43 protein-coding genes and 1 riboswitch are annotated in these 44,313 nt (G+C 73.9%); of the genes, 26 read left to right on the forward strand and 17 right to left on the reverse strand.

Features of this window, described 5'->3' with window-relative positions:
- The 6 genes from ACOJTC_RS15130 to ACOJTC_RS15155 all read left to right on the forward strand — a co-directional run.
- Positions 1–741, forward strand: a 741-nt coding sequence (locus ACOJTC_RS15130) for a hypothetical protein (RefSeq protein ID WP_420117352.1), incomplete at its 5' end; no start/stop codon positions are given.
- 139 nt (positions 742–880) lie between these two features.
- Positions 881–2,104, forward strand: coding sequence for a S8 family serine peptidase (locus tag ACOJTC_RS15135; protein WP_420117353.1), 1,224 nt, complete (start codon positions 881–883; stop codon positions 2,102–2,104).
- Between the two features lie 12 nt (positions 2,105–2,116).
- On the forward strand, positions 2,117–2,572 hold the full coding sequence (locus tag ACOJTC_RS15140) for a hypothetical protein (protein WP_420117354.1): 456 nt from the start codon (positions 2,117–2,119) through the stop codon (positions 2,570–2,572).
- Positions 2,569–3,786, forward strand: a complete 1,218-nt coding sequence (locus tag ACOJTC_RS15145) for a S8 family serine peptidase (RefSeq protein WP_420117355.1) — start codon at positions 2,569–2,571, stop codon at positions 3,784–3,786. Before ACOJTC_RS15140 ends, ACOJTC_RS15145 begins: the two co-directional genes overlap by 4 nt.
- Before the next feature lie 103 nt (positions 3,787–3,889).
- Entirely contained in the window at positions 3,890–4,066 is a 177-nt protein-coding gene (locus tag ACOJTC_RS15150; RefSeq protein ID WP_420117356.1) for a hypothetical protein, read from the forward strand.
- 47 nt (positions 4,067–4,113) lie between these two features.
- Positions 4,114–5,058, forward strand: coding sequence for an acyltransferase domain-containing protein (locus ACOJTC_RS15155; RefSeq protein ID WP_420117357.1), 945 nt, complete (start codon positions 4,114–4,116; stop codon positions 5,056–5,058).
- Here the strand turns inward: ACOJTC_RS15155 and ACOJTC_RS15160 are convergent.
- Positions 5,055–5,561: a MarR family winged helix-turn-helix transcriptional regulator gene (locus ACOJTC_RS15160; RefSeq protein ID WP_420117358.1), complete on the reverse strand. Its 507-nt coding sequence runs from the start codon at positions 5,559–5,561 to the stop codon at positions 5,055–5,057. The two genes, ACOJTC_RS15155 and ACOJTC_RS15160, sit on opposite strands and share 4 nt — an antisense overlap.
- A 31-nt stretch (positions 5,562–5,592) precedes the next feature.
- Between ACOJTC_RS15160 and ACOJTC_RS15165 the strand changes: the two genes are divergently transcribed.
- A complete protein-coding gene (locus ACOJTC_RS15165; RefSeq protein WP_420117359.1) occupies positions 5,593–6,663 on the forward strand; it encodes a GNAT family N-acetyltransferase in 1,071 nt (356 codons plus the stop codon).
- A 54-nt stretch (positions 6,664–6,717) separates the two neighbouring features.
- On the opposite strand, the gene ACOJTC_RS15170 is transcribed toward ACOJTC_RS15165, so the two are convergent.
- From ACOJTC_RS15170 to atzF, 5 genes are all read right to left on the reverse strand, one after another.
- Positions 6,718–7,122 carry an AtzH-like domain-containing protein gene (locus tag ACOJTC_RS15170; protein WP_420117360.1) on the reverse strand — a complete coding sequence of 135 codons (405 nt, stop codon included), beginning with the start codon at positions 7,120–7,122 and terminating at the stop codon, positions 6,718–6,720.
- A gap of 93 nt (positions 7,123–7,215) precedes the next feature.
- Positions 7,216–8,877, reverse strand: a complete 1,662-nt coding sequence (locus ACOJTC_RS15175; RefSeq protein ID WP_363655799.1) for a regulator — start codon at positions 8,875–8,877, stop codon at positions 7,216–7,218.
- 12 nt (positions 8,878–8,889) lie between these two features.
- A complete protein-coding gene (locus ACOJTC_RS15180; protein ID WP_363655797.1) occupies positions 8,890–9,588 on the reverse strand; it encodes a cysteine hydrolase family protein in 699 nt (232 codons plus the stop codon).
- Positions 9,589–9,591: 3 nt separating this feature from the next.
- On the reverse strand, positions 9,592–10,281 hold the full coding sequence (locus tag ACOJTC_RS15185) for a cysteine hydrolase family protein (RefSeq protein ID WP_363655795.1): 690 nt from the start codon (positions 10,279–10,281) through the stop codon (positions 9,592–9,594).
- 31 nt (positions 10,282–10,312) lie between these two features.
- Entirely contained in the window at positions 10,313–12,157 is a 1,845-nt protein-coding gene (gene atzF / locus ACOJTC_RS15190) for an allophanate hydrolase (RefSeq protein WP_420117361.1), read from the reverse strand.
- A 209-nt stretch (positions 12,158–12,366) separates the two neighbouring features.
- On the opposite strand from atzF, the gene ACOJTC_RS15195 reads away from it, so the two are divergent.
- From ACOJTC_RS15195 to ACOJTC_RS15205, 3 genes are all read left to right on the forward strand, one after another.
- Complete coding sequence (locus ACOJTC_RS15195; protein WP_420117362.1) at positions 12,367–12,831, forward strand: TetR/AcrR family transcriptional regulator; 465 nt, start codon at positions 12,367–12,369, stop codon at positions 12,829–12,831.
- A gap of 89 nt (positions 12,832–12,920) precedes the next feature.
- Positions 12,921–13,274, forward strand: a complete 354-nt coding sequence (locus tag ACOJTC_RS15200; RefSeq protein ID WP_204923338.1) for a hypothetical protein — start codon at positions 12,921–12,923, stop codon at positions 13,272–13,274.
- Positions 13,271–14,359, forward strand: a complete 1,089-nt coding sequence (locus tag ACOJTC_RS15205; protein WP_420117363.1) for an alpha/beta hydrolase family protein — start codon at positions 13,271–13,273, stop codon at positions 14,357–14,359. The genes ACOJTC_RS15200 and ACOJTC_RS15205 overlap by 4 nt, the downstream gene beginning before the upstream one ends.
- A gap of 86 nt (positions 14,360–14,445) precedes the next feature.
- Here the strand turns inward: ACOJTC_RS15205 and ACOJTC_RS15210 are convergent, their stop codons facing one another.
- The 4 genes from ACOJTC_RS15210 to ACOJTC_RS15225 all read right to left on the reverse strand — a co-directional run bounded on the left by ACOJTC_RS15210 (position 14,446) and on the right by ACOJTC_RS15225 (position 17,766).
- Complete coding sequence (locus ACOJTC_RS15210; RefSeq protein WP_204923341.1) at positions 14,446–15,111, reverse strand: GntR family transcriptional regulator; 666 nt, start codon at positions 15,109–15,111, stop codon at positions 14,446–14,448.
- 101 nt (positions 15,112–15,212) lie between these two features.
- Positions 15,213–16,316, reverse strand: coding sequence for a Gfo/Idh/MocA family protein (locus ACOJTC_RS15215; RefSeq protein ID WP_420117364.1), 1,104 nt, complete (start codon positions 16,314–16,316; stop codon positions 15,213–15,215).
- Positions 16,286–16,996, reverse strand: a complete 711-nt coding sequence (locus ACOJTC_RS15220; protein ID WP_420117365.1) for a ThuA domain-containing protein — start codon at positions 16,994–16,996, stop codon at positions 16,286–16,288. The genes ACOJTC_RS15215 and ACOJTC_RS15220 overlap by 31 nt, the downstream gene beginning before the upstream one ends.
- A gap of 167 nt (positions 16,997–17,163) precedes the next feature.
- Positions 17,164–17,766, reverse strand: coding sequence for a TetR/AcrR family transcriptional regulator (locus ACOJTC_RS15225; protein WP_420117366.1), 603 nt, complete (start codon positions 17,764–17,766; stop codon positions 17,164–17,166).
- Positions 17,767–17,840: 74 nt separating this feature from the next.
- Here ACOJTC_RS15225 and ACOJTC_RS15230 point away from each other — a divergent pair, with 74 nt between their 5' ends.
- The 4 genes from ACOJTC_RS15230 to ACOJTC_RS15245 all read left to right on the forward strand — a co-directional run bounded on the left by ACOJTC_RS15230 (position 17,841) and on the right by ACOJTC_RS15245 (position 21,638).
- Positions 17,841–18,950 (forward strand): FAD-dependent monooxygenase, encoded by a 1,110-nt coding sequence (locus ACOJTC_RS15230; protein ID WP_420117367.1) that lies wholly within the window; start codon positions 17,841–17,843, stop codon positions 18,948–18,950.
- A gap of 72 nt (positions 18,951–19,022) precedes the next feature.
- The gene (locus ACOJTC_RS15235) at positions 19,023–20,153 is read left to right on the forward strand and encodes a sensor histidine kinase (RefSeq protein ID WP_420117368.1); all 1,131 of its coding nucleotides are present in this window, start codon (positions 19,023–19,025) and stop codon (positions 20,151–20,153) included.
- Between the two features lie 65 nt (positions 20,154–20,218).
- The gene (locus ACOJTC_RS15240) at positions 20,219–20,821 is read left to right on the forward strand and encodes a response regulator (RefSeq protein ID WP_204923596.1); all 603 of its coding nucleotides are present in this window, start codon (positions 20,219–20,221) and stop codon (positions 20,819–20,821) included.
- Positions 20,822–20,969: 148 nt separating this feature from the next.
- On the forward strand, positions 20,970–21,638 hold the full coding sequence (locus tag ACOJTC_RS15245; protein WP_420117369.1) for a DUF2306 domain-containing protein: 669 nt from the start codon (positions 20,970–20,972) through the stop codon (positions 21,636–21,638).
- A 30-nt stretch (positions 21,639–21,668) separates the two neighbouring features.
- Here the strand turns inward: ACOJTC_RS15245 and ACOJTC_RS15250 are convergent, their stop codons facing one another.
- A complete protein-coding gene (locus ACOJTC_RS15250) occupies positions 21,669–22,322 on the reverse strand; it encodes a class I SAM-dependent methyltransferase (protein WP_420117370.1) in 654 nt (217 codons plus the stop codon).
- 134 nt (positions 22,323–22,456) lie between these two features.
- Here ACOJTC_RS15250 and ACOJTC_RS15255 point away from each other — a divergent pair, with 134 nt between their 5' ends.
- The 3 genes from ACOJTC_RS15255 (at position 22,457) to ACOJTC_RS15265 (ending at position 25,099) form a co-directional block, all read left to right on the forward strand.
- Positions 22,457–23,602, forward strand: coding sequence for a sensor histidine kinase (locus ACOJTC_RS15255; protein ID WP_420117371.1), 1,146 nt, complete (start codon positions 22,457–22,459; stop codon positions 23,600–23,602).
- Positions 23,599–24,249 carry a response regulator gene (locus ACOJTC_RS15260; RefSeq protein ID WP_420117372.1) on the forward strand — a complete coding sequence of 217 codons (651 nt, stop codon included), beginning with the start codon at positions 23,599–23,601 and terminating at the stop codon, positions 24,247–24,249. Before ACOJTC_RS15255 ends, ACOJTC_RS15260 begins: the two co-directional genes overlap by 4 nt.
- Before the next feature lie 154 nt (positions 24,250–24,403).
- A complete protein-coding gene (locus ACOJTC_RS15265; protein WP_420117373.1) occupies positions 24,404–25,099 on the forward strand; it encodes a DedA family protein in 696 nt (231 codons plus the stop codon).
- Here the strand turns inward: ACOJTC_RS15265 and ACOJTC_RS15270 are convergent.
- On the reverse strand, positions 25,096–25,686 hold the full coding sequence (locus tag ACOJTC_RS15270; protein WP_420117374.1) for a DinB family protein: 591 nt from the start codon (positions 25,684–25,686) through the stop codon (positions 25,096–25,098). The two genes, ACOJTC_RS15265 and ACOJTC_RS15270, sit on opposite strands and share 4 nt — an antisense overlap.
- A gap of 127 nt (positions 25,687–25,813) precedes the next feature.
- On the opposite strand from ACOJTC_RS15270, the gene ACOJTC_RS15275 reads away from it, so the two are divergent.
- The 6 genes from ACOJTC_RS15275 to ACOJTC_RS15300 all read left to right on the forward strand — a co-directional run bounded on the left by ACOJTC_RS15275 (position 25,814) and on the right by ACOJTC_RS15300 (position 32,644).
- Positions 25,814–26,371, forward strand: a complete 558-nt coding sequence (locus ACOJTC_RS15275; RefSeq protein ID WP_204923355.1) for a hypothetical protein — start codon at positions 25,814–25,816, stop codon at positions 26,369–26,371.
- 234 nt (positions 26,372–26,605) lie between these two features.
- Positions 26,606–27,295 carry a response regulator transcription factor gene (locus ACOJTC_RS15280; protein ID WP_420117375.1) on the forward strand — a complete coding sequence of 230 codons (690 nt, stop codon included), beginning with the start codon at positions 26,606–26,608 and terminating at the stop codon, positions 27,293–27,295.
- The gene (locus ACOJTC_RS15285) at positions 27,292–29,082 is read left to right on the forward strand and encodes a sensor histidine kinase (RefSeq protein WP_420117376.1); all 1,791 of its coding nucleotides are present in this window, start codon (positions 27,292–27,294) and stop codon (positions 29,080–29,082) included. The genes ACOJTC_RS15280 and ACOJTC_RS15285 overlap by 4 nt, the downstream gene beginning before the upstream one ends.
- A gap of 135 nt (positions 29,083–29,217) precedes the next feature.
- Entirely contained in the window at positions 29,218–31,566 is a 2,349-nt protein-coding gene (locus tag ACOJTC_RS15290; protein WP_420117385.1) for a PEP/pyruvate-binding domain-containing protein, read from the forward strand.
- A 6-nt stretch (positions 31,567–31,572) separates the two neighbouring features.
- Entirely contained in the window at positions 31,573–32,139 is a 567-nt protein-coding gene (locus ACOJTC_RS15295; RefSeq protein ID WP_420117377.1) for a TetR/AcrR family transcriptional regulator, read from the forward strand.
- A gap of 118 nt (positions 32,140–32,257) precedes the next feature.
- Positions 32,258–32,644: a hypothetical protein gene (locus ACOJTC_RS15300; protein WP_420117378.1), complete on the forward strand. Its 387-nt coding sequence runs from the start codon at positions 32,258–32,260 to the stop codon at positions 32,642–32,644.
- A 142-nt stretch (positions 32,645–32,786) separates the two neighbouring features.
- Here the strand turns inward: ACOJTC_RS15300 and ACOJTC_RS15305 are convergent, their stop codons facing one another.
- Both ACOJTC_RS15305 and ACOJTC_RS15310 read right to left on the reverse strand, forming a co-directional pair.
- Positions 32,787–33,506: a hypothetical protein gene (locus tag ACOJTC_RS15305; protein ID WP_377684908.1), complete on the reverse strand. Its 720-nt coding sequence runs from the start codon at positions 33,504–33,506 to the stop codon at positions 32,787–32,789.
- A gap of 55 nt (positions 33,507–33,561) precedes the next feature.
- Positions 33,562–34,464 (reverse strand): oxidoreductase, encoded by a 903-nt coding sequence (locus ACOJTC_RS15310; RefSeq protein WP_420117379.1) that lies wholly within the window; start codon positions 34,462–34,464, stop codon positions 33,562–33,564.
- A gap of 127 nt (positions 34,465–34,591) precedes the next feature.
- Between ACOJTC_RS15310 and ACOJTC_RS15315 the strand changes: the two genes are divergently transcribed.
- From ACOJTC_RS15315 to ACOJTC_RS15325, 3 genes are all read left to right on the forward strand, one after another.
- Positions 34,592–35,479, forward strand: a complete 888-nt coding sequence (locus tag ACOJTC_RS15315) for a helix-turn-helix transcriptional regulator (RefSeq protein WP_420117380.1) — start codon at positions 34,592–34,594, stop codon at positions 35,477–35,479.
- A gap of 28 nt (positions 35,480–35,507) precedes the next feature.
- Positions 35,508–35,721, forward strand: a riboswitch (cobalamin riboswitch).
- 120 nt (positions 35,722–35,841) lie between these two features.
- Positions 35,842–38,217, forward strand: coding sequence for a ribonucleoside-diphosphate reductase subunit alpha (locus ACOJTC_RS15320; RefSeq protein ID WP_420117381.1), 2,376 nt, complete (start codon positions 35,842–35,844; stop codon positions 38,215–38,217).
- Between the two features lie 53 nt (positions 38,218–38,270).
- Positions 38,271–39,248: a ribonucleotide-diphosphate reductase subunit beta gene (locus ACOJTC_RS15325; RefSeq protein ID WP_420117386.1), complete on the forward strand. Its 978-nt coding sequence runs from the start codon at positions 38,271–38,273 to the stop codon at positions 39,246–39,248.
- A gap of 72 nt (positions 39,249–39,320) precedes the next feature.
- Here the strand turns inward: ACOJTC_RS15325 and ACOJTC_RS15330 are convergent, their stop codons facing one another.
- From ACOJTC_RS15330 to ACOJTC_RS15340, 3 genes are all read right to left on the reverse strand, one after another.
- A complete protein-coding gene (locus ACOJTC_RS15330; RefSeq protein ID WP_420117382.1) occupies positions 39,321–40,511 on the reverse strand; it encodes a PIG-L family deacetylase in 1,191 nt (396 codons plus the stop codon).
- 238 nt (positions 40,512–40,749) lie between these two features.
- Positions 40,750–42,381 (reverse strand): ABC-F family ATP-binding cassette domain-containing protein, encoded by a 1,632-nt coding sequence (locus tag ACOJTC_RS15335; RefSeq protein ID WP_420117383.1) that lies wholly within the window; start codon positions 42,379–42,381, stop codon positions 40,750–40,752.
- Between the two features lie 273 nt (positions 42,382–42,654).
- The gene (locus ACOJTC_RS15340; protein ID WP_420117384.1) at positions 42,655–44,196 is read right to left on the reverse strand and encodes a glycoside hydrolase family 43 protein; all 1,542 of its coding nucleotides are present in this window, start codon (positions 44,194–44,196) and stop codon (positions 42,655–42,657) included.
- Between the last annotated feature and the right edge of the window lie 117 nt (positions 44,197–44,313).

Here is a 44,313-nt window from a genome sequence, read left to right on the forward strand (position 1 = left end):
GACCCGACCGTCGACGGTGCCCCCACTGCGGTCCCGGCCGGAACGCCGGAACCGGCACGACCGTCCCCCGTGGACCGGCCCGCCCCGGGGCACGGCGTCGACGTCACCGACGTGAGCCCGGTGCCGGACGTCGACGGCGACCTCGACACCGAGGTGACCTCGCCCGGCGGCACCCTGGTGGTCCGGGTGCCCGGGGTGGCGGCGGGCGGCGGGCGGCCGCACCACGTCTGGCAGATCCCGGCGCAACCCCGACCGTCGATGCGGCTCCCGGTCCGGCTCGGCCACCGGCGGGGCTGGGCGCTCTGGGTCGACCTGGCCGGCACCTCGGACGTCTTCACGGTCACCGGCCCGGTCGAGGCCGCCCGGCAGCGGGCCCGGACGATCGCCGAGCAGGTGCACACCGCCGGGCACACGGTCACCGTGATCGGTGACCTGTTCGGCTCCGACCTGCCCGACGGTTGGGTCCGCCGGGCGGCCTTCCCCACCGGGGAGGCGGACCTGCCCGCCGGCACCGGGGTGCTGTGCAGCGCCGCCCTGTCCGGCCCGGAGTTGGTCTTCGCCCGCCGGATCGCCGCCCTGACCGGACACCGGCTGGTGCCGATCGTCGTCGGCCGGGCGTTGCGGGCCCGCTGGTCGGTGACCGTCCGGCCGGACGCCCCCGCCGGGCCCGAACTCGTCGCCGCCGCCCCGGCCGGCGCGGCGCACGGCGGCAGGCTCCCCGCCGGGGACGGCGCACCGTGACCGGCGGCCGGTTTCCCGACGGCCGGGGTGAACCGTGACCGGCGGTGCGCCGTTGTGGTCCCGGGGTGCCACGTCGGCCGACCCCGCCGGGCCGGGGCATTCCACCGGCCGATGCCCGCTGGTGACGAGGAGACGGTGGATGAGCCGGTTGCTGGTGTCCTGGACCCGGTCGGTGGGTTGCCTCGTGGCGACCTGCGCGCTGGTGCTCGCCCTGCCCACCCCGGTCCGGGCGGCCCCACCGCCACCGCCCCCGACGTACGTGAAGTACTACCCGGTGTCCGACGGATCCGGGGACCCGGTGACGGACCTGACCGGGGTGGCCGCCCGGTTCCTGGCCGATCCCGACCGGGCCGACGAGGTCTACCGGCTCAACGAGGGACGCCGGCAACCCGACGGCGGGGCCCTGACCGCCGTCGGGCAGCGGCTGTCCCCCGGGTGGCTGCTGGTGCTGCCGTGGGACGCCTCCGGTGACGAGGTCCGCTACGGCCTGCTGCCGGCGAACATCCCGACGGCGAAGCCGGCCCGGCCCGCCCCCGGCGCGGGCGGTGCGGGCTGTGTCGCCGGCACCTCCGGCGACGGCGGCTCCCCGTGGACGGACCCGGAGCTGTCCCCGGCGCGCGCCTGGCCGCACAGCACGGGTGCCGGGGCGCTGGTGGCGGTGGTCGACTCCGGCATCGACGGGGAACTGGCCGCCCTGGCCGGGCGGGTCGCCCCCGGGTCGGACGTCATCACCGGCAAGGCCCGCGCCGACACCGACTGCCTGGGCACCGGCACCGCGATGGCGAGTGTGATCGCGGCGGCCTCCGGCACCGGGTCACCCGCGCCACCGGTGGTCGGCGTCGCCCCCGAGGCAGCGGTCCTGCCGGTACGGATCGTCGCCGGTGCCACCGACGCCGATCCGCAGCGGACGGCCCTCGGCATCGAGGTCGCCGTCTCGGCCGGGGCGACGGTGGTGGCCCTGGGCGGGTACACGAAACTCACCGATCCCGCCGTGACCGAGGCCGTCCGGGTGGCTGTGGCGCACGACGTGGTGGTGGTCGCCCCTGCCGCCACGGCCGATGGTACCCCGGCACCGGCCCAGGAGGGGCTGCTCCGGGTCGCCGGGGTCGGCCCCGACCACCGGCCCGTCCTGGCGTACCCGGCCGGTGGGGTCGACGTGACCGCGCCCGGCCGGGACGTTCCGACGCTCGGCGTCGGAGGCACCACGCCGCAGAACCGCACCGGCACCGAGTACGCCGTCGCCTACGTCGCCGGTGTCGCCGCGCTGGTCCGCACGGCGCTGCCCGGGGCGGACGCCGTCCAGGTGGCCCGCCGGATCACCGCCACCGCCGCCCCGGGCAGCCGGTCGAGCCCGAGCCCCTAGATCGGGTGGGGCTTGGTCGACCGGCTGGCGGCGGTCAGCACCGGCCCGGACGCGGCGGCGCCGTCGCGTACCGACTCCGCCGTCTGGCCCGCGCTGGTGGCCGCCGGGCTCGGTTTCCTCCTGCTCGCCGTGGTGGGGGTGTTCGCCCGGCGGGCCCGACGGCTCACCCACCGCGCAACGGTCACCACCGGGCCCGCGACACCGACGTCCCTCCCGCCCGCGTCCACGCCGGACGACCCGGCGGAACCGCAGGTCACGGCGGCACGCCCCGATCCCGTAGGACGCTCCGAGCCGGCGGAACCGCAGGACACGGCGGCACCGCAGGACACGGCGGCACCGCACCCGGTCGCCGTCGCACCCGGGTCGGCCGCACCGGCGGTACCCCCCGGGCCGGCGTGGCCGTCGGAGCCGGACGGGCCGGCGGCACCGGGTGGACCGGCGACGGCGACGCGGGGTGCGCTGCCGTGACCGGTCGGGTCGGCCGGGGTCGCGCCGGGGTCGTCGGGATGCTGGTCAGCCTCGGGGTTCTCGTCGCCCCGCCGGCCGGTTCCGCCGCAGCCGGGGAGCCCCCTGCGCTGCCGGCGACGGCGGGACGCTGTGTCGGGCCGTCGCCGGTGACGGTCCGGGAGGCCCCGTGGGCGCTGCGCCTGCTCGCCCCACAGACCAGTTGGCCGTTGACCCGGGGGGCCGGGGTGGTGGTCGCCGTCGTGGACACCGGGGTGAGCGCCGCCGCGCCCGCCCTGGCCGGGGCGGTACGCCCGGGTGCCGATGTCACCGGCGGGCGGGCCGACAGCGACTGCGCGGGGCGGGGCACCGCCCTGGCCGGCATCGTCGCGGCCCGTCCGGCCGGCGACGGGGGGCCGACCGGGATCGCCCCGGACGCCGAGGTCCTGCCGGTGCGGATCACCGACGCGAACCGACGGATCAGCCCGGCCCGGCTCGCCGCCGGCATCCGGCTCGCCACCACGGCCGGAGCGGACGTGATCCTGGTGGCCGCCGGGGTCACCTCGGCGACGCCGGAGCTGGCCGACGCCGTACGGGCCGCGGTCGCCCGGGACATCCTGGTGGTCGCCGCCGTCACCGACCGGGGTGGGGAGAACGGTGGGGACCCTCCGGTCGGCTATCCGGCCGGGTTCCCCACGGTGCTGGCGGTGAACGCGGTCGGTGTCGACGGGGCGGCCGGTCCGGTGGCGGCCGATGCGGGTACCGACCTGGCCGCCCCGGGGGCCGGGCTCGGCATCGCCCCGCGCGGGTCCGGCCACTACCGGGTCGGCGGTGCGCCGGTCGCCGCCGCGTACGTCGCGGGGGTCGCCGCGTTGGTCCGGGCGTACCATCCGGGGTTGTCCCAGGCCGAGGTGCGCGCCCGGTTGGAGCGGACCGCGATCCCGGCACCGGGTGGTGGGCCGACCCCGGGGGTCGGCGGCGGAACCCTCGACGCGTACGCGGCGGTCGCCGCGCTCGCGCCCCGGCAGGGCGACCCGCCGGTGCCGGTCGCGGCCGGGCCGCTCGTCGTGCCGACCGCTGCGGGCCCGTCGCGGGCCGCCCGGGTGGCCGGCCTGACCGTCCTCGGCGCGCTCGTGGTGGCCCTGCTCGTCGCCGCCGCCACGCTCACCCGGGCAGGCCGGACGCGACGTCGGCGAGGAAGGGGCACTGTGGCCGATCTGCCGGGGCAGCACCGCTGACGCCTGCCGACGCTCGGGGGTGCCCGACCGGCTCCCCCTGCCGTCTGGTGGCGGCTGGAACCCGGTGGTGGCCGGTGCCGGTCGCCCGGGTCGGCGGACAACCGTGACGGTCACCGGCTGGCTGGTCTGCTTCGTCGTGGTCGGTCTGGTCGTCGAGGAGCTGTGCTTGCGGGGCGTGTTCCTGCACCGCCTGCCCACCACCCGGCCGGCGGTCGCCGGTGCCGTGCTGGTCAACCTGGTGGCCTTCGTGGTACGCGCGGTGGGGGCGGTGCACCGCTGACCTCCCGGCGGGCCGTGCAGCGGGGCGGCGGCCGGTAGGATCGGCCGGTGGACCTGGATGTCGTGGCCGCCCGGCTCGGGGTGCCCGTCGAGGAGGTCGAGCGGGTGCACCGGCTCGCCGGTGACCGGCCGTCGGCCCCGTTGCCCGCCCGCGCCGACGCGCCCGCGCTCCTCGACCGGCTGGCGGTACGTCCGGACGACGCCGCCGAGATCATGGCCGGCTGGCCGGACCACGACTCTCCCCTGTGGACGCCGGAGCTGCGCTGGCTGCTCGACCGCTCGACCGCCCTGGTCCGCGCCGACCTCGGCGGGCACGAGTGGCTGTCGCCCGGCCCGGAGCTGCCCCGCGACCGGGGTCCGGCCTGGCGGCACCTCTACGTGTACGCCTACCTCGCCCTGGTCGACGTGGTCCGCGGATTCCACCGCGAGCACGGCGTCGCCGGGTCCGTCACCTGGGCGACCCTCGCCGACCTGGGTCGTAACCTGGCGATCGACAGGCGGATGCACGGCGAGGGCTGGCCGGTCATGCAGAGCTGGCTGACCCTGCACACCCGGGGCAGCCTCTACGAGCTGGGCCGGCTCCAGCACGAGCGGGCCGGCACCGCCATCGGCCTGCACGTGCCCGACGCGGGGCCGATGAGTCCGGAGGCGGTCGACGCGTCGCTCGACGAGGCCCGCGAGTTCTTTCCCCGGCACTTCCCCGACGAGCACCGCACCACGTTCTCCTGCGGCTCCTGGCTGCTCGACCCGCAGTTGCGCGACTACCTGCCCGAGGATTCCAACATCATCCGGTTCCAGCGCCGGTTCGAGTTGCTCCCCTACGTGCCGGCCGACGGGCCGGACGCCGACGTCGAGGTGCGGCGGTTCGCCTTCCGTACGCTCAGCACGCCGCTCGACCAACTGCCCCGGCGGACCGTGCTGCAACGCGCGATCATCGACCACCTGGCGGCCGGCGGCCACTGGCACTGGCGACACGGGCGGTTCCCGCTCTAGGGTCGGCCCGCTCCTGCCGGCGGTGGCCCGGCGGGGTCGTCGTCGGCTGGGGGCTGCGCCAACCGGCCGGCGATCCGTTCCAGGGCGACGAGGTCCTGTGGGGCGAGCCGGTCGACGAGGTGCCGCCGCACCGATTCGACGTGGACCGGTGCGGCGTCGCGCAGGGCGGCCATCCCCGGCCCGGTCAGCACGAGCAGGCAACCGCGCCCGTCGGCCGGGTCGGGTGCGCGGCGCAGCAGTCCGCGCGCTTCCATCCGGCTGGCGTGCCGGGACAGCCGGCTGCGTGACCAGCCCATCTTGTCGGCCTGCACGCCGAGGGTGCTGGTCTGCGCGGGCTGTTCCGACAGGGTGCTCAGCACCTCGTAGTCGGCCTCGGACAGGCCGATCGCCGCCAGGTCGTGCGCGGTGCCGGCCTGGACGGCGACCATCACGCGTCGCAGGGCCCGCCAGGCCCGTTCCTCGGCGGGCGTCAGCCACCGCACCGACCCCGACTTTGTTGACATGTAATCAATCTAGCATCTAGCCTTCGTTTCCATGTCAACGAAACCGCTCCGTGTCCTCGCGCTGACCTGCGCCACCCGTCCCGGCGCGCTCGGTCCCGCCGTGAGCCGGTGGCTGCTCGACGCGGTCACCCCCCGGGCTGCGGCACTCGACGTCGAGGTGGTCCCGGTGGCGCTCGGCGACCTGGACCTGCCGTTCCTCGACGAGGAGGAATCCCCGTCGTCGGGCGTCCACCGGCACGACCACACCCGCCGCTGGAGCGCGACAGTCGACGCGGCGGACGGTTTCATCGCCGTCACCCCGGAGTACAACCACGGGATGCCGGCGACGCTGAAGAACGCGCTGGACTACCTCGCCGTCGAGTGGGCGTGGAAGCCGATCGGTTTCGTCAGCTACGGCCACACCTCGGCCGGCACCCGCGCCGTCGAACACGCCAAGCAGGTGGTGACCGCCCTGCGCATGGTCCCGACGGGCACCACGGTCGCCGTCCGCATCGGCGACGCCGTCCGCGACGGCCGGCTGCGGTCCGAAGCCGACCGCGACGCGGCCGGTGCCGCCCTGCTGGACGAGGTGGTCCGGCTCGCCCACGCCCTGCGACCGATGCGCGAACGCGACCGGGCCACCCCCGGCCCGCTACCCGGCTCCTACGCCCGACGACTCACCGGCGACGACGCGCCCGAGGTGACCGTGCTGCAACGGTGCTGCTGGACGGAGGAGGCGCTGGTCAACGAGACCCTGGCCATCCCGCCGCTGCACGAGTCGGTGCCGGAGGTGCGCCAGTGGCTGGCGGACTGGCACACCACCGGCCTCTGGCGCGACGGACGGCTGCTGGGCATGGTGCGTACCCGCACCGACGGCACCGACTGCCACCTGGGACGACTCGCCGTCGTACCCGACCTGCGCGGTCGGGGGGTGGGACGGTGGCTGTTGCGGGCCGCCGAGGTCGCCGCCGGACCGGGGTGTCGCCGCATCGAGCTGTTCACCGGGGCCAGGAGTCTGCGCAACATCGCCCTCTACCAGAGCGTCGGCTACCGGCCGGTGTCACCGGCCGGCCCGGACGGCACCGTCCGCCTGGCGAAGCACCTGCCCGGCACCGGACGCTGACCGGCCGGCACGGTCGACTCGGCCTGCCACAGGTCGCATCAGGCCACGCCGGGCTCAGGTCGGTGGGTCGCTGCCGGTCGGTGCGCCGGCCGGCTCGGAGACGTGCGCGGTGACGATCCGCCAGCCGACGCGCAGGCGTACCCAGGTCTGGGTCTGCCGACCGGTGGCGGCGGCGCCGGGGTAGCCGAACCGGGTGGTCACCACCGCGAGGTCCGGGCCGAACGTGGTGACCACCGGATCGACCAGCCGGCGGCCGGGCGGCAGCGCCGGTTGGGCGGCCCGCCACGTGCGCTGTTCGTCCCAGCCGTACTGGTGGTCGGCGAGACCGAACCGCACGGTCCGGTCGGACTGCCAGAAGTAGCCGCAGATCCGGTCCGCGTCGCCGTCGACCAGCGCCTGGTCGTAGCCGGCGAAGGCCGCCGTCACCTCGGCGACCACCTCCGCCCGGTCGATCTCCATGTGGTGCGTCCCTTTCCGCCGTCGGATGGCCGGCCGGTGGACCCGGTCGGTGGTCGGGGTGGGGGTCACCGGCCACCGACCGGGCCGGTCGGCTCAGCCGTTGACCGCCGACGCCGGCCGGGTGCCGTCGGCCGGACCATCCGGGGCGGCGACGGTGGCCGGGGCGGTGGCGACGGCCGGTGCGGACGGTTCGTGCCGGCGGTCCAGTTCGGCCTCGTCCGGGTCGGGGACGCGGGGCGCGGGCCGGCCCAGCGCGAAGACCGCGCAGATCGCCGCGACGAAGAGGTAGCCGAGCGCCACCGGACCGTTGGCGTTCCACTCGATCTTCTCACCGTGGATCAGCCCGACGAACGACAGCACCGCACCGACCCCGGCGAAGACCGCCGCCCGGACGAACCGCTTGTCGATGATGAAGACCACCACCGCGCCGAGCACCAGGCCGGCGAGGATCGCCCCCTGGCCGAGCACGAGCAGCCCGTCGTAGACCACCCCGGCGCCGTTGAGCGCCTCGTCGCCCACCGCGGCGGCGGTGGTGCCGGCCGCCGCCAGGGTGTTGTCGATCTGGCTGGTGGCCCAGGCCGCGATGTTCGGGATGAGCGCGGCGACCACGGCGGCGGCGTGCGCCCTCGGCGTCGCCTGGAATGCCTGGGCACCGATCAGCAGCCCGATGTACAGCAGGATCGGCACGATGGCCGCCGTCGGGAAGATCGTCGCGAGCAGGCCGAACATGCCCAGGAAACACAGCACCGCGATCACCACGCCGGTCGCCATCGAGTAGCCGGTGCGACCACCGGCCGCCTTCCAGCCCGGGTGTCCGACGTAGACGGCGGGCGGGAACGGCGAACCGAGGGCCGCGCCGATCACCGCGCCCGCCCCGTCGGCGAGCAGGACGCTGCGCAGGTTGTAGTGGTCACCGGCGGTCGCCGCGCTCTCCACGTTGGACATGCCCTCGGTGAAGTTGTAGACCCCGAGCGGGATCGCCGTGGCCAGCAGCGGCGCCATGTCGCCGAGACCGGTGAGCAGCAGGTCCAGCTTGAACGAGGGTACGGCGACCGCGACGTCCCGGGCGGCGGCGGTGACGTCCGGTACCGACATCGCCCCACCGGCCCAGCCGATCGCCGTGCCGACCAGCAGCGCGGCGAGCCCGATCGGGAACTGGAAGGGCAGCTTCACGTCGGTGAGCAGACCGATCAGCAGCAGCGCGAACACCGGCAACGCCACCCACGCCGTACGCCACATCTGCCCGGCCGGGTTCATCGAGATGAAGGTGACGGAGATCCCGGCCAGGGTGCCGAGCAGGGCGGCCCGGGGCGCGTACCGACGGATGTACGGGCCGACGAACGCGCCGACCAGCACGATCACGCCGATGATGAAGGCCCACGCCAGGCCGGCCTCCCAGGCCCGCACCGGGTCCCTGGTGCGCAGGTAGATCGGCAGCATGATGACGAAGATGACGATGAACATGTGCGGCACGCTCGGCCCGTACGGCAGGGCGGTCACGTCGGTGCGCTGTTCCCGGCGGGCCAGCCGCCGCGCCAGCAGGGTGTAGTAGACGTTCCCGGCCACCAGGGCGATGCCCAGCGCCGGCAGGATCGTGCCGAACACCTCCCCCTCGGGGAGATTCACCACGGCGACGCAGAGCCCGGTCAGGGTGAGCACGTTGACCAGGACGTTGACGCCGAAACCGAAGAACGCGTTGGTGTCGCCGCGTACCCAGAACGGGAGGGCGACGACGGTGGGCTTGGTGGGGACCATGGCTGCTCCCGGTCAGGAGGAGGGGTGCGACACGGAGGGGGTGGCGAGCGCGGCGCGTACCTGTGGGGAGTCGGCGACCCAGCCGAAGATCCCGCCCTGGGCGGCGATCATGTCGAGTCCGACCCGGTGGAACTCGGGGAAGTACGACCCGACGCAGTCGGCGAGCACGAGGCACTCGTACCCCCGGTCGTTGGCCTCCCGGACGGTGGTGTGCACGCACACCTCGGTGGTGACCCCGGTGACCAGGAGGCTGCGCACCCCCCGCGCGCGCAGCAGGGCGTCCAGGTCGGTGGCGTGGAAGGCGCCCTTGCCGGGCTTGTCGACGACCGGCTCGCCGGGCAGCGGCGTCAGCTCGTCGATGATGTCGTGGCCGTGCTCGCCCCGGACGAGGATGCGACCGTTGGGGCCCGGGTCGCCGATGCGCCGGCTCGGCGCGCCCCGGTGCAGCTTGGCCGGCGGGCAGTCGGACAGGTCGGGCAGGTGCCCCTCACGGGTGTGCACGACGGTGAGGCCGGCGGCGCGGACGTCGGCCAGCAGCGCCGCAAGCGGCGCGATGGTCCGGCGGAGCTGACCGACGTCGTTGCCCAGGCTCTCCCCGAAGCCGCCTGGCTCCAGGAAGTCGCGCTGCATGTCGATGACCAGCAGCGCCGTGCTGGCCGGCTCGAAGGAGTACGGGGTGGGCCGCGCGGCGGCGACTGTCGACACGGGCATTGCTCACTTCACCGTGGCGGCGATGACGTCGTCGGCGGTGGCGACGCAGCCGAAGACACCGCCCTGCATGGTCACCATGTGCAGGGCCGCGTCGTGGTTGCCCTTGTCGGTCGCGCCCGTGCAGTCGGACAGGATCAGGCACTCGAAGCCCCGGTCGTTGGCCTCCCGCATGGTGGTGTGCACGCAGACGTCGGTGGTGATGCCGGTGAGGATCAGGTGGGTGATGCCCCGGGTCCGCAGCACCAGGTCGAGGTTGGTGGCGTAGAACGCGCCCTTGCCCGGCTTGTCGACGATCACCTCGCCGGCCGCCGGGGCGACCTCCGGCACGATCTCCCAGCCGGGTTCGCCCCGGACCAGGATTCGCCCGGCCGGTCCGGCGGCGCCGATCTCGGCACCGATGCGGGCCGAGCGCCAACGCTTGTTCGCCGGCAGGTCGGACAGGTCCGGTTGGTGGCCCTCCCGGGTGTGTACGACCAGCATCCCCAGCGACCGGGCGTGCGTCAGCAGCCGGGCGGTGGCCGGCAGTCCGGCCCGGGTCAGTCCGATGTCGTAGCCCATCGCGTCGACGTAGCCGCCCGGCCCGCAGAAGTCGGTCTGCCAGTCGATGCAGAGCAGTGCCGTCCGTGTGGTGTCCACCGTGCCGTCGTACGGCCACGGGTAGGGGTTGGCCGGTACCGGCCCGATGCTGCCCATCCTCGCTCCCTGTCGTCGTCGAAGTTTCGGATCACCGTCGGGCGGCACGCCGCCAGGCCCGCCAGCCACCGGTGGCGCTGATGTCCTCGACCTGCGGTCCCACCGCGTACGCCTCGCAGAGGAAACCGAGCACGTCCCGCCCGTCGTGCAGCCGGACCCAGCCGAGGGAGAGCGGGGCCGGCACCCCGGCCAGCAACGCGCCGACGGCGGACGTGGGCAGCCGCCACAGCTCGATGTCGATCGGTAGGCCCGGTGGGTCGGTCGGGGCGGCCCGGACCAGGCCGGGCAGTCCCTCGTCGTCGGGGGTGTCCATCCGGTAGAGCCGGTAGAGCGGCGCGGTCCGGGCCGCGCCGACCAGGGTGGCCCCGTGCCCGGTCAGTTCACCGTTGCGGGACTCGCCGGCCAGGTGCCGCCCCACCACGGCGATCAGCAGCTCCGCCGGGGCGGGACCCGGCACCGGGCCACCGCCCGGCACCGCAGCCGCAACGGTGCCCGTCCCGGCCGGGTGGGCGTCCACCGGGGTGGGTTCGGTGGCCGTGGTGAGGGCGGCGGCGAGCCGGGCCAGGGTGAGGTCGCTGAACGCCGGGCCGATCAGGGTCAGGCTGGCCGGCCGCCCGCCCTCGGTGAACCCGTTGGGCACGGTCACCGCGGCCAGGTCGAGCAGGTTGGCGAACTGGGTGTAGCGGCCGAGCACGGTGTTGCGGCCGATGGGGTCCTCGGCGATCTCGTCGAGGGTGAACGTGGTGCCGACGGTGGGTACCACCAGCACGTCGATCTCCTGCCACCGCCGGTCCACCCGGGCCCGCAGCTCGCGGAGCCGGTGCTGGCCCCGGAAGGCGTCGACCGCGTCGTAGCGTCGACCGGTCTCCAGCACGGCCCGGGTGACCGGGAGGACCGACCCGGGATGCGCCCGCACGAAGTCGCCAAGCGCGACGAGCCGCTCGGCCACCCAGGGCCCCTGGTAGAGCAGGTCCCCCGCCGCGAAGTAGTCGTCCAGCGGCACCGGCAGCGCGTCGGCGACCAGCGCGCTCAACCGCCGTACGCCGACGGCGAACCGGTCGGCCTGCCCGTCGTCGCCGAAGAAGTCGAGGTCCTCCGGCCGGGGCACCCCGAGGCGCAGCGTCGCCGGCACGTCGGCGCTCGCCCGTCGCGCCGGCAGGGCACGGCCCCACGGGTCGGCGGGCGAGACGCCCCGGGCGGCGTGCAGCACGTCGACCGCGCCCGCGACGTCGGTGGTGAATACCGACACGCAGTCCAGCGAACGGCAGGCCGGCACCACCCCGGCGGTGCTGAGCAGACCCCGGGTGGGCTTGAGCCCGACGATGCCGTTCAGCGCCGCCGGGACCCGGCCGGAGCCGGCGGTGTCCGTACCCAGGGCGAAGCTGACCTGGCCGGCGGCGACCGCGACGGCCGACCCGGAGCTGGAGCCGCCGGAGACGAGACCGCCGCCGAAGACGCTCTCACCGCTGCCGTACGGCGAGCGGGAGCCGGTCAGGCCGGTGGCGAACTGGTCGAGGTTGGTCTTGCCGACGAGCAGGGCACCGGCGTCGCGCAGTCGGCGTACCACGGGCGCATCCTCGGCGGCCCGGTACCCGAAGTCGGGGCAGCCGGCCGTGGTGACCATTCCGGCGACGTCGATGTTGTCCTTGACCGCGAAGGGGATGCCGTACAGCGGGAGCGTGGCGGGATCGTGGCGGCGGGTCAGTTCCTCCGCGCAGGCCCGCAGCTCGGCGGCCGGGACGGTGCTGATCCAGACCGGTCCCCCGTCCCGCCCGGCGAGTCCGGCCAGGACGTGTTCGACCTGGTCGACGGGGGTGGTCGCACCGCTGCGGTAGGCCGACCGTAGTTCCGGGACGGTGCCGATGCGCTCTGACATACTGTCGATTGTCGACTGTCTTGTTACGAGCGACGGTCCGCGTCGTAACGACGCCATGACGGCCCGCAGACCGGACCACCGACCGGTGACCGGCCCACCGGCTCCTTCCGGCAGCCGTCCACCTCGCGATGCCCATGGCGCGCCCGGCCCACCGAGATAAGGAACGATTGTTCTTGACCGCTCGTTCCTCAATCGTTAGCGTTCTCGGCATGGGCCGCCCGAGGGGTTTCGACGAAGAAGTCGTGACGGCCGCGGCGGCGGAGCTGTTCGCTGGCCGGGCCTACGACGGGGTGTCCGTCGACGACCTCGTCCAACAGTTGGGAGTGCACCGCAACAGTTTGTACAAGACCTTCGGCAGTAAGCGGGGGCTGTATCTCGCCGCGCTGCGGTGGCACCTCGATCACCGGCTCCCGCCGCTGACCGAGCAGCTCGCCGCCGGCGCGGAGGTCGCCGACGACCCCGCACTCGATCTGCTGTTGTTGGCGGCGGTCGAGCGCGCTCCCCGCGACGTCGAGGTGGCCGCCCTCGTGACCAAGGCGTGGCAGGCGCTGGATCAGGCCCTGCAGCGGACACCGGCGAACGACACCGACAGCATCCGCTCGACCGCGTTGAACGCCCTGCTGGGTGAGCGGCTGCGGGCTCGGGCCGCTGCGGCGACGACCGACCCTTCGTAGCCCCGCCCTCCCCCGCCCGGCGCTGCCCACGCCGGTGCCCCACCATGCCCTGCGGCCGGTGCCGCCAGGCCCACGAAAGGACCGTTGACATGGCCAGCGTCCGCATCGACGGCGACGATCTCGTCGTGGAGATCGAGGGAATGGACAGGTTGTGGTCGCTCAAGAGCCGTCTGGTGATCCCGTTGGCGAACGTCCGCGGTGCCACCGCCGATCCGGGTATCGCCGCCGAACCCAAGGGCCTTCGGGCACCGGGAACGAGCCTGCCCGGCGTGATCACGGCCGGCACCTTCCATCAGGACGGTGAGCGCGTCTTCTGGAACATCCGTGACGGTGCCCGCGCCGTCGTCATCGAACTCGCCGACGAGCACTATGCCCGCCTGGTCGTGGAGGTCGTCGACCCGGCCGCCACGGTCGCCCTGATCGAGCAGGTGGTCCTGCGATGATCCCGTTCGACCGGATGCCGCACACCGCCCGGCGGATCGCATGGAGAGCCGCGGTCGGCGCCGTCGTGGTCGGGAGCATCGCCGTGGGGGCCCTTCCCGCCGCCGCCGTGCGCTGCGTGCCGGGCGTGCCCGCCACGGACCGCGAGATCACCTTCACTGTGGACGGCACCGTCACGTACGGCACCCTGCACATCCCCGTTCACCGCCGGCGGCAGCAGATGCCGGCCGTGTTGTTGCTGCCGGGCAGCGGCCCCACCGACCGCAACGGCGACCAGCCGCCCGCGCTCACCCCACACACCCTGGCCAAACTCGCCGAGGCGCTGGGGCGCGACGGAGCCGTCAGCCTGCGCTTCGACAAGTACGGCACGGGCCGGACCGGGCTGGGCGCCTACGCCGGGAATCCCGAGACGATCGACTACCCTGCCTTCGTCCGCCAAGCCGATGCCGCGTACCGGCTACTCGCCGACCAGCCCGAGGTCGACCGGCGAGCGGTACGGCTGATCGGGCACAGCGAAGGTGCACTGACGGCACTGCAGGTCGCAGTCACCGCCGAATCCCGTGCAGCCGGAGTCGGGCTGTTGCAACCCCTGGCCCAGCGGTTCCTCGACGTGCTCGCCAGGCAACTGCACGGCCAACTCGCCGCCGCCGTCGCCGCAGGTCAGATGAGCCGGCAGGAGCAACGCACCATCGGACGCGCCGTCGACCGGGCCGTCGCCGATCTCCGGGCGCACCGCCCGCCGGACACCACGGGCATGCCACCCGCCCTCGCCGCGCTCTTCCAGGCCCTCGGCGGCCCCAACCGGCGCTACGTGGAGACCATCGACGCCCTCGACCCCGCGTCGGTCGCACTCCGGCTGCCGCCTCGGACCCCTGCCCTGCTCACCTGCGGAACCGCAGACCAGCAGATCCCGTGCCACACGACCACACGGCTGGCAACGGCGCTGGAGCGGGCGCACACCCGCGGGCCCGGCCGGATCGTGCTGTTCGACGTGGCGCACGATCTGACCGACCCCGCGAACCCGGAGGTGCTCGCCCCGGCGACACTCCACGCACTGCACCGGTTCATGCGGCATGGCACCAGATAGACGCGGCCACGCTCACGCTGCCCGGTGTGACGGACCTGCCGGTCACCCTCGACCGACCACGTGCCCGACCACCAGCACGACGGAACCTAGCCGAGGTACGAGCGCGCGCCGTGCGCGGAGAGCACGGCGAGCACCTCCTCCGGGTCTCCCCCGGCGACCGCCTCGAACAACCGCTCGTGCCGGTGCACGCCGTCGAGCGGCTGGGCCAGCTCCGCCTCACGGCGCAGGTTGATCGCCATGTAGAGCTGCAACTTCACCAGGATCGAGTCGTACACATCGGACAGCTTCCGGTTACCGGCGAGCGCCACCAGTGCGACGTGGAACGCCCGGTGCGCCTGCGCGACCAGCATCCGGTCGCCGTGCCGCACCGCCTCGCGCATCTGCTCCAACGCCGCCCGCAGGCCGGCCAGGTCGCCGTCGCGGCCCACCGGGATGCCGGCCCGCACCGCGAACCGCTCCAGCACGTCGCGCAGCTCGTAGAGTTCCCGCACGTCGCGGTCGGAGAGGGTGGCCACCCGGACGCCCCGCCGGGGCACGTGCTCCACCAGCCCCTGTTGGGCGAGCAACCGCAGCGCCTCCCGCAGCGGTGCCCGGCTGATCCCCAACCGCCGGGTCAGTTGCTCCTCCACCAGGCGTTCGCCCGGGTCGCTCCGGCCGCTGAGGATCTCCTGGGTCAGCCGGGTGACGGCCAACTCCACCAGGCTGACACTCTCCAGCTCACCATCCATCGGCGATGCGGCCACGTCGTTCACTCCGCTGAGTCTGCCATCTGTCACCTGACGGTCGGCGCGGCGCGTCCCCCGCCCGGGGGATGCCGCGCCGGCCGGCCCGGAACCGCCGGCTGCCGCCCCGCTCAGCGTCCCTGCCAGTCCTCGGCCTCGGTGAGCGGCACGGGGTGGGGTCGCCGCACCGTCGTGTCCAGCGTGATCCGCCGGCCCTCGGCCGCCGACCGCAGCAGCCCGGTCATCGTGTCGAGGACGTGCAACGCCAGGTCACCGCCCGCCCGGGGGGCCCGGGTGGCGTCGGCCCGGACCACGTCGATCAGCCCGAGGCCCCGGGCGCCGGCCCGGTAACCCGCCGACGGGGCGAGCACCTGCCAGCCGTCGCCGCCGAGCGGGCACAGCCGGACCTCGCCGTCGAAGTAGTTCGGGTCGGGTACGGCGAGGGTGCCGGTCTCCCCGTGCACCTCGATCGGCGCGGCCGTCGTGGTCACCCCGTCGAAGCTGGTGGTGATGGTGGACAGCACGCCGCTGTCGTGTTCGAGCACGCCCGACACGTGGGTGTCCACCAGGACGCGGACGCGCTGGCCGAGGCGCGGGCCGTTGCCGATGACCCGTTCCGGGCGCAGCCGGCTGGCCGTACCGGTCACCGCGCGCACCGGACCGAGCAGGTGGATCAGCGCCGAGAGGTAGTAGGGGCCCATGTCCAGCAACGGGCCGCCGCCCGGGGCGTAGTAGAAGTCGGGGTGGGGGTGCCAGCGCTCGTGTCCGGGGGTGACCATGACGGCCGAGGCGGCCAGCGGACGCCCGATCAGTCCGCCGTCGATCGCCGCGCGGGCCGTCTGGGTGCCGGTGCCCAGGACGGTGTCGGGCGCGCAGCCCACCCGTACCCCGGCCGAGGCGGCCCGGTCGAGGACCGTACGGCCCTGCGGCAGCTCCACGGCGAGCGGCTTCTCGACGTACACGTGCTTGCCGGCGTCGATCGCGGCGAGCGAGACCTCCACGTGGGCGGCGGGGATGGTGAGGTTGAGCACCGTCTGCACGTCGGGATGGTCGAGCAGGCCCGCGACGCTCGTCGCCTCGGCGTCGGGGAGGGTCGCGGCGGCCGCGGCCGACCGGTCGGCGTCGAGGGCGGCCACCGCGACGCTGCGCAGCGCGGGCTGGTGGACCAGGGTGTCCAGATAGGCGCGGGAGATGACCCCGAGCCCTACGACGCCGACGCGGTGCGGGTCGCCCACAGCATGCCCCTCTCGATGACGGTCCGCACGGACGGGTGCTCCAGCACGTCGAGGCTGTGCCCGGGGGTCGTCACGACGACCCGGCCGGCGCCCCAGCGCCGGGTCCAGATCGCCGGCGAGGTGACCGGCCGGTGCCAGGGGTGCCAGTCCCGGGTGGGGTGGACGGTGGTGGCCAGGCCCGCGACCAGGTCGGCGGGCAGCACCCAGGACTGCTCGGTGACCAGCTCGAAGTCGGCGATCCCGGCGGTGATCGGATGCTGGCGGCCGAGGTCGGTGACCGTCACCGTGTGCGGCAGGAAGTTGTCCTCCTCGCCGCCGCGCCGCTCGCAGGGCTCCCGCCCCGGGTGGGTCGCGAACTGGCCGCCCACCAGGTGCAGGTAGTCCGACGAGGCGCGGAACGCGTCCACGATGCCGCCGTGCCAGCCGGTCAGGCCCGTACCGGCGACGACCGCCGCGCGCAGCCCCGCCACCTGTTCGGCGGTGATCTCGGCCATCGTCATGCACTGCACGACGAGGTCGGTGCCGGCCATCGCGTCGGCGTCGGCGTAGACCTCGGTGGACTCCTCGATGCGTACGGAGTAGCCGTTGTCCTCAAGGAACGGCAGGAACAACTCCGTCGCCCGGACGGGCTGGTGCCCCTCCCAGCCGCCGCGAACCACCAGTGCTCTGCGCTGCGTCACGCTCGCTCCCTCCACGGTCGACCGTCGGTCGGCCGGCGCCGTGCCGCCGGCGGGCGTGCCGGCCGGGCACTGGAAACCGTACCCGGATCCGCCGACACGATCGGCCCGCGCGGATCGCGGCACCGCCGACGGACCGCCCCCCCCCCCCCCGGTGGGTGGGATGCGGCTCAGGACCGGGGCGTCCACGGGCGCAGGGCGACCTCGGTGGCCTGCTGGAGGGACGCCCGGATCGCGGCCGGGTCGGCGCGCCGTCGCGGGTCCTCCAGGAGCGTGGTCAGGGCGGCGGTGGCCGCGCCGACGAACGCGCCGACCAGGGCGGCGGCGCTGACCTCGTCGAGGCGGTCGGGATAGGCGGCGGCGAGGTGCCGGGCGATCTCGCGTTGACTCTCCCACTGCAGTTGCAGGGCCCGACCCCGGACGGCGGGCACCTCCATGGTCAGCCGGATCCGCAGCGCGGCGAGGGGACCGGTCATGTCCCCGCTCTCGTCGTTCGCCTGCCGCAGCGCGCGCAACAGCACCTCGGCCGGTTCCTCGTCCGGCGACCGGCCGGCGATGGCGTCGACCGCGACGCGCACCCGACGGTCGGCCTCCGGGAAGAGCAGATCCTCCTTGCTCGGGAAGTAACTGAAGAAGGTGCGGGTGCCGATGTCGGCGGCGGCGGCGATCTCGGCGATGGTGGTCGCCTCGTAGCCCTGGCGTCCGAACAGGTCGACGGCGGCGTCGACGAGCGCCTGCCGGGTGCGGGCCCGTTTGCGGTCGCGGAGGGACATCGGCACACCTTAGCGCACCGAGCGCAAATCCGCACTCATTGCATTTCCGCACTGAGTGCGGGAAAGTTCGGGTCATGCGTACCGTACTCATCTCCGGGGCCGGCGTGGCCGGCCCGACCCTCGCCTACTGGCTGGCCCGCGCGGGGTGGCGGCCCACGGTGGTCGAGCGCGCGGCCGGGCAGCGCTCCAGCGGCAACCCGGTCGACGTCCGCGGACCGGCCCTGCCCGTGGTCGAACAGATGGGTCTGGTGGGTGCCCTGCGGGCGGCGGCCACCCACGCCACCGGGCTGCGGATCGTCGACCGGACGGGCCGGCCCGGTCGCCGCATCGCGATGCCCGCCACCCGCAGCCCGGCCGGCACGGCGGAGATCGAGGTGCCCCGCGCCGACCTCGCCCGCATCCTGCACGACGCGGCCCGCGACGACGCCGAGTTCCGGTACGACGACACCGTCACCCGACTCGACCAGGACCCCGACGGGGTGGACGTCACCTTCGCCACCGGCCCGCCCCGCCGGTTCGACCTGGTCGTCGGCGCGGACGGGCTGCACTCGACGGTCCGCCGGCTCGCCTTCGGCCCGGAGCGTGACGTCGTCCGCCACCTCGGCCTCTACGTGGCCACCACACTGCTCGGCGAGGCACCGGAGCATCCCCACGACGTCCTGCTGCACAACGCACCGGGCCGGCTCGTCGCGATCCACCCGGTCCGGGGCGAGGCGGGGGTCGCCTTCATCTTCCGGCACCCCGCCGTCGTCGACTTCGACCACACCGACGCGGCCCGGCACCGGCAGATCCTCACCGACGCGTACGCCCGGGAACGTGGCTGGCGGATCCCCGAGTTGCTGGCCCGGGCCCGGCAGGCGGACGACCTCTACTTCGACGCGGTCACCCGGGTGGTGCTGCCGTGCTGGTCCAGGGGGCGGGTCACGTTGCTCGGCGACGCGGCGGCCTCGGTGTCGTTGTTCGGCGACGGGTCGAGCCTGGCCATCGCCGGGGCCCGGACCCTGGCCACCGCCCTCGCCGGGCACGAACCCGCCGCCGCCCTGCGCCGCTACGAGGCCGAGCACCGCCGCCGCACCGACCGTCGCGGGCGGTCCACCGGCCTCGTGGCGTCGGTGCTGGTCCCGAGGAGTCGCCCGGGCATCGCCGTCCGCAACGCGCTCGCCCGGGTGCTGCCGGCCGGCTGACCTCCCCGACGACGCTGCCCGCCCGCGCCGCCGGGGCACCGGACGGACGCCCGCCGCCCGTACGATTTCCCCGTGCGCGAGCTGCTGCGATCCTGGTGGCGTGAGCCCCGCCCGGCGCGCCCTGCGCCGCACGGGTGGCGCGACGGGGCGCTGGTCGCCCTGCTCGCGGCGGCGGCGCTGGTGGAAGGGCTCGCCCGGTGGGGCAGCCTTCCGCAGCCGGCGGCCGTGCCGGTCCTGATCGGTGTCGGTCTCGCCCCGGTCCTGCTGTGGCGGCGGAGCCGCCCGCTGCTCGTGACCCTCGTCGCCTTCCCGGTCTGCGCCGTGGGCGAGGTCATCGTCGGTGGCGACCTCGGCCTGCACACGCTTGCCTACCTGCTGCTGGCGGTGTTCGCGCTGACCCGCTGGGGGTCGGGGCGGGAGGCCGGATTCGGTGCGATCCTCGTCGCCGCGAAGATCACCTGGTCGACTGTGGTCGGCCACCTCGGCCCGGACGACGCCCTGGGCGGGGCCGGGGTGGTCGCGGCGGCGCTCGCGGTCGGGGCCGCGCTGCGCTGGCGGGACCGGGCCCGACGGCGGGAGGTCGAGCAGGTGACGCTGCGCGAACGGGAACGGCTGGCCCGCGACCTGCACGACACCGTCGCCCACCACGTGTCCGCGATAGCCGTCCGGGCCCAGGCCGGGCTCGCCCTGCTGGAGACCCGACCCTCGGCCGCCGCCGACGCGTTACGGCTGATCGAGACGGAGGCGAGCCAGGCCCTGACCGAGATGCGCACCCTGGTGCGGGCCCTGCGCCGCGACGAGCCGGCCGACCGGGAGCCGAGCCCCCACATCGCCGACCTGCGGCAGCTGGCGGACCGGACCGGTGACGGTCCGGCCGTCGAGGTGGACCTGGTCGGCGACCTGGATGGCCTGCCGGCCCCGGTGGCGGCCACGATCTGCCGGCTGGCCCGGGAGTCGGTCACCAACGCCCGCCGGCACGCCCGGGACGCGACCCGGATCACCGTCCGGGTGGTGGCCGACGAGGACACGGTGCGGCTGCGGGTCAACGACGACGGCGTCGGTCCGCCGGCACCCCGACGTGACGGCTACGGGCTGGTCGGGATGCGGGAACGGGCCCACCTGCTCGGCGGCTCGCTCGACGCCGGCCCCGACCGGGACCACGGGTGGACGGTCACCGCCGCGCTGCCCCGGGCCGTGGCGTGAACGGCGGGACCCGGGTACGGGTGCTCGTGGCCGACGACCAGGAGATCGTCCGGACCGGGCTGGCGATGATCCTCGCCGCGCAGCCCGACGTCGAGGTGGTCGGCGAGGCGGCCACCGGGCAGCGGGCGGTCGAGCTGGCCCGGCGGCTGCGCCCCGACGTGTGCCTGTTCGACATCCGGATGCCCGGCGTGGACGGGATCGAGGCGACCCGGCTGCTGGCCGGTCCGGGGGTCGCGGACCCGATGGCGGTGGTGGTCATCACGACGTTCGACCTGGACGAGTACGTCTACGCCGCGCTGCGCGCCGGGGCGCGGGGCTTCCTGCTCAAGGACTGCGGCCCGGCCCTGCTCACCCAGGCCGTCCACGCGGCGGCCGCCGGGGACGCGCTGATCGCGCCGCAGGTCACCACCCGGCTGCTCCGGGCGTTCGCCGACGCCGGCCCGGCCACCCCGCCCCGCCAGCCGGTCGACCGGCTCACCGACCGGGAGGAGCAGGTGCTGGGGGCGGTGGCCCGGGGACGCACCAACACCGAGATCTCCGCCGAGCTGCACATCACGCTGAGCACGGTCAAGACGCACGTCGCCAGCCTGATGGCGAAGCTGGGGGCCCGTAACCGGGTCGAGGTCGCGATGTGGGCGTACGAGACCGACCGGCTGCGCGGCGGCTGAGCCGACATCCGGCGACGGCGTGGCCCCGGCGGGGACGGTCGAGGGTGGACGCCGCCAAAAGTACGGCCGACGACCCCGACCATCGGCCGGTCCGACTGCGGCCCGTGGACCGATGAACCGCCCGGGTCCCGGTCGCCATGCTCGGGTCATGACGACGCGACGACGGGACTGGCCCCTCCTCACCGGGCTCATCGCGCTCAGCGCGCTGCCCACCCTCGGCAGCGCGCTGCGGGTGGCCGCCCTCGCCGGTGGGGCTGAGGTGACCCCCGCCAACGAACGCTTCTTCGCCGCGCCGGTGCCGGTGCTGCTGCACATCGCCGCCGCCGTCACGTTCAGCCTGCTGGGGGCGTTCCAGTTCGCGCCGGGGTTCCGGCGGCGTCACCGGGCCTGGCACCGCCGGGCGGGCCGGGTACTGGTCGGCTGTGGGCTGGTGGTGGCCGCGTCCGGATGGTGGATGAACGCCACCTATCCGCTGCCACCGGGCGACGGCCCGCTGCTCATGGTGCTGCGATACCTGTTCGCCGCCGGCATGTTCGTCGCCGTCGCCGCCGGGTTCGTGGCCGTCCGACGGCGACGGCTGTCCCAGCACCGGGCCTGGATGATGCGGGGCTACGCGATCGCCCAGGGCGCGGGCACCCAGGGCGTGCTGCTGTCGACCTGGGCGCTGGCGGTGGGACCGACGACCGAGCTGTCCCGGGCGTTGCTCATGGGGGCGGCCTGGACGCTCAACCTGCTCGTCGCCGAGTGGCTGATCCGCAGGCGGCGGCCCGGCCCGGTCGCGGCGACCCGCCCGGCGACGCTCGCCGCCACCGGCTGAGCTGCCGGCGGGCGGGGTGAAGGTGCCGGGTCAGGCCGCCCCGGGTCGGCGCAGGTGCCAGACGCGTGCCGGGGGCAGGTTGAGCCAGACGGTGCGCTGCCCGGTGGCATAGGCGCGCTGGTAGGAGCGCATGACGCTGTCGACGGCGGCGTGCCGGCGGGCCTCGGCGGAGCCGGCGAAGGCCCGCCGCGCCGGGCGGGTGCCCCGATAGGCGAAGTACGTCAGTGCGCCGCCCGGCCGCAGCAGCCCGACGAACCGCGCCATGATTCCCGCCACCTGCACGGGATCGAAATTGGTCATCGGCAGGCCGGAAACGATGACGTCGTACGCCCGGGAGGTTCGGTACTCCTCGATTTCCGTACGGTGGATCTCGACGGCAACCGTGGCGGTGCGGGTGGTGTCACGCAACCGGGCGACGAATGTCGGACTGACTTCGACGATGTCGAGACGACTGGTCGGGGGCAGCACGTCGAGGATGGTCCGGGTGACCGCTCCGGTGCCGGCACCGACCTCGAGAACTGTCAGCGGGCCGCCGGACCGGACACGTATCGGGTGAACCAGTTCCCTGGCCAGAGCTCTGCTGCTGGGTGCCACGGCGCCGACGGCCCGGGGATGGCGAAAGGCCTCGGCACAGAAGGAAAAGGGGCTCCGGGTTCCGGTGGCCGCTGCATTGTCGCGGTTCATGGATGACGACGTTATGAGCGTGCCACCCTGCCGTGATCCGTCGAATTCCGCTCGACTCCCCCTACTTTCGTGGGGGGTGGAACGTGGCCGGAAGTCGGGAGTCCCGGCCTGTCCGGCTCCCTAGGATCATGGGCGTGGTCGCATTTCCGGCAGGAGCACGGATCGGACGTTTCGTCCTGGTGGCGTGGTTCACGGCCCTGATGGTGAACAACGCGGTCCTCACCACCACGGGACGGGAACGGGTCGCCGCGTGCGTGCTCCTCCCGGTCTGCGCCGTCGCCCTCCTGGTGCGCCGGCTGCCCTGGTTCGTCGCCCCGGCCCTGCTGTTCACGACGGCGGCGCTGCTGGGCGTGACGACCCCGCTCCTGCTGGTCTGCGTGACGGTCTACGACCTGGCCGTGGACCGCCGCGCCCGGGTGGCGGTCGCCGGTTTCGCCGGTGTGCTGACCGTCAACGCCGCCGTCGAGCTGGTCGCCACCTCGCGCTGGCTGGCGTACGACTACGTCCCGGCGGTGATCCTCGCCCTGTTGGCGCTGGTCATCGGGCTGTGGCGGGGCAGCCGGCGGCGTACCCTGCAACTGCTCGCCGACCAGGTCGAGCACCTGCGGATCGAGGCGACGCTACGGGAGGAGGCCGCCCGCAGCCAGGAGCGTTCCCGGATCGCCGCGGAGATGCACGACGTGCTGGCCCACCGGCTGAGCCTGATCGCCCTGCACACGGGGGTGCTCGTGGCCCGGGGCGACGAGCTTCCCGAGCGGGTAACCGACCGGTTGCGGCTCCTGCGGGCCACCTCCACCGCCGCGATGGCCGACCTCCGCGACGTGCTCGGGGCGCTGCAGGTGCCGGCCACCGCCGGGGTGACGGCACCCGTACCGGGCCGGGTACGGCACCTCGTCGACGAGGCGCGGTCGGTGGGACAGTCCGTCGACCTGGTGATCGAGGGCAGCGCGGACGAGGTGCCCACCACGCACCGGCTCGGCGTGTACCGGGTGGTGCAGGAGGCGCTGACCAACGTGCGGAAGCACGCGGCGGGCGCGGCCACCACGGTGCGCATCGACTACCGGCCGCCGGTCACCACGGTCGAGGTCACCAGCACCGGTGGCACGGCGGCCCCGGACCGGGTCCGCTCCGGCTACGGGCTCGTCGGTCTCCGCGAACGGATCACCGCCCTCGGCGGCCGGTTGCAGTCCGGGCCCACCGGCGTCGGCGCCTGGCGGGTCCACGCCACCGTCCCGCACCCGGTCGTGCCGCACACCCCGTCGGACGGGGGGACGGCGTGATCCGCGTCATGATCGTCGACGACGACGCCCTGGTCCGGCTCGGCCTGTCGGACCTGCTGGAGGGCGACCCGGAGATCACCGTGGTGGCCCAGGCCGCCGACGGCGTCGAGGCCGTCGAGAAGGCGGCGGCCGGGCAGGTCGACATCGCGCTGATGGACGTCCGGATGCCCCGCCTGGACGGCATAGCCGCGGTCGGCGAACTGCGCAGACTGCCGCGCCCGCCCCGGATCATCACGCTGACCACGTTCGACCTCGACGACTACGTGTACCGGGCGCTCGCCGCAGGCGCGGACGGATTCCTGCTCAAGGACACCGATCCGGCCGAGATCCTGCGCGCCGTGCACCTGGTGGCGGCCGGCTCGGCCATGCTGCATCCCGCTGCCGCCCGCCGCCTGATCGACCGCTACCACGCCACGACCACGCCGCAGTCCGCCGCCGCGCAGTCGCGCATCAAGCGGCTCACCCCGCGGGAACGCGACGTCCTCGTCCTGCTCGCCAGGGGTGACACCAACGCCGACATCGCCGAACGCCTCGCCATGCGGGAGAGCACGGTCAAGGCGCACGTCAGCCGCATCCTGGCCGCCCTCGACGTCACCAACCGGGTGCAGGCCGCGCTGCTGGCCCGCGACGCCGGTCTGGGCAGGTGAGAATCGGCCGACCCCCTACTTTCGTCGGGGATCACCGACGCAGAACGGCAGGTTCCCCCGGCGACGCCGATGGCTAGCGTCGAACCATGACCGCAACCGCCACCCGGGACGACGCCGCGACAGCGGCCCCGCACACCGTCCGGACCGGCCCGCGATGACGGACACGCTTGCCGACGTGCTCGGCGGGGTACCCGCACCGGCCGCCTACGCGCTCCTGGCCGCCGCCCTGTTGATCGAGTCGAATCTCCTGTTCGGGGTCTTCGTCCCCACCCTCACGGTGATGGTCACCGCCGGCGCGCTGGCCGGGGCCGGGCACCTCGACCTGCCGGTGGTCGTCGCCGTCGCCGCCGGCTCCGTGGTGACGGCCGACCTGATCGGCTACGGCGTTGGCCGCCGGTTGGGGGGTCGGCTCCGCACCAGCCGGATCGGCCGGACGATCTCCCCGGCCGCCTGGACCCGCTCGGAGTCGGTCATGCACCGGCACGGTGGCCGGGCGGTCGCGGTGGCGCGGTTCGTCCCCCTGCTGCGGACCCTGGTGCCGCACCTGGCCGGAGCGACCGGGGTGCCGTACCGGCGGATCGCCCCGTACAGCGTCGGCGCCGCCGTCACCTGGGCCTGCGTGGAGGCCGGCGGCGGCTACCTGGCCGCCCACTCGATCCACCGGATGTCCACACCGGTCACGGTGACCGCCCTGGCCGTCGTCGGCCTCGGCGCGCTGGTCGTGGCCGCCCGTCGGCGGCGAGGCGTCGGCGACCCGGCCGTGGCCCCCCGCAGGCGGCGGGACGTTCACCCGCCCGACCAGGGCACCCGGGCGTCGGTCCCCCCGGCGGGGTCGCCGCCGCAGGTCTAGGCGAACCGGTCGGCGAGCGCGGTCAGCTTGGCGACGTACGCCGGCCACTCCTGGTCGTCGATGACCTGCGGGTTCTCCCGCCGCCAGCCGACAGTCGCGTCGTGTTGCTCGCGCAGGATGTCGGCGTGGCCGGCGTGCCGGGCGAGATCGCAGGTCACGTGGATGATGATCTGGTGCAGGGTCACGTCCTGGTGCCCCGGCCGCCACCACGGCACCCGCCCCGGCGCGTCGAGCGGCAACTCGGCGATCGTCTGGTCGGCGAACTCGGCCACCCGGCGGTACAGGTCGATCAGGCCGTCCTTCGTCTCGTCCGCCCGCGCGTACCAGTCCGCCTGCGGGTCCTCGTCGTACGCCGCCAGGGGGAGCAGTTCGTCGGGCGACGGGAACTGCCGGCCGAAGGTGGGGCCGAAGTAGCCGGCCTCCACGTTCAGGCAGTGCTTGAGCAGACCCAGCAGGTTGTTGCCGGTGGCGGTGCGGGGCAGCCGGGCCTCGCGTTCGTCGAGCCCTTCCAGCTTCCACACCAGGTCGTCGCGGGTGGCCTGGAGGTAGTGCCGCAGTGCCGCCTTCGGATCGTCCCGTTCCGTCATGCCCGGCAGTCTCCCCCACCGGTACGACATCCGTGGGCTTGGCCCGTCGCGGCAAACAGCTTCCTGACAGTCGACGGTGATGCTGGGCCCCGGCGGGATCGCCGCAGAGCTGACCGGAGGCGTGAGGATGAGGAAGCAACTGATGGCTGCGCTGTGCAGCGGCGTACTGCTGGTCGGCGGGTGCTCGACCGCCGAGGAGGCCCCACCCGCCGCCGGCAGCACCGGCGGGGCGGAGGTGGCCACCCTCCAGACCGGCGCGCCCACCCCCGCCGCGTCGGCGACGACGCCGAAGGACGAGCGGCCACGGGAACGCCTCGACGACACCCCGGAGGACCAGAAGGAACGCCTCAAGCCGTACATGAAGTGCCTGACCGAGCACGGCGTCGACGTCACGAAGCGGCGCAGCGACGGCACCGGCGCGGACGCGACCAGCAAGGCGGGCAAGGCGTGTGAGCACCTGATGCCGCTACCGCCGTGGGAGTTCGACCCGGCTAACCCGGAGGCCAAGGACTTCGCCCGGGACGTCGTGAAGTGCCTCAAGGACAAGGGCGTCCGGTACGTCGAGGTGGGCGCCGACGGCACGGGCTGGGCCTTCGGCGGCAAGAACAACGACGCCGAGTCGATCTCCAAGGGGTTGAAGTACTCCCCGGCGTGTGAACGCGAGGTCGCCGCGAAGCGCAAGTAGCCGCGCCGGCCGGCGGCGCCGCCCACCCCGGGCGACGCCGCCGACGGTCGTCCCGCAGGGCGATCGTGACACCGGTTTGTCAGGAACCGGTCAGGACCGTACATGACCTTTTTCTCACGAACGTCGGATCTCCCCGTCACCCGCCCGCCGAGCTGCGCACCGACCGGGAGGTGCCCGGTGTCACCGCCTTCCGCCCGATCCGCGACCCCTCTGACCTGCTCTATATTCCCCAGCATGTGCGCACACGTGATGCTCGCGGAGGACGATCCGCGGCAGGCCGAGGCGTTGCGCCGCTACCTCACCGCGGCGGGCCACCGGGCGACGGTCGTGGCCGACGGCGAGACGGCGCTGCGTCAGGCCCGGGAGCAGACGTTCGACCTTCTCCTGCTCGACGTGATGCTGCCGAAACTGGACGGCATGCAGGTCTGCCGGATACTGCGGCAGGAGTCGGACGTGCCGGTGCTGATGCTGACCGCGCGGTCCGCCGAGGACGACCTGCTGCGCGGGCTGGACCTGGGCGCCGACGACTACATGACCAAGCCGTACAGCCCGCGTGAGCTGGTGGCCCGGGTGCGCACCCTGCTGCGGCGGGTACGTACGACGCCCCAGGAGTCACCGGTGCACCGGCTCGGACGGCTCACCGTCGACGAGTCCCGACGCCTGGTCACCGCCGGGGACACCACCGTCGACTGCACCGCCGGCGAGTTCGCCATCCTCGCCGCGATGATCCGGCAGCCCGGCCGGGTGTTCAGCCGGGTGCAACTGCTCGAACACACCCGGGGCGTCGACCGGGAGTCGACCGGACGCACCATCGACGTCCACGTGATGAACCTGCGCCGCAAGATCGAGGCGAACCCGCGGCGGCCACAGCAGCTGCTGACCGTCTACGGCGTCGGCTACAAGCTCAGCGCCGGCGCGTCGTGACCCGGCAGCCGCGGGTCCCCCTGCACCGCAGCCTGGTGGTGCGGCTGCTGGCCACCTCGCTGCTGGTCGCGGTCTGCGCGATCCTGGCGACGACCTGGCTGGCCGTGCAGTCGACCACCCGGGCGATCCAACAGGAGCAGGGGCGTTCGCTCGCCGACGACAAGAGCATCTACGACACGCTGCTGGACCACGCGGCGACCCACCGGGACTGGACCGGGGTCGACGTGGTCCTCGCCGAGCGGGCCGACCGGCTCGAACGGCGGATCACCCTGATGACGCCGGACCGGCAGGTGATCGCCGACTCCGCGCCGGACGGCCCGTCGTTGCAGACCGCCCGGCCGTCGGCGACCGTCGACCCGTTGCAGGTCGACCTGGGGCTGACCGGCGGGACCGAACGGGTCGATCCGCGCGCGGTCGGGCCGTACCGGCTGACCAAGCGGGAGAGCAACAACATCCGGGAGCTGGCCGAGCGGCAGCTCGGCTGCGTACGCGCCGAGTCCAGGGCGGACGCGCGGGTCGTGGTGGATCCGGCCGGCCGCGCCTCGGTACAGGTGAGCGACCCGAAGGACCGGGGCATCGTCGGGTTCTGCCTGCCCGACGAGCTGACCCGCCCGATGCCGAGCGAGGCCGCCGGGATCGCCCAGTTGGAGACCCTGACCAAGACCTGCCTCAGGGAGCTGGGGGCACCGACCCGGGTCGACATCCGCGCCGACCGGACCGCGGCACCGAGCCGCGACACCCGCTTCGACCAGCAGGTCGCCGGCTGCCTGCAGCAGGCCCGGACGACCCAGCTCCGGGCGTACGTGGCGCCACCGGCGTTGCTGTTCGTCACCGACGAGGCGCAGGGCGGCTCCGAGCCGGTGTTCAACCTGTCCCGGGCGAACGTGGTCCGCATCGCCCAGGTGACCGGGGCGGTGCTGGTGGCCACCGTGCTGATCACCGTGCTGGTCGGGCGGCGGCTGGTCCGGCCGTTGCGGGCGCTCACCGAAGCGACCCGGCAGCCGATGGACGAACCGGCCCGGGTGCCGGTGACCACCCGTGACGAGATCGGCATGCTCGCCACCGCGCTCAACGATCTCGCCGCCCGGCGCGAGCAGACCGAGGCGCTGCGCCGGAGCATGGTCAGCGACGTGGCGCACGAGTTGCGGACGCCGTTGACCAACATGCGCAGTTGGTTGGAGGCCGCGCAGGACGATCTGGCGCAGCTCGACACGCAGCTGCTCACCCTGCTGCTCGACGAGGCGCTGCTGCTGCAGCACATCATCGACGACCTGCGTGACCTGGCCGCCGCCGACGCCGGTGACCTGCGAATCCACCGCGAACCGTACTTCGTGGCCGATCTGCTGGAGCAGGTCGTCGAGGCGCACCGGGGCGCGGCCGAGGCGGCCGGGGTCCGGCTGGGCACCTCGGTGGGCGCCGACCTGGAGATGGCCGTTGACGGCGCCCGGCTGCGCCAGATCGTCGGCAACATCGTCGCCAACGCGGTGCGGCACACCCCGGCGGGCGGGTCGGTCGTCGTGCGCCTGGAGGTACGCGACGACCAGCTCGCCATCGCCGTGTCCGACACCGGCACCGGCATCGCCCCCGCCGACCAGGCGAAGATCTTCGACCGGTTCTGGCGGGCCGACGACTCCCGCACCCGCAGCACCGGCGGCAGCGGGCTCGGGCTGTCGATCGCCCGTAAGCTCGCCGAGGCGCACGGCGGCACGATCGGCGTCGAGAGCGTCCCCGGTCAGGGCAGCACCTTCACCGTCCGGCTGCCGATCGTCGTCCCGGCGCGGGGCTGAACCCCGCCGCCGGTCCGTCCCTTCCGGCTGCCGCCGTCGTCCTGGTGCTGCCGACTTTTTACATTGCAGTTGCACTGCAACTCGCGTACCTTCCTTGCAATGCAGTCGTATTGCGAAAGCGGGACGCGGGTGTCGGTGATCCCCTTGGCGGAGGCACATGCCGGGTTGGTTGCGCTGGTCGGCGGCAAGGCGGCCGGGCTCGGCGAGCTGATCCGCGCGGGCGAGCGGGTGCCCGAGGGTTTCTGTGTGACCACCGAGGCGCACCGGACCGGGGTGGTCCCGCACGACGAGGTCCGGGTGGCGTACGCGCGCCTGGGCGGCGGGCCGGTGGCGGTGCGGTCGAGCGCGACCGACGAGGATCTGCCGGACGCCAGCTTCGCGGGTCAGCACGACACGGTGCTGGACGTCGAGGGCGAGGCAGACCTGCTGGCGGCGATCGGCACGTGCTGGGAATCGCTGCACGGCAGCCGGGCGGCGGCCTACCGCCAGGCGCGCGGGACCGACCCCGCCGACGTGCACATGGCGGTGGTGGTGCAGCGGTTGGTCGCCCCGGTCCGGGCCGGCGTGCTCTACACGGCCAACCCGGTCACCGGCAACCGCACCGAGATGCTCGTCGAGGTCGGGCCGGGCACGACGGTCGTCGACGGCCGCACCGAGGTGACGCGCGTCGTGCTGGCCGATCCGGCCGGCAGCGCCGACCCCGGGTGGCAGGGCGAACTGTGGGCCGCTGGCCGGCGGGTGCAGGCACACTTCGGCACGCCGCAGGACGTCGAGTGGGCGACCGACCACGACGGGACCCTGTGGTTGCTCCAGTCGCGGCCGGTCAGCACGCTGTTCCCGGCGCCGCCGCAGACCGACGACCTGCGGGTGTACGTCGAGTTCGGCAACGTGCAGGGGATGCTGCGACCGGTCACCCCGATGGGCATGGCCACGCTCCGCGCGGTGATCGCCACCATGGTCGCCTCGCTCGGGATGCGGGTGGAGATAATCGACATCGGCGGGCGGCTCTACGGCGACCTGACCGGCCTGGTCCGCCGGCCCGCCAGCCGCCGACGGCTAGTCCGGTTGATGGCCGTCGACTTCGGGCCACGCGCCCAGGCGGTGATGGAGCACGTCCTGCGGGACCCCCGGTTCGCACCGTCCGGCGGCAGGTCCCCCCGACCGGCGGACGCGTCGCTGTCAACGGCACTGCGAGCCCTGCGGGGCATCCTGCGGGCGCTGGCGCGACCGGACGCGGCACGGCATCGGCTGGTCGCGGCCGTCGACCGGCTACGGGACGAGGCGGCGGCGCCCACGCACCTGCGGACGGCCCACGAGCGGCTGCTGTTCGTCCGCGACCACGGCGACGGCGGTGCCGCCGACGACATCACCTGGCCGATCGTCGCGGGGATACTCGCCTCGGCACTGCCCGCCCACCTGCTCAAGGGCGTCGCCACCGAGGACGAGATACACGCCGTGCTGCGCGGAGTCCCGCACAACGTGACCATCGAGATGGACCTCGCGCTGTGGGCACTGGCCCGGGACGCCCGCGAGCACCGCGAGCTGCTCCTCGACACGCCACCGGCCGAACTGGCGACCCGGTACCTGCGGGGCGCGCTGCCCGAGATCGGCCTGTCCGGGTTCCTGTCCCGCTACGGCCACCGGGCGGCCGCCGAGGCCGACGTCGGTGTGCCGCGCTGGGCCGAGGACCCCACCCCGGTCTTCGCTGCCATCGCCAACTACCTGCGGCTGACCGACCCCACGCAGGCACCCGACCGGCGGTTCGCCGGGGCCGCCGCAGCCGCCGGGGCCGCGCTCGACGAGCTGGCCGCCCGGGTCCACCGACGTCGCCCGGTCCGGGGCCGCATCGCGGTCTTCCTGCTACGGCGGGCACGACGGCTGGCGGGACTGCGGGAGGCCGGGAAGTTCGCCGGGCTGTACCGGCTCCAGACCGTACGCGAGCAGTTGCTGCTCATCGGGGCGACGCTGTTCCCGGCGGCGGACGACGTCATGTTCCTCACCCTCGACGAGGTCGGGACGGCCCTCGACGGCGCCGACCTGACCGGGCTGGTCGCGCGACGCCGGGCGACCCACCGGCGCGAGCTGCGCCGCCGGGTGGTGCCGGTGGCGCTGCTGTCCGACGGGACCGACGTGGAGAGCACCATGCCGGCCCCCGCCGGCGGGGCGGGACTGCTGCGGGGAGTGGGAGCGGCGACGGGTAGGGTGACCGGCCCGGCCCGGGTGGTCACCGACCCGGCCACCGCGCACCTCGAACCCGGGGAGATCCTAGTGACCGCCACCACCGACCCGGGCTGGACGCCACTGTTCCTGACCGCCGGGGCGCTGGTCACCGAGACCGGCGCGATCATGGCGCACGGTCCCACGGTGGCCCGTGAGTACGGCATCCCGGCCGTGATCAGCGTGCCGGGCGCCACCTCACGGATCGTGACCGGTCAGGTGATCACCGTGGACGGCGCGGCCGGCACCGTGACGACGGCACGGTAGGCCCCGATGCCCAGGAAGGTCGATCCCCGTCAACGCCGCACGCTGATCGCGGACGCGCTCATGCGGGTCGCCGCCGACCGGGGTCTGGAGGCGGTGAGCCTGCGGCACGTGGCCGCCGAGGCGGGGGTGTCCGCCGGCATGGTGCAGCACTACTTCACCACCAAGGACGAGATGATGGCCTTCGCGCTGTCCGTCGTCCGTGACCGGGGTCGGGCTCGGGTCGAGGCGGCGGTCGCGGCGCTCGGGCCGGACCCGCAGCCCCGGCTGCTGCTGCGCACCCTGCTTGCGGCGTTGCTGCCGTTGGACGAGGCAGCGCGCGACGACGGACGGGTGGCGTTGGCGTTCCTGTCCTGGACCGCCCTGCACCCGGCGGCGGCCCCCGGCCTGCGGCCGGACACCGCGCAACTGGTGGAGTTCATCGCCGGGCTGCTGCCGCGTCCACCGGCGTCGGACGCCGCGGCGGGGCTGCTGGCGCTGGTGGAGGGGCTGGGGGTGTACCTGCTCGGCGGGCAGTACACCCCGGCGCAGGCGACCGCCGCCCTCGACCACCAGTTGGACCTGCTCTTCGCCTGACCGGAGGCCGCCTCGCCGGGTCGGCGGTGCCCCGGCGCGGACCGTTCGCCGTGCGGACGCGACCGACCCGTGGAATCCTCTGTGGACAGTGATTGTCGCCTATCGGCAGGAGCATTCCATGCGATCTCGGCTACTTTCCATCGCCTCAGCGCTGACGCTCGCGGTGAGCGGCTCGGTGCTGGCCCTGATGCCCGCCAGCCCGGCCAGCGCGCACTGCGACGGTCACGGGCAGCACCCGGACCTCTACAGCGGGGGCGGGATCTCCTGGGGCGACGGGACCTACATCCACGCCTACCCGCACCGGGACTGCCAGTCTAGGGGCCAGGGCTACCCCAGCCAGAACATCGACGTCCACTGCGCCACGCTGACAGGCGACCTGTGGTTCTTCGTCCGCAACACCTCCACCGGGATCAACGGGTGGGCCCGCCGGGACGCGCTGCGCTTCTCGCAGACCGTCACCATCGCCGACTGCTCCAACGGGCTCGCCCCGCACCGCGTCGCCTGACCGGGGCTGCCGGCCCGGCCCGGCACGGCGTGCCCCTCGACGTTTCGAGCGGTGCGCAGGTGTGACGGGACCCGGCAGCCCGGGGTGGACGGCAACCGCGTCCACCTCGGGCGGGCCGGCCCCGCAGGTCGACCCGACGGCGTCAGGTCAACAGCGCCGGGCGCAGCTCACCACCCACGTTGATCGTGCCGACGACCCGGTCGCCGGTGAGGTCGAAGACGTCGACCGCCCGGTTGGTACGCATGAGTTCCCGCACCGACGGCGGCAGCGACGGGGGCTCCTTCATCGCCGCCCGGACGTCGCGGGTGGTGGAGATCAGCCGACCGACCAGCGATGCCCCGTCGTGGTCCACCCGCACCCGGCCGTACTCCCAGCCGCAGGTGGTCAGGTCGAGCACCTCGAACAGGCGGGCGAGCAGCGGATGGGGGTCGGTCGCCCGGACGAACTGCGCCGCCCGGGTGCCGACGACCGTGGTGGCGGCGGCGACGTGCACGTAGGGGTGCAGGCCGCCCGGCAGCGCGAACAGCGGCCAGTGCAGCCGTCCACCGGCCTCACGCCACAACGGTCGGTAGTTGCGCCGGTCCACCGGGAACCGGTGCCCGGTACGCCGGTACAGCTCCGTCGTCTGGGCCAGCAGGTCCGCGTGGGCCGCGTCGGCGAACTCACCGACGATGCCGGCCGCCACCGCCAGGCCGTCGCCGTCGTCGAGCAGCCCGACCATCGCCGCCACCTGCTCGGCAGGTCGGACGGCCAGGTGGGCGCCGAAGCGCTGCCGTACCTCGGCCGACAGCGCCGCCTGCCGGACCGGATCCTCCTGGACCTGCCGGCCCCCGCCGCCCAGCACCCGCCCGAGCCATCCCATGTCGCCTCGTCTCCGCCGCCCTCACCGACCGCAGCCATGCTAGTGCGGCCCGCCGTCAGAGACAGCGCACGCCGGTCAGTTCCTCGGCGGCCGTCCACAGCCGCCGGCCGACGGCGGGATCGGTGGCCTCCCGGCTGGCCCGCACCTCGGTGACCGGCCCCCGGGTCTGGAAGAACCGGGCCGGGCCGAAGAACTGGCCGCCCTGGACCTGCGGGTCGGTGGCGGCGCGCAGTTGGGGCAGCGCACCCTGCTCGACCGGCTGGGTGGCCAGCAGGCCGAGCCGGGCGATCATCCGGCCGCGCCGACCCTGGTGGGACCAGGCCCGGGGAGTCAGGTTGGTGCGGGTGACACCGGGATGGGCCAGCACGCTGAGCACCGGCGATCCGGTGGCACGCAGCCGGCGGTCCAGTTCGATGCCGAAGACGGTGGTGGCGAGCTTGGACCTGCCGTACGCGGTGGAGCCCCGGTAGACGCGCTCGCCCATCAGGTCGGCGAAGTCCAGGTGTGCGTTGCGGTGGGTGATCGAGCTGAGGCTGACCACCCGGGCCGCCCGCGCCGCGGCCAGGTTGCCCAGCAGCAGACCGGTCAGCGCGAAATGGCCCAGCAGGTTGGTGGCGAGGTGCAGCTCGTGGCCGTCCACGCTGGTGCGGCGCGGGCCGAGCAGCACCGCGCCGGCGTTGTTGACCAGCAGGTCGAGCACCGGAGGGTGGGCGGCCTGGGCCGCCGCGAACTCCCGTACCGAGGCCAGGGAGGCGAGGTCCAGCTCGCGTACCTCGACGTCGCCGCCCATGCTGTGGGCGGCCCGCCGGCCGGCGGCGGTGTCGCGCACGGCGAGCACGACCCGGGCGCCCCGCCGGGCCAGGGCGGTGGCGGTGACCAGGCCGAGGCCGGAGTTCGCGCCGGTCACGACGGCGGTGCGGCCGTGCTGGTCGGGGATGTGGTCGGCGGTCCAGGTCATCTGCTGCTCCCTGACGGTCGGATCGGACCACCGACGCTAGGGCCCGACCGGGCGGGGCCGGTCGCACCCGGTTGCCTAGGTCCCGCAGACCTACCCACGCCGGTCCGGGCCGCGCCACACTGGCGACATGACCCGTCCGTACGCCCGTGAACTCGGTGACTTCCTGCGTGCCCGGCGCGCCCGGTTGCACCCCCGTGACGTCGGCCTGGAGCCGGGCGGGCGACGCCGGGTCACCGGGCTGCGCCGCGAGGAGCGGGCGCTGCTGGCCGGGTTGAGCACCGACTACTACCAGCGGATGGAGCAGGGCCGGGAGGTGCGCCCGTCCGACGACGTGCTGGACGGGCTCGCCGCCGCGCTCGGCCTCGACGACGCGGAACGCCGGCACCTGTTCACCCTGGCCCGCGCCGCCCGCCGGCCGACGCCCGCCCGGGTCGACCACGGTCCGGAGCGGGTGCCGGAGAGCACCAGGCGGCTGCTGCGGGTGCTGGACACCCCGGCGGTGGTGCTCGGCCGGCACCTGGACCTGCTCGCCTGGAACGCGTGGGCGGTGGCGCTGCTCGGCGATCCGGCGGACCACCCGCCGGACCGGCTCAACATGCTGCTGCTGATGTTCGACGAGGCGGCGACCCCGGTGCGGCGCTGCGCGTCCTGGGAGCAGCAGGCCATGGACTACATCGGCATGATGCGCGCCGCCGTGGCCACGGACCCCACCCACCCCCGGGCCACCGCCGTCGTCGGTGAGCTGAGCATCCGCAGCGCCGAGTTCCGGCGGCTGTGGGCCCGGCACGACGTACGCGGGTCGGTCAGCGGCACCAAGACCTTCCAGGTCCCCGAGGTCGGTGACATCGTCCTGGACTGGGACACCTACCCGCTGCCCGGAAACCCCGGCCCGGTCATGCTGGTCTTCACCGCCGAGCCCGGCAGCGCCGACGCCGACGCGCTGCGGCTGCTGGCGTCACTGCGGGCCACCGGGCGGTCGGATGAGAGTTATCCGACACGCCGACGCGACATCTAGTGTTGCCTCTCCCCCATCTACGCCATATATGGTGTGCCACGCAGCTGGTTCGGCCGGGCCCGGTGGTCCGGTCGAGGCAACAGGGAACCCGGTGGAAATCCGGGACTGCCCCGCAGCGGTAAGTGGGAACGACCGCCGTCATCGAGCACTGGACCGCGAGGTCCGGGAAGCGACGGCCAGTAGGCGACCGACCCCGGTCACGCCCACGAGTCCGAAGACCTGCCAGTGCGCCGTGCGCTGCTGCGCGCGGCGGTCGGAGGTCGCGCGGGACGACCGACGCCAGCACCCGGGCCGGCCGCCGTGCCGCGCCCGTCGGCGTCCTCCCGCGTCCCGATGGCCATCGGTGACAGCGAGGAGAGGTCATGACGAGCACAGCGCAGAGCCCACCGTCCGACGTCGACGGCGCGGAGCCACGCCGGCCCGCGATGCGGGTCCGCAAGCGCGACGGCGACACCGAGCCGGTGGACGTCAACCGGATCGTCACGGCCGTCGCCCGGTGGACCACCGACCTGGACGAGGTCGACCCGCTGCGGGTGGCCACCAGGACGATCAGCGGCCTCTACGACGGGGCGACCACGGCCGAGCTGGACAAGCTGTCGATCCAGACGGCGGCGGAGCTGATCGGCACGGAACCGCAGTACTCCCGCCTGGCGTCCCGGCTGCTGGCCGCCTACGTGGACGAGGAGGTCCGTGGGCAGGCGGTGACCTCGTTCAGCGAGTCCATCCGGAACGCCCACGGCCTCGGCCTGATCGCCGACGACACCGCCGCGTTCGTGGCCCGGCACGCACGCCAACTCGACGACGCCGTCGACCCGGCCGGTGACCTGCGGTTCGAGTACTTCGGGCTGCGTACGGTGGCCGACCGCTACCTGCTGCGGCACCCGCAGTCGCGGCTGGTGGTGGAGACCCCGCAGTACTGGCTGCTGCGGGTGGCCTGCGGGCTGTCCACCACGCCCGACGAGGCGGTCGGGTTCTACCGGCTGATGTCGTCGCTGGCCTATCTGCCGAGTTCCCCGACGTTGTTCAACTCGGGCACCCGGCACACCCAGATGTCGTCGTGTTTCCTGGTCGACTCGCCGCGCGACGAACTGGACTCCATCTACGAGCGCTACCACCAGGTGGCGAAGCTGTCGAAGTTCTCCGGCGGCATCGGCATCTCCTGGTCTCGGGTGCGCGGCCGGGGGGCGCTGATCCGGGGCACCAACGGCCGGTCGAACGGGATCGTGCCGTTCCTGAAGACCCTCGACGCCGGGGTGGCGGCGGTCAACCAGGGCGGCCGGCGCAAGGGGGCGGCCTGCGTCTACCTGGAACCCTGGCACCCGGACGTCGAGGAGTTCCTGGAGCTGCGGGACAACACCGGTGAGGAGGCCCGGCGCACCCACAACCTCAACCTGGCCAACTGGATCCCCGACGAGTTCATGCGCCGGGTCGAGGCCGACGGCGACTGGTCGCTGATCGACCCGTCGGACGCCCCGGAGCTGCCCGACCTGTACGGCGAGGAGTTCGACGCCGCGTACCGGGTCGCCGAGAAGAAGGCGGTCCGCACGGTGAAGGCCCGGGACCTGTACGGGCGGATGATGCGCACCCTGGCGCAGACCGGCAACGGGTGGATGACGTTCAAGGACCCGGCGAACCGGCTGTCCAACCAGACCGGTGTGCCGGGCAACACGATCCACCTGTCCAACCTGTGCACCGAGATCCTGGAGGTCAACAGCGACACCGAGACGGCGGTGTGCAACCTCGGCTCGGTCAACCTCGGCGCGCACCTCACCGACGACGGCGTCGACTGGGACAGGCTGCGCGAAACGGTCCGGACGGCGGTGGTGTTCCTGGACCGGGTGATCGACATCAACTACTACCCGGCCGAGCAGGCGGCGGCGTCGAACCCGCGCTGGCGGCCGGTCGGGCTGGGGCTGATGGGGCTGCAGGACGCATTGTTCGCGCTGCGGCTGCCGTTCGACTCGCCCGGGGCCCGGGAGTTGTCCACCCGGGTCCAGGAGGAGATCTTCCTGACCGCCCTGGAGACCTCGACCGGCCTGGCCGAACGGTTCGGCGCGCACCCGGCGTACCCGCAGACCCGGGCGGCCCGGGGTGACCTGCACCCGGACCTGTGGGGGGTCGAGCCCACCCAGACCGCGCGGTGGGCGGCGCTGCGCACCCGGATCGCCGCGCACGGCCTGCGCAACTCGCTGCTGGTGGCGATCGCCCCGACCGCCACGATCGCGTCGATCGCCGGCTGTTACGAGTGCATCGAGCCGCAGGTGTCCAACCTGTTCAAACGCGAGACCATGTCCGGGGAGTTCCTGCAGATCAACACCTATCTGGTCCGCGAGCTGAAGGCGCGCGGCCTGTGGACGGCGGAGATCCGCGACCAGATCAAGCGGGCCGAGGGTTCGGTGCAGGGCATCGTCGACCTGCCCGCCGAGGTGCGGGAGTTGTTCCGGACCGCGTGGGAGCTGCCGCAGCGGGCGCTGATCGACCTGGCCGCCGCGCGGGCGCCGTACGTCGACCAGTCGCAGTCGCTGAACCTGTTCCTCAGCGCGCCGACCATCGGCAAGCTGTCCTCGATGTACCTGTACGCCTGGAAGTCCGGGCTGAAGACCACCTACTACCTGCGGTCGCGTCCGGCGACCCGGATCCAGCAGGCCACCGTCACCGTCGCCCCAGTCGTGGCGGCCGACGCCGAGGCGCTGGCCGGTTACCTGGAGAACCCCGAGAGCTGCGAGGCGTGCCAGTGACCACCGTCGACGAACCCCGCACCGCCGGGCGGCAGCTGCTGCTCGACCCCGGCATGGACCTCACCCTGCGGCCGATGCGCTACCCGCACTTCTTCGACCGGTTCAAGGACGCCATCCGCAACACCTGGACGGTGGAGGAGGTCGACCTGCACGCCGACCTGGCCGACCTGGAGCGGCTGTCGCCGGCCGAGCGGCACCTGGTGTCCCGGCTGGTGGCGTTCTTCGCCACCGGTGACACGATCGTCGCCAACAACCTGGTGCTCAACCTCTATCAGCACGTCAACTCTCCCGAAGGCCGGCTCTACCTGTCCCGGCAGCTCTTCGAGGAAGCCGTGCACGTGCAGTTCTACCTGAACCTGCTCGACACGTACGTCCCCGACGAGCAGGAACGGTTCGCCGCATTCGCCGCCATCGAGAACATCCCGTCGATCCGGCGCAAGGCCGAGTTCTGCTTCCGTTGGATCGACTCGGTCTTCGAGCTGCGGGAGCTGCGTACCCGCGCGGACCGGCGGGCGTTCCTGCTGAACCTGATCTGCTTCGCCGCCTGCATCGAGGGGCTGTTCTTCTACGGCGCGTTCGCCTACGTCTACTTCCTGCGGTCCCGGGGCCTGCTCAACGGGTTGGCGTCGGGCACCAACTGGGTGTTCCGCGACGAGTCGATGCACATGGCGTTCGCCTTCGACGTGGTGGAGACCGCCCGGCGGGAGGAGCCGGACCTGTTCGACGCCGACCTGGAACGTCAGGTGACCGAGATGCTCGCCGAGGCCGTCGAGTGCGAGGTGCAGTTCGCCGAGGACCTGCTCGACCAGGGCGTGTCGGGGCTGTCGCTTGCGGACATGCGGGCCTACCTGGAACACGTCGCCGACCGGCGGCTCGCCCAGCTCGGCATCGCGCCGCGCTACGGCGCGCAGAACCCGTTCGCGTTCATGGATCTACAGGACGTGCAGGAGCTGTCGAACTTCTTCGAGCGTCGGGTGTCGGCCTACCAGGTGGGGGTCAGCGGCAGCGTCACCTTCGACGACGACTTCTGACCGGCGCGGCCGGGGGGCCGGGGCCCGGTCCGGTGGTCACACACCCCCACCGGACCGGGCCTGGCCGTCCGCTCAGGGGCCGGCGTTGCCGAACACCTCGATTTCGGCGAGGCCGACGTTGACGGTGCTGCCGCCGACCCCGGTGACGGTGAGCTTGACGCTGGTCACCGTCTTCGCCGCCGGGAGGATGACCTCCGTCGGGCCGCCGCCGTTGTCCAGGGCGCCGACGGCCGTGGAGGTGCCGTCGCTGAACAGCAGGGTGCCGCCGGTGATCTGGTCGTTGGGGTTGGGTCGGTCGTAGAGGACCACCCGGCGGACGGTGCGCGGGCCCGGCCAGCTCAGGGTGAGCTGGGTGCCGACGCCGCCGTAGACGGTCGCCCACTCCCGGGTCTGGTCGTCGGGCCAGCCGGCGATCACCCCGTCGACGGCCTTGGCCGCCGTCTGCCCGCTGCCGGTGTCCTGGCTGGTCGCGGTGACGGTGGCCGTCCGGGCCAGGTTGGGGCCGAGGACCTTGTACTGCCGCTGGAGGAAGGCCGGGTAGTCGTAGCCGGCGCAGGTGGGCAGGCTGGTGCAGGCCCCGTCGTCGTACTGGCCGTAGGCGAAGAAGGCGGCGGACTTGCCGGCGACGTCGGTCGACCCCAGGTTCGCCGGATAGTTCTTGATCTTGTAGTCGTGGTAGCCGGTGAACGTGGGCGAACCGACGTACGCCTGCTCGGCGGCCTGGGCGAAGTAGGCCGCGCCGTGGTGGTCGCTGTGGTCACCGTCGCCGAACCCACCCGCGTGGTCCTGGGTGTTGACGGCGGTCGGCTGGTAGGCGGCCATCAGCCCGGCCAGGGTGGTGATCAGGCCGGCCCGGCTGTAGCTGGACGCGCCGGTGCCCAGCGACGTGATCGTGGAGATGCCGTTGAGCCAGAGCTTCTGCAGGCTCTGCGAGCCGGTGTTCGGGTGCCCCGTGCCGCCGGGATAGCCGTCCGGCAGCCGGAGGAAGACCAGCGACACGGTGGGCCGGGCGGTCAGCGTGAAGACCGGGATCGGATGCCCGCTGATCCCGGCGTCCGCCTGGGTCCAACTGTCGGCCACCCCGGCCATCTGGGCGTACGCCGCCCGCGCCCCGGTCTCCCGACCGGTCCAGTAGGTGCTGTCCCGGCCGGCGTCGCCCGCCGTGACGAACACCGTGCGGACGCAGCGGTTGGCCTGCACGTCGTGCAGCAGGTCCGGACTGAGGAAGAGCAGGTCGTCGTCCTGGTGGGCGACCACGTTCATGATCGCTCCCGCCGGACAGCCCGGCCCGGCCTGGGCTGCCGGCGGGCCGGCCAGGGTCGCCGCCGCACAGGCGGCCACCATCCCGACGGCAAGCGACCACCGGGCCGGACGACGGCGAAATGATCGCAGCATGAAGTGACGCACAGTTACCTCCCCGTAGCAGTAGCGTGCGTCCCCTTTCTACCATGCATGAGCGTCTATCTCTGCCCCGTCGCGGTGGGCATCACGGCGGGCCGGATCACTGCGGGGCCCTGGTCTCGGTGAGCCGCCCGTCGGCCAGCCGGAGCCACCGGTCCACGGCGATCCCGGCCAGGAACCGGTCGTCGTGACTGACCACCACGAACGCCCCCCGGTACGCCAGCAGCGCGCTCTCCAACTGGGCCACGCTGACCAGGTCCAGGTTGTTGGTGGGCTCGTCGAGCAGCAGCAGGTGCGGTGCCGGTTCGGCGAAGAGCAGGCAGGCCAGGGTGGCGCGCAGCAGCTCACCGCCGGAGAGCACCCCCGCCGGCAGGTGGACGCGGGCACCCCGGAACAGGAACCGGGCCAGCAGGTTCAGCCGCTCCGCCCCGGTCCGCGCCGGGGCGAACCCGGCGAGGTTCTCCGCGACCGTCCGGGTCGGATCGAGCAGGTCGAGGCGTTGCGACAGGTACGCCACCCGCCCCGACGCCCGCGCGACGGTGCCCGCCTCCGGCTCCTGCCGGCCGCCGACCAGCCGCAGCAGCGTCGACTTGCCCGCACCGTTGGGCCCCGTCAGGGCGATCCGTTCGGGACCCCGGATGATCAGGTCGACCCCGTCACCGGCGAAGACCGGCCGGTCCGCGTAGCCGGCCCGCATCCCGTGGCCGGCGAAGACGGTGCGACCGGCGGGCACCGTGGTGTCGGGCAGGTCCAGGACGAGCTGGTCGTCGCGGCGGGCCGCCTCGCCGGCCTGGTCCAGCCGGGCCTGGGCATCGGCGACCCGGGCGGTGTGCACGTCGTCGGCCCGGCCCGCCGACACCTGCGCGTCCCGCTTGAGGTTGCCGGCGACGATCCGGGGCAGCCCCGCGTCGGACAGGTTCCGGGCGGCGGTCGAGGCCCGGCGGGCCGCCCGCTCGCGGGCCTGCTGGAGTTCCCGCCTCTGCCGCTTCACGTCCTGCTCGGCCTGACGCACCTGCCGCTCGGCGACCTCCCGCTCGGCCCGTACCACCTGCTCGTAGTGGGTGAAGTTGCCGCCGTAGAAGCGGATCCCGCCGTGGTCGAGGGCGGCGATGCGGTCCATCTCGTCCAGCAGCGCACGGTCGTGGCTGACCACGAGCAGCGTGCCCGGCCAGGACCGCAGCACGGCGAGCAGTCGTTCCCGCGCCGGCCGGTCGAGGTTGTTGGTGGGCTCGTCGAGCAGCAGCACGTCGGGCCGTTTGAGCAGTTCGGCGGCGAGGCCGAGGGAGACCACCTCGCCGCCGCTGAGGGTGCCGAGCCGGCGGTCCAGCGTCACCCCGGTCAGGCCGAGCCGGTCGAGGGCGACCCGGGTGCGGTCCTCGACGTCCCAGTCGTCGCCGACGGTGGCGAAGTGCTCCTCGGCGGCGTCACCGGCCTCGATGGCGTGCAGCGCGGCGACGACACGGTCGACCCCGAGCACCTCGGCGACGGTGTGCCGCGTCGCGAACGGCAGGTGCTGCGGCAGGTAGCCCAGCACCCCCTCGACGGTGACGCTGCCCGCGGTGGGACGCAGCTCGCCGACGATGAGCCGCAGCAGGGTGGACTTGCCGGCGCCGTTCGCCGCGACCAGACCGGTGCGGCCGCCGGGAACGGAGAACGACAGGTCCTCGACGACCGGGGTGTCATCCGGCCAGGAGAAGGACAGGTGGGAGCAGACGACGTGACTGTCGGACATGGTGAACCTCGGAGACAGATGATCCGGGCGCGCGGGCGCTGCCCGGGGTGAACAGGGCAGGACGACAGGGGCGACGCGACGGGGCGGTCATCCGCCGTCGGTCACCGCAGCCGGGTGTTCACCCGGAGATGTCGTCGTCACCTGCCACGATCTGCTCCCTGCCCTGGTCGAACTGTTGGCTGCCCGGTCGAACCGTGCCCTGCCTGGTCGACCGGACCAGGATAACCCGGTCCGCCCGGCACCGGCGGCCCGGCGCACGCCCGGCGTGGGCGGCTAGCACGGCTCGTAGTCGAACCAGTCGAAGGCGACGTCGCCCCGGGCGGCGTACATGCCGATGACCCGGCCGGTGAAACCGCCGGCGACCTCGGTGGACAGGTACCTGCCGTCGAGTTCGGCCAGCACGTCGAAGGTCCCGTCCGGGTGCTCGACGCCGAGCCGGAGCAGGTCGGGTTCCTTGGCGGGGTGCCAGTCGCCGGGAGCCGGGGCGAGCACCTCGATCCGCAGGTGGACCGGGCCGGCCCCGACCGGCCGGGTGGCCGGCGTCGAGCGCACCGACCCGATCCGGGCGACGACCCGTACCTCGCCGCCGCCCACCTCGATGTCGTAGTGGTGGCGCTCGTCGAGGCGCACCACCAGACCACCGTGCCCGTCACCCGGGTCGACCACGGTCCGGACCCGGCACGACGGGTGCTGCTGGCGGCGGCCGACGACGGTGACGTCCGGGGCGTCCGGGGACGCGCCCCGGGCCCGCAGCGTGAGCCAGCCGGGCCGTTCGGCAAGCGACCAGACCTCCGCCGGCCGGGACCGCACCGAGACCCAGCGCGGGTGCAGCCGGTCGGCGTCGAAGTCGTCGCGGACGGGCGGTGCCGGCACGGGGTGCGCGGCCCAGGGTGGGGCGGGCATCACCGGCGCGAGGTCCCCGACCACCGGCCAACCGTCGACCCAGGTCACCGGAGCCAGGAAGGTCTCCCGCCCGAGCACGTGCCAGCCGGGGGTGCCGCCGCCGGGGCGGACCCCGAGCAGCACCAGCCACCACGACCCGTCGGGCCCCTGCACCAGGTCGGCGTGGCCGGTGTTCTGGATCGGCCGGTGCGTGCCCCGGTGGGTGAGGATCGGGTTGGCCGGACCCGGCTCGTACGGGCCGTCGGGCCTCGTCGCGCGGGCGATCGAGACGGCGTGCCCGCGTTCGGTGCCGCCCTCGGCGATCAGCAGGTACCAGTGGTCGCCGATCCGGTACAGGTGTGGCGCCTCCGGGGCCTGCGCGCCCGGGGCCCCGGACCACAGCCGCCGGACCGGGCCGACGGTGCGTCCGGTCTCCGGGTCGAGGCGCACCTGCGCGATCCCCGCGTACGTGCACCAGCAGGTGCCGTCGGCGTCCCAGGCGAGGTCGGGGTCGATGCCGTCCACCCCGGGCACCCGGACCGGATCCGACCAGGGGCCGGCCGGGTCGGTGGCGGTGCAGATCAGGGTGCCGCCGCCGTCCGCGCAGTTGGTGACGATCAGCCAGAACCGGCCGTCGTGGTGGCGCAGCGTCGGCGCGTACACCCCGGCCGACGACGGCATGTCGACCGGCAGGGTGAGCTGACCGGGCCGGTCGAGCACGTTGCCGATCTGCTCCCAGTGCACCAGGTCCCGGCTGTGGAACAGCGGCACCCCGGGGAAGTACTCGAAGCTGGAACAGGCCAGGTAGTAGTCGTCGCCGACCCGGCAGACGCTCGGGTCGGGATGGAAGCCGGCCAGCACCGGGTTGGCGAAGGTGCCGTCGGGCCAGCCGGCCGCACCCCCGGTCACCGCGTCTGCCCCGACCGGATTCATCCACCAACCCCCTGGGATCGTGACCGGGATGGATACCCGCCCACGATCCCATGTGGCGGCACCGCCTGCTGACCCACCGGAGCCCGGCACCCGCCGCCGGGTGCCGGGTGCCGGGCC

Source organism: Micromonospora sp. (assembly GCF_048594385.1).
Taxonomy (GTDB): domain Bacteria; phylum Actinomycetota; class Actinomycetes; order Mycobacteriales; family Micromonosporaceae; genus Micromonospora; species Micromonospora wenchangensis.

What these genes read in the sequence shown, in the direction of transcription:
- ACOJTC_RS15135 (WP_420117353.1), top strand. Translation starts at nt 881, where the DNA reads ATGAGCCGGTTGCTGGTGTCCTGGACCCGGTCGGTGGGTTGCCTCGTG.
- ACOJTC_RS15160 (WP_420117358.1), bottom strand. Translation starts at nt 5,561, where the DNA reads ATGTCAACAAAGTCGGGGTCGGTGCGGTGGCTGACGCCCGCCGAGGAA.
- ACOJTC_RS15165 (WP_420117359.1), top strand. Translation starts at nt 5,593, where the DNA reads ATGTCAACGAAACCGCTCCGTGTCCTCGCGCTGACCTGCGCCACCCGT.
- ACOJTC_RS15170 (WP_420117360.1), bottom strand. Translation starts at nt 7,122, where the DNA reads ATGGAGATCGACCGGGCGGAGGTGGTCGCCGAGGTGACGGCGGCCTTC.
- ACOJTC_RS15175 (WP_363655799.1), bottom strand. Translation starts at nt 8,877, where the DNA reads ATGGTCCCCACCAAGCCCACCGTCGTCGCCCTCCCGTTCTGGGTACGC.
- ACOJTC_RS15180 (WP_363655797.1), bottom strand. Translation starts at nt 9,588, where the DNA reads ATGCCCGTGTCGACAGTCGCCGCCGCGCGGCCCACCCCGTACTCCTTC.
- ACOJTC_RS15185 (WP_363655795.1), bottom strand. Translation starts at nt 10,281, where the DNA reads ATGGGCAGCATCGGGCCGGTACCGGCCAACCCCTACCCGTGGCCGTAC.
- atzF (WP_420117361.1), bottom strand. Translation starts at nt 12,157, where the DNA reads ATGTCAGAGCGCATCGGCACCGTCCCGGAACTACGGTCGGCCTACCGC.
- ACOJTC_RS15195 (WP_420117362.1), top strand. Translation starts at nt 12,367, where the DNA reads ATGGGCCGCCCGAGGGGTTTCGACGAAGAAGTCGTGACGGCCGCGGCG.
- ACOJTC_RS15200 (WP_204923338.1), top strand. Translation starts at nt 12,921, where the DNA reads ATGGCCAGCGTCCGCATCGACGGCGACGATCTCGTCGTGGAGATCGAG.
- ACOJTC_RS15205 (WP_420117363.1), top strand. Translation starts at nt 13,271, where the DNA reads ATGATCCCGTTCGACCGGATGCCGCACACCGCCCGGCGGATCGCATGG.
- ACOJTC_RS15225 (WP_420117366.1), bottom strand. Translation starts at nt 17,766, where the DNA reads ATGTCCCTCCGCGACCGCAAACGGGCCCGCACCCGGCAGGCGCTCGTC.
- ACOJTC_RS15230 (WP_420117367.1), top strand. Translation starts at nt 17,841, where the DNA reads ATGCGTACCGTACTCATCTCCGGGGCCGGCGTGGCCGGCCCGACCCTC.
- ACOJTC_RS15240 (WP_204923596.1), top strand. Translation starts at nt 20,219, where the DNA reads ATGATCCTCGCCGCGCAGCCCGACGTCGAGGTGGTCGGCGAGGCGGCC.
- ACOJTC_RS15245 (WP_420117369.1), top strand. Translation starts at nt 20,970, where the DNA reads ATGACGACGCGACGACGGGACTGGCCCCTCCTCACCGGGCTCATCGCG.
- ACOJTC_RS15250 (WP_420117370.1), bottom strand. Translation starts at nt 22,322, where the DNA reads ATGAACCGCGACAATGCAGCGGCCACCGGAACCCGGAGCCCCTTTTCC.
- ACOJTC_RS15265 (WP_420117373.1), top strand. Translation starts at nt 24,404, where the DNA reads ATGACGGACACGCTTGCCGACGTGCTCGGCGGGGTACCCGCACCGGCC.
- ACOJTC_RS15270 (WP_420117374.1), bottom strand. Translation starts at nt 25,686, where the DNA reads ATGACGGAACGGGACGATCCGAAGGCGGCACTGCGGCACTACCTCCAG.
- ACOJTC_RS15275 (WP_204923355.1), top strand. Translation starts at nt 25,814, where the DNA reads ATGAGGAAGCAACTGATGGCTGCGCTGTGCAGCGGCGTACTGCTGGTC.
- ACOJTC_RS15280 (WP_420117375.1), top strand. Translation starts at nt 26,606, where the DNA reads ATGTGCGCACACGTGATGCTCGCGGAGGACGATCCGCGGCAGGCCGAG.
- ACOJTC_RS15295 (WP_420117377.1), top strand. Translation starts at nt 31,573, where the DNA reads ATGCCCAGGAAGGTCGATCCCCGTCAACGCCGCACGCTGATCGCGGAC.
- ACOJTC_RS15300 (WP_420117378.1), top strand. Translation starts at nt 32,258, where the DNA reads ATGCGATCTCGGCTACTTTCCATCGCCTCAGCGCTGACGCTCGCGGTG.
- ACOJTC_RS15305 (WP_377684908.1), bottom strand. Translation starts at nt 33,506, where the DNA reads ATGGGATGGCTCGGGCGGGTGCTGGGCGGCGGGGGCCGGCAGGTCCAG.
- ACOJTC_RS15310 (WP_420117379.1), bottom strand. Translation starts at nt 34,464, where the DNA reads ATGACCTGGACCGCCGACCACATCCCCGACCAGCACGGCCGCACCGCC.
- ACOJTC_RS15315 (WP_420117380.1), top strand. Translation starts at nt 34,592, where the DNA reads ATGACCCGTCCGTACGCCCGTGAACTCGGTGACTTCCTGCGTGCCCGG.
- ACOJTC_RS15320 (WP_420117381.1), top strand. Translation starts at nt 35,842, where the DNA reads ATGACGAGCACAGCGCAGAGCCCACCGTCCGACGTCGACGGCGCGGAG.
- ACOJTC_RS15325 (WP_420117386.1), top strand. Translation starts at nt 38,271, where the DNA reads ATGGACCTCACCCTGCGGCCGATGCGCTACCCGCACTTCTTCGACCGG.
- ACOJTC_RS15330 (WP_420117382.1), bottom strand. Translation starts at nt 40,511, where the DNA reads ATGAACGTGGTCGCCCACCAGGACGACGACCTGCTCTTCCTCAGTCCG.
- ACOJTC_RS15335 (WP_420117383.1), bottom strand. Translation starts at nt 42,381, where the DNA reads ATGTCCGACAGTCACGTCGTCTGCTCCCACCTGTCCTTCTCCTGGCCG.
- ACOJTC_RS15340 (WP_420117384.1), bottom strand. Translation starts at nt 44,196, where the DNA reads ATGAATCCGGTCGGGGCAGACGCGGTGACCGGGGGTGCGGCCGGCTGG.